Below are 51,828 nucleotides of genomic sequence, written 5' to 3'. Positions count from 1 at the left end.
GCCTGACATTTTGCGGGGAATTGCGCACTTGTGATAGTAGGATGCAATGGCTCTCTTGGAGGAGAGGTGAACGTAATAACTGAGCAGGATACCAAAAGCTTTTTTATCGATGCACATGACGGAATCTACGACCTGAGAAATCAACATTCCGTCATCATCATTGCACATTGGCCTTTCGGGATATCGCTGCGGCTCTACAGTTGCCATATACTGAGCAATTACACTGCTCATGCGTTTCTCAAGCCTTCCGCTATATACCCAAGCTCCCCATAACTCCATCCATGAGTCCAGCCAATCAACCTGCTCTTTAGACAGGCTTAGTTCTGATACTTTCATGCTGCTCTCCTGAGTATGTGGCTGAAGTTCTGAAGGATGCGGTAGTCGAACATGAATGAGGATTTAGAGCGGTACATTCTGAGAAGGAGCCATTTCTGGCGCAGGGAATTTGTCATGCGGCCTCCATTGCAAAATCAAATCCTATCTGACCACTGAACGCTTCACAGCTTTCAGAGCAAGAACCGGTGTCGTACTGGCGCATAGATGTCATTCTTGATGCGAGTTCGTCCCTGCCCGTATCAGAGAACAATGCGATCACCTGTTCCAGCGATTTATTGCTGCGGTACATAACCTTGTCGGGCTTTACGTCGTAGGATTGAAGGGTGTGGATGAAATTCTCCGCAAGTTCTGGCTCGTCCTTTGCGGCCAGAGCTACTTTTTGAATGCTCTTTTTGATGCAGAAAACGCAGTTGCCAAGATGCTCCTGAATTTCCAGATCGAAAGGTTGTTCCTGCCACCAATCAATTACGTCCTGCTTTTCAAAATCACTAATCTCTGCCAGATATCTGATTCCGGGCTTCGGTGTAGTACGCTTTGGCTCGTCAATTCTCATTCCCAGCCATGTTGTGTAATTCCCCCGGCCAAAACGCTCATCGCAGTATTTGATGAATGGCACTGTCTTCATCCTGTCTGTGCAGAACGCGCCGCCAACGTATGGGTGGCCATACTTTCTGAGCATGCGCTTCCATGGCTCAAGGTCGGGGCCGATTTGGGAGATAGTGAGGATTTCATAGGTGCTGGGTTTGTTCATTTCCGGGTTCGGAATAACGCGAAGGCAGGTTAGATTTATTTTCCAGTGCTTGACGATGTTGCGGATAAACTCGTATGTCTTGGGGTGCTCTGCACCGGTGTCCATGAAGATAAATTCCGTTTCCGGATCTTGCTCTTTCATGAGGTGAGCCAAGTATGCAGAAGTGCGCCCGCCAGACAAGCTGACGACATTTTTCATGCTGCCTCTCTTTGCTTATTCAGTTCACGCAATTTAGCCCTATAGAAAGCACGCAGATCGTCGAGTTCTTCTCTGGTGTATCGGTGAGGGGTGTTGTTGTTTTCGAGCGCCTCGACGCGCTGACGGCCTATTTTGCCTATCATTTTGATGCGGTATGGCCCGATGTTGCCGGAGTGGTGTGTATTGCAGGCTGCACACTGGCTGTGGCAGTTGTCCTCGTTGAAGCGTAGCTGTGATGCCGCCGCAGTAGTCCGGTAATGTCCGGCGTGATAACTGACCGCCGTAGTACTGCCGCAGCTGATGCAGATATTCCCGTCCCGCGCCCTGATGTAGTCGTTAAATGCACGCTGGGTCATGCTCATCCAGTGGCTTAACGGCTTCGTTGCTGCCTTTCGCTTATTCCATGCCACCCGTTGCTCTTTCTCCTCGCGCTGTTGCTTGCGCTGTGTGAGTTGCTTGGCGAGTTGGATTGCACATTTGGGAGAGCAGGCGGTTTGCAGGGTGTTGCGGGGTGTGAACTTCTCAGAGCAGCATTTACACTTTTTCGGCTTCGGTGGCTTGAGTATTGTCGCCATCCTCCCTCCTCACTGTTTCGATAACTTCATAGCCAATCATCATGTAAAGCGAGTCACAGTCTTCACAAATCCATGTCTCATCGGGTGACAGCGCTAGACCACAATCGGCACAGGCCCGGTCAACTCCATATTCTTTGCTCATACGTCTTGTCCCTGCGTGGTGGGTAGTTGCCCTCTGGCAGATATGCGGAGACGAGCCAGAGACGAGGGTCTACGGCTAAAGTCTTATGCGCTTTGATTTTGCGGGCGGAGTATCTTGCGATGAGTTCGTTTGCGGTGATGGTGTCGACGGGGTAATGAGTGAACCATGTGCTTTTCATTCATCCCTCCGCTTCCAGATGCCCAACTCTCCCCGGAATATCATCAGCGTTCCGTTAACGATGGCGTGGCGTTGCGCCTTCCTGTCATTGACGTATTTCCTGATGGTTCCCCGGCTGGCCTTGAGCATCCTGGCGACTTCGGTCTGATTCCCGCGCGTCTTTATCAGCATCTCCGGGATTGTCTGGATGTCTGCAATCATTGGCGCACCGCCTTAAGGCAACTGTCGAATTCTGATATCACCCGGCTGACGCCGAACCCAGATTGCTTATCTGTCTTTTTGTAGAGCACGGTTTTATTGTTGTCCGGGCTGTCCTTTTTGATAATCAGACCGTCCCGGGTCATTGTTGCCAGCGTTACGCGAACGTAAGGCTTCGGAAGCCCTGCTTCTTCGGCTATCTCATTCGATGTCATACATCTGCCAGTTGATAACAGGTCGATGATTGCTATCTGCATTTTGCTCATGATTACTCCTCAGAAGTAGCTCCGAAGCTGATTGATAATGTTTTGGTCACGCGTTCCGGCGAATACGTGTTTGATGGCGGCGTTTATCAGTGATGAATAGCAGCGTTCAAACTCCTCCTGATCCATATTCGAATACGCCAGGCTCTTTGCCTCTGCCCTCACCTCGCCGCGAATGTTCACAACCATCTCGTAGAATCCTGCCAGTATCGTCAGGTCTTTCCTGAATCGGGTGCGCTGGGTGTGTTCGTCGGCATTGCCCATCCCGGCCAGGTCGGCACACCAGTGCTCGAAGCAGAATCCGAAGAAGGCCATTACCTTGCGGTGAAATTGGGGGTTGCGAGAGAGCTTGATGTCGGCGCAGTAGGTTTCGCCATTTTTGAAGCGGTGGAGTCGTTCGATGTCACTGTCGTTCACTGGAGAGAATACGCCGCCCGGGTGTTTAACCAGGTCGAACTGCATGCTTACCTCCGGTTCAGTTGCACCCGCAATTTCTCTGCGTGGATTTGGCCTTTTGTAATCACTTCATCGATTACTTGCTGGCTGTGGCCGCCTTCCATGTTGAATAGCTTCAGCAACAACAGTGCGCTGTGGATTTCGTTTAGATGGTCGGGTTGCTTAATTGGGATAATTTCTGCTGTCATACGACGCTCCACTGCCGCTTGTAGTCGAAGATGATCAGGCCTTTCTTCCTCAGCGCCTGCAGGCGACCGTCGATGACACGGAATGACTCACGGTCGGACGCCATAGCGATTTGCTTTGCTTCGTCATAGACACTGCCTCCATCAATTTTTGAGAAGGTATTGGCTCCCCGTTTAATTTTTTCAATAATCAGCTGATCCATTTTTGTGTAGTCGGTCATCACTCTCCCCTCCCCGCCCAGCGCCAAATAAAAAGGGCTACTAAAATTAGCAGCCCTTGTTTTTTCCAGATGAACCTACAGAATCAATCTTTTCCATAAATGTACCTTTTCATCCTGTTGTGAGCTCTCTCATCTTCAATTTTATCGATATGTTCAATAATTGCCTTCAGCCTCTTCATTGTTGAGTCTTTGGGCCTGTATTGAAGGGTGTGAGGCACTGATTCTCCATTGATAACGTAGGCGTGACCGAAGCTGTATGGGTAATTACTCGCCCATATAGAGTAGTCCTGATCGTTGAAGCGGAATTTAGCGCAGTGGTTTGTCACCTCAATAAACTCACCCTCATCCATTATTAGGCTGAGAACGGCATCCCATTCCTGACTGTAACGCCTTTGGTATTGAGGTTTGTTAAACCCTAAAATTGCATCTAAAATCCTGTGAAACATGGCTAACACCTGAAAAGGAGAGTGTGATTTTGTCATAATAATATCATCAACCTCGCCTAAATAAATTAACGCAAACTTTTATGTAGTCCATCAGGATGCCTCCCCGGCAGAAACAAGCCACTCCTGGAAAGCTTCTCCAGCATTAGGTAGCCTAAATCCATGTGACCAAAGATCAGCCCAGTCGGCCCACCGGGAAACAACTGCATGCGCCTCTGGATTCATTTTGTAGTAACGGACGACTATCGAAGCCATTTCGTTGCTAAATTCGTTCAGATTTCCCATCACTTACCCCCTCTGGCCGGCTGCCCGGCCTCAAACTGTGATTTCAGCGGCAGATAAACAACCCGATGCACGAACGGGATGAATGCCGTGAAGAAATTATCGAATGTGTTTTTTCGGTAGCCTGTAGCCTCGTCAACCATTGCCTCCAGGCCATTACGAGGCTGGCGTGGAAAATCGACCTCGTACAGTCGGCAGAAGTTAGAAATAAATTCAGGTTCTTCCATGCACCCGTCCAGGCAAAATCTAAACGCTGGATCAGCCATGAGGGTGTGAATTACTTCCTGTGGTAGTCGATGTTCTGTCATGATTTCATCCTCTCCAGTCATTAGCTGGCGCTGCCTGTTTCTGATTATCGGCATAGCGCCGGCCGGCTTCTTCCTGATCGATATTGACGAAGTGTCCGTTCTTCCAGCCCATGTAAAATGTCTTAGGCTGACCAGAGCGGTACTTTCCGATAATGATTTCAGCGATGCCCTTCATGTCACTGTTCTCGTGATAAACCTCGTCCCGGTATGGGAACATAATCACGTCGGCATCCTGTTCAATTGCCCCGGATTCGCGCAAGTCACCCATGGTCGGGCGCTTCTCAGAGCGAGATTCGACGCCGCGGTTAAGTTGTGAAAGGAGGATTACAGGGACTTTGTTGCGCAGGCAGAACTGTTTTAGCTTTCGCGTTATTTCTGCAATTGCCAGGTCAGGTCTTTCGGCCTTTGGCTTGGGGATAAGCTGCAGGTAGTCGATTCCAAGAAAGCTGAGTCCGTCATCATCCAGGTTCATGCGCTCGGCATTGGCGATGATTTCATCTACGGTGAATGAGCCATCAAGAACGTAGTTGTTTTCATCTATCAGCGTTCCAGTGGCCGTGGTAAGTCGCGTGTAGTGCTCCTGAATCATATCCAGAGGGTTGCGAAGCGTTCCGATAGATAAACCGGCCCGGTCTGCAACGTGACGCTCTACGACCTGCATATCTGACATCTCCATTGAGATAATCAGACCCTTTCCCTTCTGCCGGCCAATGGAGTTTGCGATGTTTATCATCAGCTCCGTCTTTCCCATTCCCGGCCGGCCGGCAAGAATAATCAGGTCGGTTCGGTCGAAACCTCCGTATTCCGCATCCATCGGATCAATACCGGTCTTCAGGTAAAGACCAGACTCCGAACCCTTCATGCGCTTCTCCAGGACTTCCATGTAATCGTCCATAAGGTCACCGATTCGCCGCGGTAACCTGTCGTTAGTTTCGAACTGCAGTCGGGAAATTATGCCCGTCACATCTGATATCCGGTCATTGATATCGTGGACGCCTGCACTGCGTAGCGTATCGACAGCCTGCATCAGGTCAGATACTCCTTTGCGAACCATCCAGCACTGACGAACACGCTTTGCCCACGCCTTGATATTCGCTGAAGACTTGCACCGCATTGAGAGAGCCAGAACCATGTTGCGAGTCTCTTCGCCAACGCCAGACTGAATGCTGAAGGGGTCAACAGGCTCGGCTTTGTTAATCAACGCGCCGATGACTTCGTACATGCTTCGCAGGTGATGGTTCTCAAAGGCCTCAGCAGGGAGCTTGCCAATGATATCCCGGCAGTCAATGTGGTCACCCTTGAACATCATCGCCCCGACCAGCTGCTCCTCAAATTCATAGGAATTCATCTCATGGCTCCTGGCTGATGATCTCGTCGATTTTCTTCTGAGTCAGCGCGGTGTCGATTCCATAGCGCTTACCCTCCGGGTTATCACCCATAGCCCATCGGCTCGGCATGTAACCGTGCTCGATGTAGCCGTTGATGAACGTGTCGATGTCGCGCGGCTGGCGCTTTGTTTCTTTGCAGTGCTTCAAGTGAGATTTGTAGAGTCGAGCGATACCCTTCTCGGTAGTGGCTGCGATACTGGTAATTTTAGGCAGACCGAACTTCTCGGCTTTGCAGTTCCAGGTTTGCTTAAATCTCTCTCTGTCGAAATTCTGATTTTTGGCCGTGGTTCTTTTAATTTTTTCTTCCTGCTGAATGACTGCCCCCTCTGGGGGTATGGGGGTATTGTCTTTTGTCTTTTGTATATTGTCTTTTGTGGTTAGCAACTTCTGCTTATGTCCGTTAGCAACTTCTGCTAAGGTTTTCTTAGCAGGTTTAGCTAATGTTTTGCAGAATCCGTTATTCTTTGTTTCCCACTCAGAAATGTTGGTGTTCATACCAACTTTACGCCCTTCCTGAATCAGGACTTTCTTCCTGACAAGACTAGTTTTAGCAGTTGAGCAATGAGTCAGGTGCTTGCCGATCATCCCCTCCAGCTGCTCATTGCTAATCCAGTCCATTTTCTTACTGAAGCCATACGTTTTACGCCAGACGGCCATTACGACGCAGAGCTCAGTCTCTGGCAATCCAGAGCACATCGTCGCATCGAGAAGCTCGTTCGCAAGGCGCAAGAAGCCATCTTCAAGCTGCGCCACTTTACGCTCCACGACCTCCAGAGAAGGCCTGTAATCGGATAGTTTCCTAACGTTACTCATTTGCTCTTCTCCTTTTTCCGGCAGTCTTCCAGTATCCACTTCAGCTTTTCAGCTACTGACGGATGGAGAGACTTGAGGAACTGCAAACGAGAGATGTTTTTGTGAGTGCCAACCTGGCTACTTACGTGCTTTCTCATGTATAATTGCCTCATTGAAATTGCTGAGATTTCGATATCAGGCCGCAAAAGAGTTCGTGCTCTCTTGCGGCTTTTCTTTTGTCATTTCCAGTTGCAGCCGTGAGTATTCAAGCTGTATCCAGATCAAATGCCGGTAGTGCTCCAGCGGAATCTTCTTCTCTCCAGACATCACAAAATCCTCTACACCGCAGGCGGCTAGAGTCTCCATAATCTCTGGGTATTTTTCTGTGCGGCGCAGTACGGTCGAATCAGCCACATGAAGCAGCTTTGCGACCACTGACTGACGTGTGTTGGTTAAAGCTTGGTGCGCGGATGCCAGCAGATGACGCCCGATGAATGCAATACTTCCTGATTTGCGTTCGTTTGCGTGTTCCATCGTTAATACTTGTCCTTGTTGATTAGTAAGTTAGTTACGTGTGAACACCGTGGGGTGCCACATTGTTAGTGCCTGCGTTGTCGGCGGGCGGTCAGATTGATAAAGAGCGGTGCTGCTTATGCTGCTACTCGGTAAGACTTCTCTTGGTACTTCAGGGCGCCAGCTGTGACGATTTCCAATCGGTAGGCGTCTTTCTCAGGGATAATCTCCTTCCACTGAGATACGGCTGCGTCACTAATGCCTAATGCACGTGCCACTGCTCGCTGGGTTCCGAAGTGGTCAATAACATGTTTCTTTTTCATAGACTCGCTCCGAAATTAAAGAACTCTTAAATTATCCAACTAAAGGAAACTTAAGTCAACACGATTTAAGATATCTTAATTATGAAAAACACATCGGTTGGCGAGCGCATACGTGCGCGAAGAAAAGATCTGCGGCTTACGCAGAAAGACCTGGCTTCAAAAGTCGGGGTATCCCACGTTTCCATTTCCCAGTGGGAAAAAGACGAAACTGCGCCGAGAGGTGATAACCTTCTGGCCCTTGCTAAAGCTATGGGTGTGACGGCGAATTTTATTTCGACAGGTGAGGAGGAAGCTTCTAACGTTTCCGCTTCTGCAATGGGCAGCAAACGAATCCCCCTGCTGAGCTATGTGCAGGCGGGTCTATGGACAGAGAGTCAGGAAATCAGAGGGTACGACGGCGGGATGAGTTATTTGTTAATGGATGACGATTGCTCAGACAGCGCTTTTGCTCTTGTGATTGAAGGCGACTCTATGGCGCCTAAGTTCAATGCCGGTGATCGCATCATCGTCGATCCGGATGTTTACCCTGTGCCAGGTGATTTTGTGGTAGCTCGCGATGACGTGAAGAATGAAACTGTCTTCAAGAAGTACCGTCCCACGGGCGTTGATATGCACGGTAACGATGTGTACGAGTTGGTTCCGCTCAATGATGATTTTCCCACGCTGCGATCAGATGCAGGCAAGCTGAACATCATCGGAACGATGATAGAGCATCGGATTAGCAGGAAGAACCACAGGCGCTAGGCCAGAGTCCGGAAGAGACGTTCGGGTGAGGTCGCAGAGATGCATTCGTGATACGTTTGGTGCACTCCAGAACTTAGGGCTATTTCTGAAATCGATTGATGGCTATATCCTTACTTGCAGTAAGAGCTATACTGATTTACAGGAACAAAAAAATTCATCCTAAAGTTTCTTTTAAGTTTGCCGATTGTATGAATATATAGTGAAAAGATTCACAGGTACTTCTGGCATGGATGGTCAACCGCCCGTTTAGCAATTAGTGCCGTTTTTTTAAAAAAAGCGACAGCACAGATTGTAAATCGTGTTGATCGACGCCATTTAAGGAGTACAATAATTGTCCCCAGATGAAATGAATAATTTCTTGAAGTCTCTCAAGCGAGCACCTTCAGCTGAGGCTTCGGCTGATGAAAAACAAATTTACAGCGTGAAGATTGCAGTGGTCGCATTAATTGACTTTGTGACCTCAAGCCTTGAGGAAGTGGGTATTGATGCTCTGCATGAGATCAGCAATCCTTCCTTAGATGATCTCGACAAAGAGCTAGCAAGGCTTTACGCGATAGCAGATGGTGAACTGAAGCTGCAGCAGACAATTCTGTTTGCTCAGGTTCTTATTAACAACATACGAGAAAAGAATCCAGATTTGTGCTCTGAAGGTGCAAAAATCCTTAAGAGCTCAAAAGATGGTCTTTAAAGACATCACTCTAACGGAGGTTACACAATGTCCAAGTCAGAAAAAATCAATGAGATGCTAGCCATTGCAAGTAGAATCAATGGTATTGTTGCAGAAATGAGAGCACGCAAAGAGCAGTATCTGGCAGAATCCATGCCAAAAGCAGCTTAAATCTGCAAAGAGCCCAGCCATAAAAGCTGGGCTTTTTTATGCCCGCAGACGCAGTAAGTCCAGCGCGAACTCCACAGCCACATCCGGCTCACCGCCACTCGATAGCACCCTCAACATCTCTATCACAGATTCGTTCGTAACCGCCCCGCCCTCGTCGATAACCTGATTCACCGCCTCGCCAATCTTCATTACCACGGCATCGTGTGCCTTTTCCATGTCCATACATCCTCCTTTGGTTGAGTATCAATCCTATCAAGCATCAGCTTGCTGGGCATCCTGCCAACTTTAAATTTAAGTTTTCTTTATTTTATGCTTGACGATAAATTTAAGTTGTCTTAAATTAGATTCATCAGCAGGACGCTGAAGCAACACAACAAGGCAGTTCGCTCTTTAACAATCAGATGCACGCTGACAAAGCGTGACCAGACCAGAGATGGTTTTGGTGAGTGGTGAATGCGCAGCCTGATGCGTAAGTGTAAGACCTGATGGGTATCGTGCCTGACTGGACGCAAAAAATGTTGAGTAAGCGGCCCTAAAGTCCAGTGATAGCCCAGCAAACAGTAACCGAACCCTTCGCCCCGGTGAAACCCCGGTGTCAACTAGGTTGCTGATAGTCATGCCGGAAATCAGTACCGGCCACCACTCAACCAAAATCATCTACCCCTAACGGAGGTTCAAATGAACGCAAAGCAACGCCGCAGAGAGCGCCTGAGAGCCTCCGCGATTGAACGTGAAGCAGATATTCGACTGATGCGAAAGATCGCTGTAATCGCATCTGGTTGCAGCAGCCTGAAGGTTGCAAGAGCTATCAACGGGCCGAGTGTTCGTGATGTGAAAGAAGTCGAGTTCGTGACTCGCGAGAATTCGCAGTACCGCAAGGTGAAAAATCCTTACGGTCAGCATATTAACGCCCGCCAGAAGATGCGCGGGCACAGTATTCCACTGATTTGAGGTGAACATGTCGGACATCGAAAGGTTGGACAGAATGATAAAGCATCTGCGAGAAATGAAAGCAGACTTTAATCGCATGCAGAAGCTTAGTGATAAGGACTGGATTGGGATGGACCTCATAAAGCGACGCCATGAGCTGCATGCTCTGGCCGTTGAATTGGGGTTTGCAGAGCGGCGAGATAACTACAACGCTATTGAGCTTCGTGATAACTGGCATGTATTCAACTACAAGCCGCGTGAGCCTAACTTATAACAGGCAACTGTCCGGAAATTCCGGATGGTTCGATAACAGCGGCACTGCCGCAGGAGTGAGAGATGAAACAGATTGAAGCGGAACGTGATGAAAACGGATTCTGGACGCATCCCGAATATTTTGAGCCTGCCAACGGCAATGAATACGGCGCACCAGGCGAATTCGATGCGTGGCTTGAACAGCACAATCTGATGTATCACGCGCTGGCGCTTGAGTGTGATGAGCAAGCTGATGAAGTAGCAGAAAAATATGGCAATGGTCAGCTCGATGGCGACATCTCAGAGTGGAAGCCAACCCGGCCGGACGGCGATGGCTGGTTCATAGGATCCATTCACGATACGGAAGACGGGCCTTATTGCATATGGCTTCGTAACAAACAACAGGCCGCCTAACCCGCAGCCTTTTTTATGCCCGGAGCACACCATGATAGTCGAGAGAAAGGATGGTAAGTGGCGCATCACAGCACTGGCCTGCGGCTACTCATGGCGGGCTGACAAGTTAAAAGACAACGGTGAGCGTGCTGATAATAAGCTGACTGTGAACCTGAACAAAGTGCAGTGGGATAAGTGGAGGGTTGGATGAAAGAGTTTAAAGGCACGCCGGGACCGTGGCGGGTAGGAAGTGAAACGATTTCCGGAGATATCCGGGTTATTGACATGGGTGGTTCGATGGTTGCAATGGCAGAAGCGAAAACTGGCGATGGTTATCTGTGGTCTCCATCAACTGTAGCTGAGAATGCCAACCTTATCGCCGCCTCCCCTGAACTTCTTGAGGCGCTTCAGGACGCACTTCACGCATACGATAAGCACGGCGAGCACTCGGAGTGGGATTTTGCACGTGCTGCCATCGCCAAAGCACTGGGGGAATCACAATGAGCAAAGAAACAGGTGGGCCAGCGTTTCCGGTAGATGTGGATGGTAGAAGCTACCATCCCGGTCAGACGCTGCGTGACCATTTCGCAGGGCTGGCGCTGGGGTTGTGCTTTGCACAATATCTCAATCACGCGGAGGTCGAAGGGTTCCGTGATGGCTGGAGAGATGGCGTAGCGCTCGACGCTTATATGATGGCTGACGCCATGCTGCTTGCACGCGGCGAGTAACTGAGGAGAAGAGGATGGATATTAGTCAGGAATTAAGTATCGCCTTACAGGGATGTAGCGGAGGCATTAAGGAACATGAGCGCGTAATCAACTGGTGGATCGTGCGCAGCGGAAATCTTCTGAGCCAAGAGGAAAGGTCATTTGCTATGCAGGATGCTTTCGGCATGTCATTTGAAGCTGACGAGGCGCTGAATAAAGTCCATTTGAAAATGTTTGGAAAGATCATCCACGAGTGACACCGCAATGCCCTGTCGCAGTAGGGCATGACGATGCACTCCGCATCAACCGCGCTTTAGTCGTCAAGGCAAGGGCGTTAAAGGAAATTGCATAGCCGTTTGGCCTGAGCTAACCCTCGGGCCTTTTTTATGCCCGCAAGCCAACGATCATTCATATCGAGTGAGCATCGTCATGCGAATAACCCATTAAGGAACCGACCATGCAACCAGCTTATGCGATTGCCGGGTGGCCTGTTGCTGGCCGCTCCGAATCACTTTTAGAAATCATCACTAACCGCCTCCGCACTGGCTGGCGCTCATTAATCGACACACTCAGCCAGCCGGGGAATCCATGAAATCACGTTACTTCAGCAAGGCACAGGAGCTATCCCGTGAAGCTGTCATGTACAGCAATGCGGATAAGTGGGCGGCGGCAATGAATATTCTTCGGAGGGCAGCTAAATGAACATCAAATTCACGTGCGATTACTTCACTACCGGCAGCGGAGCGCGTCCCGGGGAATTACAGGTCACAGCTGAGGGTGTGGTTATTAAGGATGTGATCGCCAAAGAGGTTCTGATGGATATGGATATCCGCGACATCTTCGATTATCTGGCCTCTCAGGGCTACACAGTGCAGGAGCAACACCATGCAGCATGAAGCAGCAGACGAATTCTTTATCGCAATGATGGCTCCAATCGTTGAGCCAATCATGAACGACTTACTGGCACAGCAAGAAGCTATAGCCGACTACCGCACGGAGCAGCAGGAAATCACCTGGAATGAATTTTCAGGCAACTTCAACTAAGAGGCAACCATGAAATTTGAAAAAGCCATGAGAAAGAAAGCCAAGCTACGGCTGGCACTTACCGGGCCGAGCGGGTCAGGGAAAACATACAGCGCCCTGCTCATTGCCAAAGGAATTGGCGGGAAGATTGCAGTAGTTGATACCGAGAAAGGAAGCGCATCACTCTACTCTGATATTGCTGATTTCGACGTGTTGGAGCTGGAGCCACCATTCAGCCCCGAGCGATTTATTGAAGCCATCAACGCAGCTGAACAGGCTGGTTATGACTGCATCGTTATCGACAGCATTACTCATGAGTGGGGGGGTGTTGGTGGGTGCCTGGAGCTTGTCGACACCATCGCAAAAGCTAAGTTTCGTGGCAATTCGTGGTCAGCATGGAGTGAAATTAACCCGCGCCACCGCCTGTTCCTTGATGCCATCCTGCGCACAAACATGCATGTGATCGCCACCATGAGAAGCAAAACGGAAACGGCGCAGGTGGAAGAGAACGGCCGAAAAAAGGTGGCAAAACTCGGCATGAAGTCAGAACAGCGCGATGGCGTTGAATATGAGTTCACTACCGTTCTGGACCTTGTGCATGAATCTCATCACGCCAACGCCACTAAAGACCGTACAAAGCTGTTCTCCAATGCGGACCCGGTAATCCTGTCGGAGGAAACTGGCAAGAAACTACTCGACTGGCTGGAGTCAGGTGTGAATCCCCACGAAGAAGCACTGAAGCATTTCACGACCCTTGCGTCATCCGCCCATTCAGTTGAAGAGCTAAAGCCTGCATTTGAAGAAGCGTGGCGAACACTGCGCGGTACCGAACAGCAGGCGCAGGCCAAGGATGTTTACGACATCCGCAAGGCTGAATTAGAGCAAGCCGCCTAACCCCTACCCCGGCAGGAATCCAAATGAGAGAACTCACTCCTGAACAACAGGAGCATTGCGCACGCCTGCCGGAATATCGGCGGGCATCATACCGCCACAAAGCATCCCGGATGACTGACATGGAACGTCAGATGGAAAGCATAGCGTGGGACTCAGGGAGAGCGTGGATGGCCCTGAAAGCTGGAGAGAAACACCCTCGCATCAACACCCTATCTGCAGCTCAGCGCACAGCCAGCCTGATTACCCGGCGCTACGCAGAGCAGGCGGCATTTTTCCCCCAGCGCCCGGAAATCATCGTGTATGCCATGGATACGGCTTATCTCGACTATCACAAGCCGCATCATGGTTTCGGCGGCGCAGTCAGGCAGGATTAATCATGAAGAAAGTCGCAATGTACCGCCGTGGTCGCGGCGGCCCCAATCACGGTCTGAAGGAAAAGGCTGTCTGGCTTCTCAGTAAAGGCCCGATGACAGGACGCCAACTGCACATGGCAACGAAGCTATCACTGCGCAGTATTCACCGACAGCTCAATGCAGAGCGCCATCTCGTCAGTGCCACGGCAGAGATATCGGCTGGTGAATGGTATATCGATGAAGAAACCGGATATCGCGACCGCGTATATACGCTTGTTCGTAAGCCCCGGCGCATCACTGCTAAAGCATCAACGAATAAAACCATCTTAGTCAGCATCAAATCACTGCGTGACCGTGGTGAAGATAAGCGCCAGGAGTGCATAGAAGCGGCTGCGCGTCGGGCCAGGCTGATTAAAGCTGGACTGTGGATTACATCATCTGATTTAACTGACTGACTGCGGTCGGCGGGAGAGAGATATGACAGAGATTAAGCGTTATAAAATTGAAGATGGACTTCTTGATTTTGGCATAAAGGGCGGATTGTTCGTTCGCGATGAAGGCCACTACGCAATCGTCGCCGAGCTTCAGGAGCAGGTGCGGGCGCTGGCTGCTGAGAATTCTGCGCTAATAAATTCGTCAGTGTGCACCCTGCAAGAGGGTCGTCCTCCATATGGCTTTTATGCAAGCGAGTGGTTTATTGCCAAGTTAAAAAACGGTCAGTATGCAGCTCTGAAGGCATTGCCGGAGGAATATTCGCACGATTACCGCACCAATGATGGAACGTACTACACAAAGGATTGGGTAGTTGGATGGATGCAGACTCCTGATACTGAGTATCGCCCAAATGTGACAACCACTGCCACCGACGCCGCTATCCGCGAGATTCGGGCGCAGGCTGTTGAGGCACTAAGAGATTCGATTTCTGATATTGATAATGGAATTGAAACCACGATCGACTTGCATCACTACTGCACAGATTTCGCCGCCCGCACCCGGTCAGGAGATCAGCCATGAAAACACAGCATCGATTAAATCAGATTAAGTCGCTTGTGCAACGAGCACAAGCTATGCACAAGCCTGTGTTTATTGGCGCTGACGAACTGCAAATATTTTTTGAGTGCCTAGAGGCCGCAGAGCGTGAGCGCGACGAGCTGCGGGAGAGTCTGGCCGTTATGAATGGGCGGTTGTCGGCATCAAGGGACTTAAAACAGCTATGTAAGCACCTGGCATGGGATGCGGAGGAGGAGATCGCACGGCGCGATGCTGCTGCGGGTGAGCCTGTTCTTTATGCACTCAGGTTTAAAAAAATGCAGGGGGAGCCGGAGAAGGAAATAAACGATAACTGTCTGTTCAGCTCTTATGAAAAAGCCAGGGCTTATGGTCGCGGCGGGAATTATGTCAGGCAGGACAGCGGTAAAATTGAATGGGTTCCTAATGCTGCGCTAGACCCTGAAGTCATTCCGCTCTACACCGCCGCGCCGCCTGCAGTGTTGCCTGACATCGACAAATACACGCACGGTCTTTGGCCGCATGCTGTCGAACAGCTAATTCGATTCCGGGATGATGCTCTGGCACTAGGCGCACAGCCGCAGAAGCCTGTTGTGTTGCCGAGGGTAAGAACCCTACTTTACGAAGACGGCTGCCCTGATATCTTTGACGCTAACAAAATAAAAGCAGCACTCGACGCGGCAAACATCCCCTACGAGGTGAAGCCATGAAAGTGCGCATACCTGGTAGGAATGGAGGTTATTGGCTGGCTATGTCGTGGCAGAAAAAATCAAAGTGGAAATATTTCTCTTTTTGGTGCGACGGGGCGAGGCGGTCGATCTGGTTAGGTCATTTTGTAATCGAATGGTGGTGGGCATGAATATTAAAGAAATTATCGACCAAATCGGCGGGCGGGATCGGCTGGATGCGTTGATTGACGACGAGGATTGCCGCGTCACAGTAGTAGAACAGGAGTTGTTGGCTCAGATCGCGCTGGCGGTACTGGATGCGAAGCCTGTTGCATTTACTGACGACGAGGGGCTGAGAAATGTTAAAAACGGCACTTTTGGCGAGATGTTTAACGGCGATTACATCGATAAATTTGATGGGCAGTGGTTGGGTGTATACCTCACGCCTCCAGCGGCCAGCGTGCCGGATGTAACCTTTGACCCGGCTAAACCCGGATCGGAAGCGACAGTCATCACTCACTATTTCACGCCTGCGGGCTGGAAGCTGGTTCCTGTTATTCCGACATGGAGCATGCTTTCCGCTGATGGATGTAGCAAACATCACAATGGTCAGGAATGCTCGCACCACGAAAACCGCAAGAGAATATGGAGCGCAATGCTTGCAGCAGCGCCAGCGCCGGGAGGTGAGCAGTGAGCCGCGGAATGTATGCGCTATTAGTAGCGCTTCCAGCATTATTGATTTGCCGACAAGTTGGTATGACGGCAAAGAAAATAGAGATTGCTGCCTGTAAATTGCGCCTGAAGTGCGCGAGAAAGATGCGGCGAGTTGTTGCTAATGCGCCACCACCCGAACAGTAATCCAGCCCACAAAAACCACAGTCGCTAATGCGGCTTTTTTTACGCCTGGACAACGGAGAAATCCACATGAAAATCACAATTGACGAACGTTTTATCATCGAAGGTAACGCCCATGACTTCATCCTTTCTGAGCTGCGCACAGTAACCCGTGGTGATACCGCAGGCCAGCAGACAAAGGTGCGTCTTGGCTACTTCTCTAAAATCGACCAGTTAATCCGGGCGCTCATCACGCATGACGTTAAGCAGTCAGACGTACAGAGCATCCAAGCCATGCAGCAGCATATTGAACGCCTCGCGCTGCAGTGTGAGAAAGCATTTAGCGAGGTGGCAGCATGAATTTTGCGGATCCAATTGACGAAGCAGCAGCCCGAGAGCAGCAGCTGATTGAAGTGGCACTGGCTAATCGTAAGTCACGGGAGCCGCCATCGCCGGTATGTCGTAACGCAGATTGTGGCGAGCCATCTCAGCCCGGCACAAGCTACTGCTGTGCTGAGTGTCGCGAAGATGACGAGAAGTGGTAGCGGGCCATTCAGCAGCGGAGGGTTGCATGACTGAATCAGAAAAATCATTCGAAGCTTACATGAGCGAAGAAATCACATACGCCGGAGTGACGGGCACGCGCTGCGTTATCTGGAGTATTCCTCGCTGCGTTCTGGCGCGGCAGGTGTGGTCTGATTGTATGGAGAGGCAGAATGTCGCCAGCACAGGAAAATGCACTACGGTCAGTGGCGAAAAATTGCCGGGCTGAAATCATCAAAGCAACTGCCGGCCAACCGATATCTGAGAAAGACCGCATCACTACCCTTCTGTTAGATAAATTCACTAAACAAATAACCGCCCTGCCGCCTGGTAAGTTCCGGCCTAGAGACTGGCTGGCTTACTACGTGCGCGTGGTGGACAAGGAGATAAAGCAGTGAAATTAACATCTTTAAAGCCAGGAATGGTCGTCTACGACGTGCAACGACATCGCATGGGCAACACAACATTGATTACCCACTCTGTGTATAAAGTGGAGATTTTCGAAGTTCACGACAACCACATTGTCGCTTCATGGAATGGAAACCCGCGACAAAAGTTTTTCGAATCAGGAGTGGAAAAGTTTAGGAAAAATGAACCTGTCATGATTCGTTCAGCTATGGGGTGTGCCCGGCCGGCCACTCGTGCAGAAAAAGAAGAGCTCAAATCTAAGTAACCCCCCATCTATCTACTGAGGTAACAACATGGAAAACGTAATCCAGCTCGTTCCGAGTGACTGGGTCACTGAAGATTTGCTGATCGCTACTACCGGGTTACGGCCCGGGACCATAAAGCGCGCGCGTGAAAACGCCTGGCTTCAGGGGCGGGAGTATCTGCTCTTCTCACCTGTGGGTGAGCCAAAACCAAACAGTGAGTGCATGTACAACAGAAAGGCGATTGATTTGTGGATCGGCCAGCAGGCAAAAAAACAGCCTGGTGCTTTGCCGAGGAAAACAGCATAACCTGACTGCCCTTATTGGACTATGGAGGTTTAAATGAAGGTGAATTATCCGACAGGAGTTGAAAACCATGGAGGGTTTTTGCGTATCTGGTTCATGTATCAGGGGCAGAGGGTACGCGAAGGATTGGGGGTTTCAGACACAGCTAAAAACAGGAAGGCGGCGGGAGAGCTTCGGGCGAGTGTGGCGTATTCGATTAAAGTTGGCACATTTGATTACGCCAGGCAGTTTCCAGACTCATCAAACCTGACCAAATTCGGTGTTGCGCGGGAGGAGTTGACCGTGGGGGAATTGGCGGCGAAGTGGCTTGCAATAAAGGAAACTGAGATCTCGAAGAACTCCCACGACTCCTACACAACAAGGGTAAAAACGTCTATTTCTTTGCTTGGTGAGAATAAGATGGTTTCTGGGTTACGTTCGGAGAGCATGCAGGCACTCCGAACATGCCTTCTGAAAGGAAGCTTTACGCAGGGAAGGAATAACGCCGTCACTAAGACTGGGAGGTCTGTGGCGTACGTAAACACGTGCATGACTGATATGTTCTCAATGCTGAAATTCGCCCATGATAACGGATATATTGAGCGAAACCCTATGGCTGCTATTGGCAGGCTGAAGAGAGACAAGAAGAGGCCAGACCCGATAGAAAGAGATGAATTTCATCGCCTCATTGACTCAATGAAAACGCGGCAGCTTCGTAATTTCTGGTCACTGGCAGTCTACACAGGCCTGCGTCACGGTGAGCTATGCGCTCTGGCGTGGGAAGATATCGATCTGAAGAAATGGACTCTCAATGTAAGCAGAAATCTTACAAAGAAAGGTGACTTTACACCGCCCAAAACTGATGCAGGATTCCGAAGCGTGTATCTGATTGAGGCAGCTAGAAATGTCATTCGGGATCAGATGGAACTCACCAGGATGAAGAAGTCAATTTTAGTCCAGGTTTCCGGGCGCGAATACGGGAAAGCGGAAAGCGAAGAGTTAACTTTCATCTTCAATCCGAAAATAAACGCCATTAATAACGTCAGTAATGATTACTACGCAGTATCATCTATTTCTCAGACATGGCGGGCAGGCATGATCAAAGCAGGATTGAGATTGCGCAAAGCGTACCAGTCCCGACACACTTATGCGTGCTGGTCCCTGTCAGCTGGAGCAAATCCAAACTTCATAGCAAGCCAGATGGGTCATGCCGACGCACAGATGGTCTATCAGGTTTATGGGGCGTGGATGGCCGAAAATGATGATGCGCAATTAAGCCTGATGAACTCGAAATTGAACGAGTTTGCCCCACTGATGCCCCAAAGCCACACAGGATAGTAACTTAACCTATAAAATACAGTTAGTTGCCTAACCTAAACCTGCATATTCATGATGTCGCTGTACGCACTGACCAGCTTGTTACGCACCTGGATCCCCATCTGCATGGAGACGCTGGACTTCTGCATATCAACCATAACGTCATTCAGCGAGACGCCCTCTTTACCCATCTGGAAATTTTGTGCCTGCGCACGTGATTCCGTCTGTACTTCACTGATCTTGTTCAGGGCTGCTTTCAGCTCTGCCCCAAAATCTGCGCCGGACGTACTGTCTGCGCCCTTGCCACCCGCCGCCTGCATTGCCGTGGTCTGCAGCGCCTGCATCACACTTTCAATACCCTGAATAGCCATGAATTCCCCCGAACGAACGATGTAGTGATTACGATTGCTGACAAACTTAACACAATGTCAATAAGACAAAGCCCCTAAATAGCCGCATAAATCACAGCTTATCCAGCCATCGATTTTCTCGTTTCAGAAAATAATGGCAGTCCATTGAGGTGGAAATTTTTTAAGCCAGCGCATCAGGGAGTCAGTTTTGTTACGACACTACACGCAGCAGTCCGGTCAACTGTCAGGCAGGAACGAGTCATGAATGCAACTGTCACGCAGGATAATCCAGAGAAGAAAGGTCTGAATGACCTGTTCGCTCGCCTACGCGCAAACCCCCGCATCCCGATTATTGTCGCGGCGGCCGCGGTTGTTGCCATCATCATTGCGATGGTGCTGTGGGCTAAGCAGCCAGATTATCGCGTTCTTTTTAGCAACCTCAGCAATGAGGATGGCGGTACTATCGTCACGCAGCTGACCCAGATGAACGTACCTTATAAGTTCGACGATCAGGGTGGTGCGCTGTTAGTTCCTGCCGCACAGGTACACGAGCTGCGTCTGCGCCTCGCTTCACAGGGCTTACCGAAAGGTGGCGCGGTGGGCTTTGAGCTGCTGGATAAAGAGAAGTTTGGTATCAGCCAGTTTAGCGAACAGATTAACTACCAGCGTGCGCTGGAAGGTGAACTGTCACGCACTATCGAAACGCTCGGCCCGGTGAAGAGTGCCCGCGTCCACCTGGCCATGCCGAAACCCACGCTGTTCGTGCGCGAACAGAAATCACCTTCTGCCTCCGTAACCCTGGCCCTGCAGCCGGGTCGTGCGCTTGATGAAGGCCAGATCAACGCGGTTGTGCATATGGTGTCCAGCAGCGTCGCGGGGATGCCCCCGGGTAATGTGACCGTCGTTGACCAGGCCGGTCGCCTGCTGACTCAGAACGATCCAACCGGGCGTGACCTCAATGACACCCAGTTAAAATACGCCAACGATGTGGAAACACGTTATCAGCAGCGTATCGAAACCATCCTCGGCCCGATTGTTGGTAACGGTAACGTTCATGCCCAGGTCACCGCGCAGATCGACTTTAACAAGCGTGAGCAGACGGACGAGCAGTACAAACCCAACAGCAATCCTGACCAGCAGGCCATTCGCTCACGCCAGACCAGCGACAGCGAACAACTGGGTGGTCAATACCCTGGCGGCGTTCCGGGTGCCCTGTCAAACCAGCCGGCTCCGGCGAATGCAGGTCCGATTACCACGCCAAATAACAATGCGAACACTGCCAACGCAAATAATGCAAATGGCGCGGCGGGCGCGAATACAGCAAATAACGCTGCGGCGAATGCCGCGACGTCGACGGCACAGAAAGCCGTACCGTCCAATACCCGCAGCGACAACACCACGAACTATGAAGTTAACCGCACCATCCTGCATACCAAGATGAATGTTGGAGAAGTGCAGCGTCTGTCGGTGGCCGTAGTCGTGAACTACCGTACGGATGCCGCCGGCAAGCCGGTGGCACTGAATGAAGCACAGATTAAACAGATTGAAGACCTGACCCGTGAAGCGATGGGCTTCTCAGAACAGCGTGGAGACAGCCTGAACGTCGTCAACTCGCCGTTTACCGCCAACGAAGACCTGGCTGATGACCTGCCATTCTGGAAACAGCCGGCATTTATCGAACAGATGTTTGAAGCGGGCCGCTGGTTACTGGTGCTGATTGTCGCCTTCATCCTGTATCGCAAACTGGTTCGCCCTCAGCTGCGTCGCCGGGCTGAGCAGGAGAAAGCAGCGCTTGAAGCGGCATCGGTGGCTGCGGCACGTCGCGCTGAAGATGAAGAGTCCGGTATCTCCGTCAAGCTGTCGAAAGATGAACTTGATCAGGAACGTAAATCTCAGCACCGCATGAGTGCTGAGGTCATGAGCCAGCGTATTCGTGAGATGTCAGAAAATGACCCACGCGTTGTCGCTCTGGTTATTCGCCAGTGGATGAAGGACGAACTATGAGTCTCACCGGTACTGAAAAAAGCGCCATTCTGATGATGACGATTGGCGAAGATCGCGCGGCCGAGGTGTTCAAACACCTCGACTCCCGCGAGGTGCAGCATCTCAGCTCTGCCATCTCCAACATGCGTCAGGTGTCTCATAAGCAGCTGACCGACGTGCTGCGCGAATTTGAAATTGATGCGGAACAGTATGCGGCCCTGAGCCTGAATTCCAATGACTACCTGCGTTCCGTGCTGATCAAGGCGCTGGGCGAAGAGAAAGCCTCCACCCTGCTGGAAGATATTCTCGAAACGCGCGAAACCACCTCCGGGATGGACACGCTTAACTTTATGGAACCTCAGGCGGCTGCCGACCTGATCCGCGACGAACATCCACAGATCATCGCCACCATCCTGGTTCACCTCAAGCGTGGCCAGGCGGCCGATATTCTGGCCCAGTTCGACGAGCGTCTGCGTCACGACGTGATGCTGCGTATTGCCACCTTCGGCGGCGTACAGCCAGCCGCGCTGGCAGAACTGACCGAAGTGCTCAACGGCCTGCTGGATGGTCAGAATCTCAAGCGTGCGAAGATGGGCGGTGTACGTACCGCAGCCGAGATTATCAACCTGATGAAAACACAGCAGGAAGAAGCGGTTATCGAAGCGGTTCGCGAGTTCGACGGCGAGCTGGCACAAAAAATCATCGACGAAATGTTCCTGTTCGAAAACCTTGTCGAAGTGGACGATCGCAGCATTCAGCGCCTGTTGCAGGAAGTGGAATCCGAATCACTGCTGGTGGCACTGAAAGGCTCCGAACAGCCTCTGCGCGAGAAGTTCCTGCGCAATATGTCGCAGCGTGCGGCCGATATTCTGCGCGACGACCTCGCCAACCGTGGTCCGATGCGTATGTCTGCAGTCGAAAACGAACAGAAAGCGATTCTGTTGATTGTCCGTCGTCTGGCCGAAAGTGGCGAGATGGTGATTGGTGGCAGCGAGGAAACTTATGTCTGATAACGCTTCCCTGCCCTGGCAGCGCTGGCAGCCCAACGATCTGGCGAGCCTGGACCGGCCGCTGATCGAAGAGCTGGTGTTACCCGACGTCACGGAAGAGCCGGTTGATGAGCAGCAGTTTCAGTTAGAACAGCTTCAGGCCCAGGTGCGCAATGAAGCCCAGGGTCTGGGCTATGCGGAAGGCCAGCAGCGCGGTTTTGCTGAAGGCCAGAAGGCCGGCTACGACGCCGGATTCCAGCAGGGACTGGCTGATGCCCAGCAGCAGCAGGCGCCTTTACAGGCGCGGATGCAGCAGCTCGTTTCAGAATTTCATCACACGCTGGAAGCGCTGGACAGCGTTATCGCTTCCCGCCTGATGCAGCTGGCACTGGAGGCGGCCCGCCAGGTGATCGGCCAGGCCCCGCACGTCGATGGTACCGCCCTGCACCGTCAGATTCAGGGCATGCTGCAGCAGGAGCCCATGTTCAGCGGCAAACCAACGCTGCGCGTCCATCCCGACGATCTGCCGCGCGTGGAAACCACGCTGGGCGCCACGCTCAGTCTGCACGGCTGGCGTCTGCTGGGTGACAGCACCATCCATCCCGGCGGCTGCAAGGTCAGCGCCGAGGATGGCGATCTGGATGCCAGTATTGCAACCCGCTGGCACGAACTGTGCCGCCTGGCCGCACCGGGAGAATTGTAATGACCACTCGCCTGTCGCGCTGGCTTGGTGTACTCGACAATTTCGAAAAGCGTCTGGCTCAGGTGCCGGACGTCCGTCGTTATGGTCGCCTGATCCGCGCTACCGGCCTGGTACTGGAAGCCACGGGCTTACAGCTGCCGCTGGGTGCCACCTGCGTCATTGAACGTCACGACAGCCAGGGCGTCAGTGAAGTCGAAAGTGAAGTAGTCGGTTTTAACGGCCAGAAACTGCTGCTGATGCCGCTGGAAGAGGTCGAAGGGATCCTGCCCGGTGCCCGCGTCTATGCGCGAATTGCAGGCGATAAGCAGAACAGCGGTAAGCAGATGATGCTAGGGCCGGAGCTGCTCGGACGCGTGCTGGACGGCAGCGGACGTCCGCTGGACGGCCTGCCTGCACCGGAAACCGGCTATCGTGCGCCGCTGAATACGCCACCGTTTAACCCGTTACAGCGTACCCCTATTACGGACGTTCTCGATACCGGTGTGCGGGCAATCAATGCCCTGCTGACCGTCGGACGTGGCCAGCGCATGGGCCTGTTTGCAGGCTCTGGGGTCGGGAAAAGTGTGCTGCTGGGCATGATGGCCCGCTACACCAAAGCCGATGTGATTGTTGTGGGCCTGATCGGTGAGCGTGGCCGTGAAGTAAAAGACTTTATCGAGAATATTCTCGGTACAGAGGGACGCGCCCGTTCGGTGGTCATTGCCGCACCGGCCGATGTCTCTCCTTTATTACGTATGCAGGGAGCATCTTACGCCACACGTATTGCCGAAGATTTTCGCGATCGCGGTCAGCATGTCCTGCTGATTATGGACTCCCTGACCCGTTACGCCATGGCCCAGCGTGAAATTGCGCTGGCTATCGGTGAACCTCCGGCGACCAAAGGCTATCCACCGTCTGTGTTTGCCAAACTGCCGGCACTGGTGGAGCGCGCCGGGAACGGTATCGACGGCGGCGGCTCGATTACCGCTTTCTATACCGTGCTGACCGAAGGGGATGACCAGCAGGATCCGATCGCTGACTCCGCGCGCGCCATTCTGGACGGTCATATCGTTCTTTCCCGCCGTCTGGCGGAATCCGGTCACTATCCGGCCATTGATATTGAAGCCTCGATCAGCCGCGTAATGGCGCACCTGATCGATGATACCCACTACGCGCGGGTTCGCCAGTTTAAGCAGCTACTGTCCAGCTACCAGCGTAACCGCGATCTGGTCAGCGTGGGGGCCTATGCGGCGGGAACCGATCCAACGTTGGATAAAGCCATCAAGCTGTATCCCGAGCTGGAAGCGTTTCTGCAGCAAGGTATGTTTGAGCGCAGTACCTTCGACGACGCCAGCCTGCATCTGCAGGCCATTTTTGGATAAGTTTCATCTGACAACGCATCACGCCCTGCTGTGTGACGCCGCCTGACTGGAGGGCTTTATGACAAAGACCGTTTCCGCTATCGACACGCTGCGCGACCTTGCGCATAAAGACGTGGAAAAAGCCGCCATTCAGTTGGGTGACGTGCGTCGCGCGCAAAAACAGGCCGATGAGCAGCTGACCATGCTGCTTAATTATCAGGATGAATACCGTAAAAATCTCAATACCACCATGAGCGAAGGGATCGCCAGCACCCGCTGGTACAACTATCACCAGTTTATTCAGACGCTGGAAAACGCGATTGAGCAGCATCGCCAGCAGCTGCTGCACTGGAACACCCGGGTGGAGAACGCGCTGCGCCTGTGGCGCGACAAACAGCAGCGGCTGCATGCCTACGAGACTTTGCAGTCCCGTGCCCTTGCGACCGCTCTCTTACAAGAAAACCGTCTCGATCAGAAACGGAATGATGAATTTGCCCAACGGGCATCACTGAGGAAAGGCGAATGATTACCTTACCAACGGCCGCCACGACAGCGGCCAGCGCCGGCGCTAAAAGTACACCTTCCACTGGCGAGGCCCGTGAAGGCGACCTGACCAGCACCGGCGGCGATGCACTTTCTACCGGTGAGACCTCACAGCAGGGATTTATCACCCTGCTGGGTAACCACCTTTTATCGCTGGCCCAACAGGGCGGCACCGCCGGGGTGAAAGTCGACGCCGGTGAGGCTCTGACAGAGACCGGGGGAAAAACGGCGAAAAAGCCGGGGATCGGCGATCTGCTGGCAGCCCTGGATAAACCTGAAACCCTCACCGCCCTGCTTCAGCCTCAGCAGGAGCGCGTCAACACAAAAGACGACGTCGCCAGCGATGAGAAAGATGCCCCGGCCGTGAGCCTCAGCGACAGCGACCTGCAGACGCTTCAGGCACTTTACGCCATGCTACCGAATAATACGGTAGTACCGACGGCCAGCTCCGCCGCAAAAAGCAGTGACCTGCTCTCCAGCGGTCTGAATAAAAGTGAAAAACAGTCAACGCTGAGTGCGTTAAGCGCTGCCCTGGGGAAAGTAACCGCTGAAGAAGGGGATGATACTGACGCAAGGTCAAAAAACAGCGATAGCGGGCTTTTGGTTTCAGTTAACGCAAAATCTTCTGAGGGCACGGCGGCGGTTAAGGGGTCAGTCAATCCTGCTGCTGCCAGTATCGACCCGGCTTTTCAGCAGGTTATGAGCAATATCAGCAAAGATTTCGATAAAGAAAATTCAAGTTCTGTGCCTGCGGCGACGATAACCAATAATGTGATCAGTACCGCGTCTTCATTACTGACTCCGACGACAACGTCGGTGGTAAGTGCACCGGCCACCCCCATGCTGAATTCTCAGCTGGGGAGTCCGGAATGGCAGCAGGCACTGGGACAACAGATCCTGATGTTCAGCCGCAACGGGCAGCAAACCGCCGAGTTGCATCTGCATCCGCAGGACCTGGGCAGCATCCAGATCAGCCTGAAACTGGATAATGACCAGGCCCAGCTGAGTATGGTGTCAAACCACAGCCAGGTCAGGGCAGCACTGGAGGCAGCGATGCCTCAGCTGCGTGCCTCTCTGGCAGAAAGTGGCATCAACCTGGGTCAAAGTAATGTCAGTAGCGATGCCTTCCAGCAGGGTCAGTCCTTTAACGGCCAGCAGGAACAGCAGCGCAATAACAACGGAAGCCCGTTTAGTCTTGCTAATGAAAATGACAGTGATGTGACGCCAATTGCCGTTCCTGCCGCCCTGCAGGCGCGCGCAGCCGGTGCCAATGCTGTTGATATTTTCGCCTGACGGCAACAAACGCGTAAGCTGATGGCAAAACTCGCGTCTTTTCTGCCTATTGTTTGGCGCAAGACAAGGGATAATTTGCTCATAACGCCGTGGGACAGTGGATTACGTGGCACCGCCCCCGAAAATAATCACAGGAAGTTACAGCTAATATGACTGATAACGCTAAAGCCAAAAGCGGCAAACGTAAGCTCCTGATACCGGTGTTACTTATCGTGACTCTGGTCGCTTGCAGCGTGGCGGGCTATACAGTCTGGCGCATGATGAAAACTCCGGCAGATGCCGCTGCGGCAGCCAAGCCGGAGCCACCACCTGTGCCGGTGTTTTTTGCTCTGGATACTTTTACGGTTAACTTGATCAATCCTGACAACGATCCGGATCGCGTGCTTTACGTAGGATTTACCCTGCGTTTGCCGGACGAAGAGACCCGTCGTCGGATGAATGATTATCTGCCGGAAGTCCGTAGTCGTCTGCTGCTGTTGCTTTCGCGTCAAAGTGCCTCGGCGTTAGCGAATGAGCAAGGTAAGCAGGAATTAATGAAACAGATAAAACAGGTACTGGCACCTCCGCTGGTGCAGGGACAACCACAGCAGGTCGTGACGGATGTTCTTTTCACGGCCTTCATACTGCGGTGATGTAAATTTATGGGCGATAGCATTCTTTCTCAGGCAGAAATTGACGCACTACTCAATGGCGACAGCGATAGTGCGACAGAAGATAAGGTCAGTAGCGGCGGCGAAAGCGATATTCGCCCCTATGATCCCAATACGCAGCGCCGCGTGGTTCGTGAGCGTCTGCAGGCTCTGGAGATCATTAACGAACGTTTTGCGCGTTCTTATCGTATGGCGCTGTTCAACCTGCTGCGCCGCAGCCCGGATATTTCGGTCGGCGCGATTAAGATTCAGCCATACCATGAGTTCGCCCGCAATTTGCCGGTGCCAACTAACCTTAACCTTATCCACCTCAAGCCGCTGCGTGGCACGGCGCTGGTGGTATTCTCGCCGAGTCTGGTGTTTATCGCCGTAGATAACCTGTTTGGTGGTGACGGCCGTTTCCCGACGAAAGTTGAGGGACGCGAATTCACCCACACCGAGCAACGCGTCATCCGCCGTATGCTGAAGCTGGCACTCGACGGCTACAGCGATGCCTGGAAACCTATCTATCCGCTGGATGTGGAATACGTCCGTTCAGAGATGCAGGTGAAATTCACCAACATCACCACCTCACCTAACGATATCGTGGTCACCACGCCGTTCCAGGTTGAGATTGGTAACCTGACGGGCGAGTTTAATATCTGTATCCCTTTCAGCATGATCGAACCGCTGCGTGAAACGCTGGTTAACCCGCCGCTGGAAAACTCACGTAGCGAAGATGAAAACTGGCGTGACACGCTGGTCAAACAGGTTCAGCACTCAGAGCTGGAGCTGGTGGCTAATTTTGCCGAAGTGTCGATGAGAATTTCACGTCTGCTGGCCCTGAAGCCAGGCGACGTATTACCGATTGAAAAACCGGACCGCATCATCGCCCATGTGGATGGCGTGCCGGTGTTGACCAGCCAGTACGGAACGCTGAATAAGCAGTACGCTCTGCGCGTGGAACACCTGATCAACCCGATTTTGAATTCGCTGAATGAGGAACAGCCCGATGAGTGATACGAATAAGCCGTCCGACGACGACATCTCTGCGGACGACCTGTGGGCTGACGCAATGAACGAACAGGTAAAGTCGACCTCCACTGAAGGCGTTTTTAAATCGCTGGATTTGGGTGATGTCTCCGGTTCTGTGCAGGATATCGATATGATTATGGATATCCCGGTCAAACTGACCGTTGAACTGGGCCGCACGAAAATGACCATCAAAGAGCTGCTGCGTCTGTCGCAGGGTTCCGTGGTGGCGCTGGACGGATTAGCGGGTGAGCCGCTGGATATCCTGATCAACGGTTATCTTATTGCTCAGGGTGAAGTAGTGGTCGTTGCCGATAAGTATGGCGTGCGCATTACTGACATTATCACCCCGACTGAACGTATGCGTCGTCTGAGTCGCTAAATGAATACCACCCAGCATCAGCCGGTCACTACCGCACCGGCCATTTCTACCGGCTCCATGCTCACCCAGGTGAGCGGTGTGCTGGCGGCGATTATTATCCTTATTCTCGCCTGTGCCTGGCTGGCAAAACGGCTGGGCTTTGCCTCACGCCGCAGCGGTAGCCAGACGCTGAATATCAGTGCAAGCTGCTCGCTGGGACAGCGTGAACGCGTGGTGATTGTCGATGTTGACAATGCGCGTCTGGTGCTGGGCGTCACCGCCCAGCAGATCACTCATCTGCATACCCTGCCCGCCAGCCCCGAGCCAGCCGTCACTGACGCCACTGAGCCTAAGCCCGATTTCCGTCAGGTTCTGCAGTCATTAATGAAAAGCACCGGAAAGAAAAAATGAAACGCATCCTTCCACTGCTGCTGCTCGGTCTGCTGATGCTGGCTCCCGACGTTTATGCCCAGCTGCCGGGCCTGGTCAGTAAACCGATGCCAGGCGGTGGCCAGAGCTGGTCACTGCCGGTACAGACGCTGGTGTTCATTACCTCACTGACGTTCCTCCCGGCCATTTTGCTGATGATGACCAGTTTTACCCGCATCATTATCGTTTTTGGTCTACTACGTAATGCCCTGGGCACGCCGTCAGCACCGCCGAACCAGGTCCTGCTGGGTCTGTCGCTGTTCCTGACCTTCTTTATTATGAGCCCGGTGTTCGACAAAATTTATACCGATGCTTATCTGCCGTTCAGTGAAGATAAGATCAGCATGCAGGATGCCATCGAAAAAGGGGCCCAGCCGCTGCGCGAATTTATGCTGCGTCAGACCCGTGAAGCCGATCTGGCACTGTTTGCCCGCCTGGCCAACACGCCGCCGATTGCCGGTCCGGAAGCGGTGCCGATGCGTATTCTGCTGCCCGCCTATGTCACCAGTGAGCTGAAAACTGCTTTCCAGATTGGTTTTACCGTTTTTATTCCTTTCCTGATTATCGACCTGGTGGTAGCCAGCGTGCTGATGGCACTGGGAATGATGATGGTGCCGCCGGCGACCATATCCCTGCCCTTTAAGCTAATGCTGTTTGTGTTAGTGGACGGCTGGCAGTTACTGGTCGGTTCGCTGGCCCAGAGCTTTTATTCCTGACGCGGAGCCACAACAATGACACCTGAATCGGTAATGGTAATGGGGCACGAGGCCATGAAAATTGCCCTGGCGCTGGCCGCCCCGCTGCTGCTGGCAGCCCTGGTCAGCGGGTTGTTAATCAGCCTGCTGCAGGCCGCAACTCAGATCAACGAACAGACACTCTCCTTTATCCCTAAGATCCTCGCTGTGGTCACCACCATCGTGATTGCCGGTCCGTGGATGCTGAGTCTGGTACTCGACTATATGCGTACCCTGTTCAGTAACCTGCCTTATATGATCGGATAATGATTCTTTTTGACAGTAGTCAACTGCTGTTCTGGATCAGTCAGTTATTCTGGCCCCTCGCCCGCGTGCTGGCGCTGATCATGACCGCGCCGATACTCAGTGAAAAAGCGATCAGCCGCAAAGTCAAAATAGGCCTGGGGGTGATGATCACCTGGGTACTGGTGCCTTCACTGCCGCCGACGACGGTCACGCTGTTTTCCGTGGGCGGTTTCTGGCTGCTGATACAGCAAATACTGATTGGTATGGCAATCGGTTTTACCATGCAGTTTGCCTTTGCTGCGGTGCGTACGGCGGGGGAAGTGATTGGTTTGCAGATGGGACTTTCGTTTGCGACCTTCTTTGATCCCGGCAGCCGTCTGAACATGCCGGTGCTGGCCCGTTTTCTGGATATGCTGGCCATGCTGCTGTTTCTGTCGTTCAACGGCCACCTGTGGCTGATCTCAATGGTCGCCGACAGTTTTCATACCTTACCCATCGGTGGGGAACCCCTCAACGGCAATGCGTTTATGGTGCTGACCAAGGCCGCCAGTCTGATTTTCCTTAACGGTATGAGATTAGCGCTACCATTAATCACTTTGCTCCTCACCTTAAACCTGGCCCTGGGTTTGTTAAACCGCGTTTCACCTCAACTCTCTGTTTTTGCCATCGGCTTCCCGGTGACCTTATCAATCGGCATGGTGTTCATCATCCTGATGATGCCTCTGCTGGGGCCCTTCTGTGAACATTTGTTCAGTGAAGTGTTCGATTTACTGGCTACGCTGCTCAGTGAATTACCCGGTAAGTAATCTTACCTATTGCCCACTTTATGCAAAAGCATTGTTAAGCAATCAAAATACATTGGTGTATTTTTCGCCCCATTATTTGCAGAATTTCCTTAAGGAAATTCTGATAAATGCACCGCTGCGATGAAAATTATTCTTATTAAAACCCAGTTAGCGTATTTTAACTCCTCAAACCGATGATTTGTTGCGAAAGAGTTAACGGTCAAAAAACAGTCAACTAGCTGTTTTTTATAGGGATTTTATTTTTCGCGGTTTTTCTTGTTTTAAAATACATTTTGCGGCATTGTCAATGCTCTCCGCAGGCCTACACTTTCGGAGAATGAATGTTTTTAAGAATCGTCCTATCCGAGTTTTCTGATTTCTGCGCGATAGTGTGTCGAAGCAGGCAGAAAGCTGCATTAAATGCTGTTTTAAGTCAGATAAGTAAGCCGAAATCTTGCTTATGTAATGACCGTGGTACTCTGGCAGGTTATCGCCGCGTCCAAACTCAAATTACCTGCCAGCACGGACGAATCAGTACCCTCGCCATCAATGGCAAAGCTTTGCAAACGCTGGGTAAATATAACAAGATCGTGAATACAGAACTCTTGCTCTCGTACCGAACGCGCGTAATTCATCGTTGATTTAAACGGATAACAAATTGGTGAGGGTCGCTATTATGCCAACGATTATTATGGACTCATGTAACTATACACGACTGGGTTTATCTGACTATATGGCAGTGAAAGGGGTTAAAAAGAAAAATATAACCTCAGTAAATGACATAGAGCAGTTACAAATTAAGTGTCAGCAACTACAACCGGGTGTAGTTTTTATTAATGAAGACTGTTTCATCCATGAATCCGATGCAAGCCAGCGAATCAGAAATGTTATTATGCAGCACCCTGATACCCTGTTCTTTATATTCATGGCCATCTCCAATATCCATTTTGAGGAATACCTCTACGTTCGTAAGAATCTGATTATTACGTCAAAATCGATAAAGCCATCAACACTGGATTCACTACTTAGCAGCTATTTTCAAAAAAATCTTAATCTGTCCCCCCGCTATGCTTCGGGCTTTGAGGTACATCCACTGACGCTGAGTCAGACAGAGTCAAACATGCTTAAGATGTGGATGTCAGGCCATGACACCATTCAGATTTCAGATAAGATGCAGATTAAAGCAAAAACAGTGTCATCGCACAAAGGTAATATCAAACGTAAAATAAAAACACACAATAAACAGGTTATTTATCATGTTGTTCGTTTAACTGATAACGTTACCAGCGGTATTTATGTGAATGTAAGATGATTTCTTTGAGAGGCGGGTACCTGCCGGCCTCTCTCCCCTTCTGCAAAAAAGGCTGATTCTGTGAGCCTGCTCCCAATTACAGTCCTAATCCTTTTCAGTACTTTGCCGATGCTTTCTAGACGACCGGAGTGTTCCTTCGTCCCTATCTGAAAGAGAGCAAAGGATATGAAACCACAACAACCATCTCACGAACAACAGACCATCAGCTTCTGGCAGCATCTGCGTCTGGTCCCGCTGTTCGCCGCCATTCTCGGCGGAATTTTGCTACTTTTTGCCTTATGTATCGGCCTCGCCAGCTATTTTTTGATCCAGAGTAATCAGTCACTGAACGATGTAACCGAAGAGATCCAGATACGTACCGCGCTCTCCAACAGCTCTAACCACCTGCGTACGGCACGTCTGACCGTGATCCACGCGGGTGCCTCTGCACGTATCGGTGAAATGGATGAATTTAAAGCGAATCTGGCGACCACGGAAAAACGCATTAAAATGGCGCGCGACAGCTTTGCTGTTTATCTGAACCGTCCGGTCAAAACCCCGGCCGGCGAAGCGCTGGATATTGACCTGAAAAAACGCTTTGAAGCCTATATCAGCCAGGGGCTGGTGCCGATGGTTAAAAGCGCCAGCGATGGCAGCTTCGAAGGTGTGATCGCTCAGGAAACGGATTACACCCGCAAGCTGGACGACGCCTATAACGAACTGCTGTTTAAAGCCATTAAGCTGCGCACCGAGCGCGCGGAAGGCCTGAATGCCGCTGCCAGGTCTCAGACCCGCTTCGGGTTTATCATGATGGCGGGTGCATTCGCTCTTGCCCTGCTGTTAACGCTGGCCACCTTTATCTTCCTGCGCCGGGTAGTGATCACGCCGTTACGCCAGGCCGTAGAACGCATCGAGCATATTTCTCGTGGCGATCTCACCGCCCCGCTGCAGAGTTGGGGCCGCAGTGAGATCGGTAGCCTGGGAAATAATTTACAGCTGATGCAGCAGGCATTAGTGAAAACCGTGGGCACGGTGCGCGAAGGTGCGGTGGCAATTTATCAGGGATCGAGTGAGATCTCCGCCGGGAATACCGATCTGTCCTCCCGCACCGAACAGCAGGCCTCTGCGCTGGAACAGACCGCTGCCAGTATGGAAGAACTTACTGCCACGGTGAAACAGAACGCCGAAAATGCTCACCATGCCAGCCAGCTGGCCTCCGATGCCTCTGGCAAGGCCCGTCAGGGGGGCGATATCGTCACTGGCGTGGTGAACACCATGAATAACATCTCCACCAGCTCGAAGAAAATCGCTGAAATCACCACCGTGATTAACAGTATCGCCTTCCAGACCAACATCTTAGCGCTGAATGCGGCCGTTGAGGCCGCCCGTGCCGGTGAACAGGGGCGCGGTTTTGCCGTCGTCGCCAGTGAAGTGCGCAATCTGGCACAGCGCAGTGCCGGGGCCGCTAAGGAGATCGAAGGGCTGATTTCTGAATCGGTGGACTTGATCGGTAAGGGATCGGCACAGGTGGGTCAGGCGGGTAACACGATGAGTGAAATTGTGGATGCCGTGCGACGCGTCACCGATATTATGGCGGAAATTGCCGCAGCGTCGGACGAGCAGAGTAAGGGAATTCAGCAAGTGAGCATGGCGGTGACCGAAATGGATAACGTTACCCAGCAGAATGCTTCCCTGGTTGAAGAAGCCTCTTCTGCCGCCGCGTCACTGGAAGAGCAGGCTGCCCGTCTGACTCAGGCGGTCTCCGCCTTTAAACTGAGCGCTGGCTCTGTCGCACCGGTCAGGCCCCGGGACGTCAGCAGTAAACCGGCGGCTGTGGCTGCGCCCCGTCCGGCACTGGCGACCAGCAACGATCACTGGGAAACATTCTGATAAAAGACGGAGCCTGACTGGAAAGGACGCGAACAGCGTCAGCACTGCTCATCGCAGGGAGCGACCGGAAAAGGGTCGCTCCCTGCATGTTCATGACGCGTGAGGTTCAACAAAGATCCCATCCTGGTGACCCATCTCATTGAAGAACCAAATCCCCAGCGGATACTCTTCCAGCGCCACCAGATACATGGTGCCCTCACTGAAGTCTTCCACGGCCAGCACTGTCCCTTCCCGACGTGGCCCGCCATCGGTTTTCACCGTTACCCTGTCATTGATCTGCATGGATCCTCCTGCGTAATTTTTGCAGTAGTGTAACCGAAAACCTTATCAAGCACAGGGTCTGCGTTGAGGATCAGCGACGCGCAATCACCCATACCGCATGGACGATACCGGGAATGTATCCGCAGAGCGTCAACAGAATATTCAGCCAGAAGGCACCGCCAAATCCGACCTGCATAAACACGCCCAGTGGGGGTAACAGAATCGCAATTACAATTCGTAAAAAGTCCATAAACTCTCCATTATCTGTTTTATCTTACGGGGTTAGCCGAACCCAGAGTATAGCCAGTGAAAAGCATCTCGCTGTCACCAGCGGGTAAAAGTGAGTAAATCCCGTGCCCTGCGGGTATTTGCACTTTCTTTACGTTTTCGGGTGAGACTTCTGACAGCAGACCACTCTACAATCGCCTCACTGCACCAACCCCTAAGGGCAGGCCAAAGTAACAAGGATTTTTGCCCGCGCAGCGCGGGCTTTTTTTTGCCCGTGACTTCCAACGATCGCCGGCCTCCCGGCCGTTACCGGCAAAAAAAATCCCAACCAGTCTGGCCGGGATAATGTGCTGCTCACAGGAATTGACACTCGCCAGTGACGGGATGACGCCACTGCCTGCAGATTAGCCTGCCTTCCCTCCAGGATAATTCTCATTGAATGACTTAAGTTGTACATATTCCGAACTACTGTACAGGTGAGTTTTCTCTAACCCCCTGGCCTTACTCTTTTTTCCCCCCGAGAGGTCGTTTCATTTTCACCGTCGGATACAGTTTTTTTTAAGATAACTCCTGGAATAAGCGTGGAAGGTCCCCGGGCGTATTCCCTGTCCTGCCGTCTGTGGTGGCTCGACTATACTCAGTGAGCATACAGACGGGGCTGTTTCAGCCTGCGGCGCAGTGATATCACTCTGAGGGATTGCTTATGCTCACATTGCAGGACCCACTGATGATCGTTACCGATCTCGACGGCTCACTGCTGGACCATCACACCTACCGCTGGGAAGCGGCAGAACCCTGGCTGACGCGCCTGCAGGAACATCAGATCCCGCTGGTGATCTGTTCCAGTAAAACGGCGGCAGAGATTATTCCCCTGCAGCAGTCGATGGGGCTGAACGGTGCGCCCTTTATCGCCGAGAATGGTGCCCGCGTGGTGCTGAACAGCACCGATCCGCTGCCCCCCTACCCGGAGAATGTGCGTTATGACTATCCCGGACTGTGCGGGCTGTTGCAGGAGCTGAAGCAGCAATACGGATTCAAATTCACCGGATTTGGCGAGGTCACGGAAAAGGAGGTGGCTGACTGGACCGGACTGACGCCGCATGAGGCCACGCTGGCACGTCAGCGCCAGGCGTCTGAAAGTCTTATCTGGCGCGACAGCGAAGCGCAGTTTGCGCTGTTCTGCAGGCGGCTGGAAGAAAAGAGTCTGACAGTGGTGCAGGGAGGCCGGTTCTGGCACGTGATGCCTGAAGGAAGCAGTAAGGGCGCAGCGCTGCGCTGGCTGCTCCGACATACCCGCCAGGCTGGCACGGAGCGCATCACCATCGGGCTGGGCGATGGCCCGAATGATGCCCCCATGCTCGACTGCGTGGACTATGCCGTGGTGATCAAAGGCTACAGTAAAAATCCCGTCATCCTGCAGCGGCAGGATAAACACCATATCTACCATACTGCCCACTTTGGCCCTGCGGGCTGGAGCGAAGGCCTGACGCATTTTATCACCCGCTGAGCCGGGATGATCTTTAAAGGGGTAAGCGATGAGCGATTTTTATCAGAATGGCGTCATAACCAATTTCCATAATCTGACCGGTCGTTCCGTCGCAGAGCTGGAAAAAGACCTGGTGCGCTTTTCACGCAAGCGCAAAATGGGCCTGATCCTGCCGTCGCTCTATTCAGAGCTGGAAGGACCTGCCCTCAGCCATATTGTCGACGAACTGGCTAAAGTGCCCTACCTGGCCGAAATTGTCATTGGCCTTGACCGGGCAGACCGGGATCAGTTTCTTCATGCCCGCGAGTTTTTTTCACGTCTGCCGCAGCGGCATCGTATTCTTTGGAATGACGGCCCGCGCCTGAAAGCGCTGGATGCCGAACTGGATAAAGAGGGGCTTTCCCCTTCACAGCCAGGTAAAGGCCGTAACGTCTGGTTCTGTACCGGGTACACCCTGGCGTCGGATAAATCGAGCTGCGTGGCGCTGCACGACTGCGATATTGTCACTTATGAACGGGGGATGCTGGCCCGCCTGCTCTACCCGCTGGCCAATCCCGGCTTTCAGTACGAATTCTGTAAAGGCTTCTACGCCCGCGTCGCCGACAATAAGCTCAACGGTCGCGTCGGCCGTCTGCTGGTCGGGCCGCTGCTGCGCTCCCTGCAAAAAGTCTACGGTCACTCGGAGTACTTGGATTATTTAACCAGTTTCCGCTATCCCCTTTCCGGGGAGTTCGCCATGCGCACCCACGTGCTGAACGGCATTAAACTTCCGGGAGACTGGGGGCTGGAAATTGGTGTGCTGTCGGAGATATATCGCAACTACACCACCCGTCAGAGCTGTCAGGTAGAAATTGCTGATAATTACGACCATAAGCACCAGCCTCTGGCAGAAGAGGACGGCACCGGTGGGCTGAAGCGCATGAGCAACGATATTGTGCAGTCGTTATTGCGTAAGATGGCCACCATGGGGGTGAGCATCACCAGTGACTCTTTCCGCGTATTAAAAGCAACCTACTACCGTAATGCGCTGGATATGATGGAAATTTACAACCATGAAGCGACAATGAACGGGCTGAAGTTCGACCAGCATGCTGAGGAAGCCGCCGTCGAGATGTTTACCCAGGCGATCCTTGATGCCGGACAGGCCTTTATTGAGCGTCCGAATGAAAAACCGTTTATCCCCAGCTGGAGCCGCGTACAGTCGGCATTCCCTGATATTATGCAGCGTATTTACCAGGCCGTGGAAGATGACAACAGCGGCGACGTTTAAGCCCCGCTACTGACGCAGTTGCGGCCGGCGGCTTTTGCCAGGTAGAGCCGGCCGTCCGCCACGGACTGCAGGTTTTCAATCTTATAATCCTGCTGTTCCTCACTGCTGCTCACGCCAAGAGAGGCCGTAACCTTAAGCGTATGCGTGGCGTCGATCAGCACCTCCTTCGTCGCCAGCTTACAGCGAATACGCTCAGCAATTTCTACCGCCTCCGCCAGTCCGGTGTCCGGTAATATGATGCAAAATTCTTCTCCCCCCACGCGCCCCAGCACGTCTGCCTTGCGCACTGCCTGCGCGATAATGGCGGCTGAATGAGTCAGTACCACATCGCCGGCATGATGCCCGAGGGTATCATTGACGGCTTTAAAGTGGTCAAGATCCAGCTGGATAAGGGAAAGCGGCTGCCGCTGGCGTTCGCTAAACGCCGCCAGCTTTTCGGCCTGATCAAAGAAGGCGCTGCGGTTCAGCAGACGGGTCAGACCATCGAAGTTTGCCCGCCAGCTCAGAGTCTCCTGCAGCGTCAGCAGCCTGCCTGTCATGCGGATGATAGCCTGATGGGACGCGATCAGCACCAGGCTGAACAGCCCCCACATCAGTATCAGCACCAGCGTTACGCGCCCTATCTCGCTGGACATTCCCTCACGCAGCGGCTGTACGCTGATCAGCAGCCCATCGAAATTTTGCAGGCGTACCCAGGTGATAAAATTCAGCCCCAGCGATAACTGTCCGCTTTGTGCCCGGGTGACCTGACTGAATATTTTTGCCACCTGGTCCGCATCAAGATTATGCTCATTCAGGTGTTTCCCGTCTGATATTGCCACCGGATGCTGATGATTATCGAACAGCATCACGCTGGCATCCTGCCATTCCGGCAGCGCGTGTTGCAGGTACTCGTGGATCACGTTCGTCGAAAAATCCATTGCCAGCACGCCGTACCAGTAACCACCGGAATCAATCGGCAGCGTTACCGTGACCACATCACCTTCATTTTCAATGGATCGGTAAGTTTCAGACCAGCGTAGTTTGCGCCCGGGGTTTTGCTGCGGACCGGCATTAATGAAATAGGGGCGGTCGATCACGGTATTATAGCTGGCCACCGTGTCTTCATTATCATCCTGTACCGAACTGAGATAAAACCCGGCGCGGGAGATATACCAGAGGCGATAGTGAAAATCCTGCCGGGGATCGGCGAACTGTAGAATGTAGCTCATTTCTACTGCGGCTTTCAGTTCATCTTCCAGCCGCTGTGGGTCGTGCCGGCTTAATAAAGGGAGACGGTCTACCGCCCTGTCTGAAATACCGTACAGAGGAATGCTCCGCTGGGTATTAATAGAAACTTTCCACAGCGAGTCGCTGCGATGGTCATTAAAAATTCTCAAGGCATCATGCGATTTATCCGTTTCGAGTGGATAACCCAGCGCATATTGCAGCATTTTCTGGAAAAAAGCATCTGATCAATGCTTTGCTGCCACTGCCGCTCAAGGCTGCCTGCGGCCTGAACCAGCCAGGCACGCTGCGTCGTCTCATAGGACGATTTGAGGATCATCGCTTCACGCACGGTGAGAATACTGGAGAAGACAAAGACAATGGCAAAACAGAAATGAACAATCATTTTGGGTCGGAAAAAACGCGAATCTTTGTCAGGTATCACTTATGTCTTCTCCGCTGCTGCGTTTTATTCATTGATAGTTTAGACCGCAGCCTGCTGTACGGCCAGCACCCTGCGATACGGCACAGCGTGATGGTCATATAATTGATCCACTACAACTCGCTCCACTTTCAACCGGGTGAAAATAGCGCTATTACTATTAACAAGGTTTGCCTGACATTCTGCTGGTTCAGGAGGTAGTCATGTTCCGATTTCCTAAAGGCAGTATTGTGCGCCATAAAACTGGCCAGATTAAAGGTGTGGTTCTGAATGTTTTCGAACAGGGCGCACAATACGCAGGATATTACATTAAATGGGATGACGGCAACCACAGCTATCACGCTGAAAAAGAACTGGTCTGGGCAAATATTGACCGTCCGAGCCGGTATCCGGGTCAGCCATCAGCAAAATAGTGCGTTGCGTCCAACAAGCGGTAAAATCAGGGTATACTCTCTTTAGCTGAATCGGGACCACCCGGCACGCCAGGGCTTCCGATCTCCCTTATTAAAGAGACCGTCTAACTCATTATGCCTGAACTCTACCGTTATGACCTGCCGACCAGAGCAGGTGACCAGCGCCAGCTCGGCCAGCTTACCGGCGCGGCCTGCGCCGTTGAATGCGCCGAAATTGTTGAACGTCATCATGGACTGGTCATACTGATTGCGCAGGATATGCAGAATGCCCTGCGCCTGCAGGATGAAATCAAACAGTTCACCTCGCATCCCGTAATGGCGCTGGCCGACTGGGAAACGCTGCCTTTCGACAGCTTCTCTCCACATCAGGAAATCATCTCCTCCCGACTGTCCACCCTTTATCAGTTGCCGACGCTGGAGCGCGGGCTGCTGATCATGCCCGTCAATACGCTGATGCAGCGTGTCTGCCCGCATACCTTCCTCAACGGCCACGCGCTGGTGATGAAAAAAGGGCAGAAGCTGTCGCGCGATAAACTCCGTGCCCAGCTTGAACAGGCAGGCTACCGCAGCGTGGATCAGGTGATGGCCCACGGTGAATTTGCTACACGCGGGGCACTGCTGGACCTCTATCCAATGGGCAGTGAGCGTCCTTACCGTATCGACTTCTTCGATGATGAGATCGACAGCCTTCGTCTGTTCGACGTCGACAGCCAGCGCACCCAGGAAGAAGTGGCCGCCATCAATCTGCTGCCTGCCCATGAATTCCCGACGGATAAAAATGCCATCGAACTGTTCCGCACCCAGTGGCGTGAGCACTTCGACGTACGCCGTGAACCGGAACACATTTATCAGCAGGTCAGTAAAGGCACGCTGCCCGCCGGGATTGAGTACTGGCAGCCCCTGTTTTTCGAACAACCCCTTCCTGCCCTGTTCAGCTACCTGCCCGCCGGTACGCTGATGGTGATTTCAGGCGATCTGGAAAGCAGCGCCGAACGTTTCTGGCAGGATGTGAATGCGCGTTACGAAAACCGCCGCGTTGACCCGATGCGTCCGCTACTACCGCCGCCTACCCTGTGGCTGCGCAAAGAAGAGCTGTTCAGCGAACTGAAGCAGTGGCCACGCATTCAGCTGCGAACCGATCTGCTGCCTGAAAAAGCCGCCAATACCAACCTGCATTACGAAACGCTGCCGGACCTGGCGGTACAGGCGCAGGCCAAAGCGCCGCTGGATGCGCTTCGTCGCTTCCTGGAGTCTTTCGACGGCCCGGTCGTCTTCTCCGTGGAAAGTGAAGGGCGTCGCGAAACCCTGCAGGAATTACTCGCCAGGATCAAACTGAAGCCCGCAGCCATTGACTCCCTGCCGCAGGCTGACCGTCCCGGCCACTACCTGCTGATCGGCGCCAGCGAGCACGGGTTTATCGACGGCCTGCGCCATCGTGCCCTGATCTGTGAAAGTGATTTGCTGGGCGAACGCGTCAGCCGCCGCCGCCAGGACAGCCGCCGCACCATCAACCCTGACGTGCTGATCCGTAACCTCGCGGAGCTGCGTCCCGGCCAGCCGGTGGTCCATCTCGAGCACGGTGTGGGCCGCTATATCGGCCTGAGTACGCTGGAAACCGGCGGTATCCAGGCGGAATACCTGATGCTGGCCTATGCCGGAGATGCCAAACTCTATGTCCCGGTGTCCTCCCTGCATCTGATCAGCCGCTATGCCGGTGGCGCAGAAGAGAACGCCCCCCAGCATAAGCTGGGCAGCGATGCCTGGTCCCGTGCCCGGCAAAAAGCGGCTGAAAAAGTGCGCGATGTCGCCGCAGAACTGCTGGATATTTACGCCCAGCGTGCGGCGAAAACCGGCTTCGCCTTTAAACACGATAAGCAGCAGTATCAGCTGTTTTGTGAAAGCTTCCCGTTTGAAACGACACCCGACCAGGCCCAGGCAATCAATGCGGTACTCAGTGATATGTGCCAGCCGCTGGCCATGGATCGCCTCGTCTGTGGCGATGTCGGATTCGGTAAAACCGAAGTGGCCATGCGTGCCGCCTTCCTGGCGGTAGAAAACCACAAGCAGGTGGCCGTGCTGGTCCCGACCACCCTGCTTGCCCAGCAGCATTACGATAACTTCCGCGACCGCTTCGCCAACTGGCCGGTGCGTATTGAGATGCTGTCGCGCTTCCGTACCGCCAAAGAGCAGGCGCAGGTGATGGCGGAAGCCCAGGAAGGCAAAGTTGATATTCTTATCGGTACCCATAAGCTGTTACAGAATGAGATCAAATGGCGCGATCTGGGGCTGCTGATTGTGGATGAAGAGCACCGCTTTGGCGTGCGTCATAAAGAGCGCATCAAAGCCATGCGCGCTGATGTGGATATCCTGACCCTGACGGCCACCCCAATCCCGCGAACCCTGAATATGGCGATGAGCGGAATGCGCGATCTGTCGATTATTGCCACCCCGCCCGCCCGCCGACTGGCGGTTAAAACCTTCGTGCGTGAATACGACGATATGGTGGTGCGTGAGGCGATCCTGCGTGAAGTACTGCGCGGCGGCCAGGTGTACTATCTGTATAACGACGTGGAGAATATTGAAAAGGCCGCCAAACGCCTCTCAGACCTGGTCCCGGAGGCACGTGTCGCCGTCGGTCACGGTCAGATGCGTGAGCGTGAGCTGGAGCGGGTGATGAATGACTTTCATCACCAGCGTTTCAACGTGCTGGTCTGTACCACCATTATTGAAACCGGCATCGATATTCCCACCGCCAATACCATTGTGATTGAACGCGCCGACCACTTCGGCCTAGCGCAGCTGCACCAGCTGCGTGGCCGCGTTGGCCGTTCGCACCACCAGGCGTATGCGTGGCTTCTGACGCCACATCCTAAAGCCATGACCACAGACGCCCATAAGCGTCTGGAAGCGCTGGCGTCGCTGGAGGATCTGGGGGCCGGGTTTGCCCTGGCTACTCATGACCTGGAAATCCGCGGTGCCGGCGAGCTGCTGGGTGAGGGCCAGAGCGGCCAGATGGAAACCATCGGTTTCTCTCTCTATATGGAGCTGCTGGAAAACGCAGTAGATGCTCTGAAAGAGGGGCGTGAGCCGTCGCTGGAAGATCTGACCAACAGCCAGACCGAGATTGAGCTGCGCATGCCGGCGCTGCTGCCCGAAGACTTTATCCCGGACGTGAACACCCGCCTGTCGTTCTATAAGCGCATTGCCAGCGCCGGGCAGGCCGCTGAGCTGGACGACCTGAAAGTTGAACTGATAGACCGCTTCGGCCTGCTGCCGGATGCCGCGCGTAATCTGCTGGATATTGCCTCCCTGCGTCTGGTGGCGAAAACCCTGGGGATCCGCAAGGTCGAGGCCAGCGAGAAAGGCGGATTTATCGAGTTTGCCGAGAAGAATAAGGTCGATCCGGTGTGGCTGATTGGGCTGTTACAGAAGGAGCCGCAGCACTGGCGTCTGGATGGCCCCACCCGGCTGAAGTTTATGCGGGACCTGGGTGAGCGTAAGGTGCGGATGAGCTGGGTGCAGACGCTGCTCGGGCAGATGATGGAGCATACCACGGCGTAGCCCCTGCTCCCGATGAGGGCGACCTCCCTCATCGGGATATGTCTTGTCTGCGGGCCATAAAAAAAGGGACCAGCCGGTCCCTTTTTCACATTCATTATGCCGCGTTATCAGGCTTTATCATTCAGCACCAGCTGGCCGTTATTATCCAGCGGAATACGTGTGCCGGGGTCATTCTCCATTCGGATTTTTCCCTGCTGGTCGCCAATCTTGTAGGTGACGTCATAGCCCAGCATTTTTTCCTGTTTGTCATAGACAGTTTTACAACGCTGCTCGGTCGTGGTGTAGGTGTCACGATCCTGCATGGCGCCCTGCACCTGGTTACCGCCGTAGCCACCGGCCAGCGCACCCGCTACCGTTGCGACGTCGCGGCCGCGACCGCCGCCAAACTGGTGTCCCAGCACCCCACCGGCTACCGCGCCCAGCACGGAACCCGCAATACGGTTTTCGTCCTGTACGGCACGACGATGAGTCAGCGTCACGTTTCGGCACTCCTGACGCGGGTTCTTCAGGGTTTCTTTAATCGGGGTGGCTGAAAGCACCTGCGCATACTGCGGGCTGCGATCGAACACATTCATACTGGCGACCGTTGCCACGCCTAATGCCGCAGCAACACCAATTCCAATACCCGCTAACATTGATTTATTCACAGGAAAACCTCCTGACATTGTTACCGCGCATTCTTGCCTGTTGCGACATCCTGTCGCAGATATGGCATTCCCGGCGTGCGCGACGCACCGTGGTAATTAAGCGTAATTCTGCGGTGAGCCGGAGATTGTGACAATAAGAATACTGGACGAAAATTAGATCCAGCATGATAAGAGAAAGCTTTTAAGAGTCTTCTTAACGAGGGAGTTTTACTGTCGGGTCAGAAGCGCAGCTTATCACCGCCCGATAAAGACCGGGGAGGATAAGCCGCGTGTACCTGCACGGATCCGGGGGCAGCCCCCTGTCAGTGTAGTTTCAGACGAGGTCGGATGACGCGGTTGATACTGCCCACCAGCATCATCAGCCCGGTCTTGAAGTAGCCGTGCAGCGCCACCTGATGCATACGATACAGCGAAATATAGACGACGCGCGCGATGCGCCCTTCTACCATCATTGAGCCCCGCATCAGGTTGCCCATCAGGCTACCAACGGTACTGAAACGAGACAGCGACACCAGAGACCCGTGATCTTTATAAACGTAAGGTTTCTGCGGTTGCCCTTTCATCTCAGCCAGAATATTGGCCAGCACGCGGGAGGCCATCTGATGCGCAGACTGGGCTCGCGGCGGCACGAAACCACCCGACGGCAGCGCACAGGAGGCGCAGTCACCGATGGCGTAAATATTCGGGTCTCGGGTGGTCTGCAGCGTCGGTTCCACCACCAGCTGGTTAATACGGTTGGTTTCCAGACCGCCCAGATCTTTCATAAAGTCAGGGGCTTTTATCCCCGCCGCCCAGACCATCAGATCAGCATCAATAAACTCACCCGATTTGGTGTTCAGGCCATTTTTATCCGCGCTGGTGACCATTGTCTGGGTCAGGACGCGTACGCCAAGCTTGGTCAGCTCACTGTGGGCCGCGCTGGAGATACGCGGCGGCAGGACCGGGAGAATGCGCTCTCCGGCTTCCACCAGCGTGACGTTCAGCGCCTGGCTGTCGAGCCCTTTATAACCATAGCTGTGCAGCTGCTTCACCGCGTTATGCAGCTCGGCGGACAGCTCCACGCCGGTAGCTCCCCCGCCGACAATGGCAATATTGACCTTAGCCTGCGGTTCCTCGCTGGCAGAAAACTTCAGGAACAGGTTCAGCATCTCGTTATGGAAGCGGCGTGCCTGGTGCGGGTTATCCAGGAAGATGCAGTTCTCTTTCACCCCGGGGGTACCGAAGTCGTTAGAAGTGCTCCCCAGCGCCATGACCAGCGTGTCATAGGCCAGTTCACGCTGTGGCACCAGCAATTCACCCTGCGCATCGCGAATTTCGGCCAGTTGCAGACGGTTATTTTCGCGGTCGAGATCGGTCAGCGTCCCCAGCTGGAAGCTGAAGCCATGCTTGTGTGCATGGGCCAGGTAACTCAGGCCATCGATGCCTTCATCGAGTGAGCCGGTGGCCACTTCATGTAACAACGGTTTCCACAGGTGGCTGTGATTACGATCCACCAGAGTGATGTGGGCTTTTTTCTTACGGCCAAGTTTATGTCCCAGCTGGGTAGCCAGTTCAAGCCCCCCGGCCCCCCCGCCAATGATAACAATTTTTTTCATAGGTGTTGTCAAACGACCCTCTCTAAAAGTGAACCAATCGTTAATTAAAAGTTAAATAAATAACCTTAATTAACATAGGGTTGGCGATATTAATTCGCGAGCTGGGGTCAGAATAGCACGAGGGAATTCATCTGTTATAAGAAAATTGATCTTGGTCAATTTTATTGGCAAAACTAAGAATATTACGAATAAAGACCCTGCCACCCGCCCGCCTTTTAGCGGGCGTGATGCAGCTTAATTACAGAGGAAGAGGCTGTTTAACCTAACGATTTAAAAGCTTTAATACGGGGAAGGTGGTGAGAGATGTTGCTGAACTTATGCCCTTCCACTTCATCCCAGACCAGTTCATAAAAGGGCTGTAACCCGGCGGCACTGCGCTGATTATCCAGGACGTCATCATGGCGGGAGAGAAAAGTCAGGCAGCGGTCACGATTTTTCTCACGAAAGTTACCCACGCATTTGGTGGCGATATCGGCATACTCTTCCGGGCGATCGATCCTGCCCTGCATCACTTCCTGCGGCCACAGGTTGGGATTAAACATCACCTGCCGGACATCACAGAGAAAGCCGATTCGTTCAGCCCAGTAGCCCCCGAGACCCACGCCGCAGATCAGCGGCCGCTCGTCATCGCTCTGCTGCAACATCTTGTAAGCTTCTTTCAGCAGGTGCTGCATATCGTGCTTCGGATGCCGGGTGCTGTAACTCAGCAACCGGACATCCGGATCGATAAACTGCAGCTGCAGGACTTTCTCATGGTTGCCCGGGCTGTTTGAATCAAAACCGTGCAGATAAATAATCATGCTCATCCTCACCGTTGTTGCGCCGCGGGCCGCCTTCGATCAGAGGCCCGACGCCGCTTTGTGGTCCAGCCAGCGTTCCTGCAGCTGGCTCAGTGTGGCACTGGTCTCTTTCCAGCGCGACGAGTCCCGCAGTTGCTGACGGGTAAACGAACCCTGATGGTAAAGCTGCGTCACTCTTTCAGCATTGATCGGCGACAGGTTATCCAGCACGCTCACCGCCCCCTGACGATTATTACAGACCAGGATCATGTCACAGCCGGCATCCAGCGCAGCCTGACCGCGCTCAGCATAGCTGCCCATGATCGCTGCCCCCTCCATCGACAAATCGTCAGAGAAAATGACGCCGTCAAACCCCAGCTCCTGACGCAGCACCGTTTTCAGCCAGTGTGATGAACCGCTGGCCGGACGCGGATCCACCTCAGTATAGATAACATGGGCAGGCATAATGGCATCCAGTGCCTGTTCGGCAATCAGCTGCTGAAAGATCGGCATATCATGCCGGCGGATCTCCGCTTCGCTGCGCGTATCGCGGGGCGTTTCCTTATGAGAATCGGCACTGACTGCACCATGCCCGGGGAAGTGCTTCCCGGTGGTTTTCATCCCCGCCTCGTGCATACCGCGAATAAAGCTGCGTGCCATTTGCACAGCAATAGCCGGATCTTCATGGAAGGAACGTTCACCAATGGCCGCGCTGCCGTGGCCAATGTCCAGCACCGGGGCGAAGCTGATATCGATATCCATCGCAATCATCTCAGACGCCATCAGCCAGCCTGCCTGCTGCGCCAGAGATTCAGCCTCTGCGCCCTGATGCAGCGCCGCAAACGCCTGCATGGCGGGCAGACGGGTAAAGCCGTCGCGGAAGCGCTGTACGCGCCCCCCTTCCTGATCCACGGCCACCACCAGACGGTGGCGTGACGCCGCACGGATTTGCCGTACCAGCTCCCGCAGCTGCGCCGGATCGTGGTAGTTACGGCTGAACAGGATCAGCCCGCCCACCAGCGGATGTTGTAAAATTTCACGCTCTTCCGCATCCAGCTCGTAGCCCTGCACGTCTAACATTACCGGTCCCACACTTCACCTCTTACCTGATGATATGCGCTGCCAGCCTGCGGCTGCCAGCGTCTGAAAATGTTGTTCACCACTCTGCTGCCAGCGCAGTTCGTACCAGCTGGTCGCCAGCAGTGCCAGCCACGGCTGCCAGCGGTTAACCTGACGCCGTAGCGTATCCTCATCCCAGTGCTGGCGGCTGGCGTAACGGGCGATCAGGCGCTGCTGTTGTAACGCATTCAATCCGTTACCCATCGCGATCGCCGCCAGCTCCAGCGCGGTATCCCCGTCCCCGGCATACTCCCAGTCAATCAGCCGCAGCCGATCGCCTTCGGCAATCAGGTTACCGCTGTGAATATCCATATGCAGTACGCCGGTGCGCAACGCCTTCGGTTCGCCCTCGCGCTGACAGCGTTTCAGCGCCCGCAGCCAGTGGATCTGCCGCCGGGCGGGGACGCTGCGCTGCCAGTAGTCCTCAAGCAGCGGCAGCAGCCGCAGCGGATAGCCCGTCAATGGCTGACAATGAAGACGCGCCACCTCATCCACCACGCGATCCTGCCAGCGGTCCCACTCACCGGCGGACAGCACCTTTCCGGGCTGCCAGGCCAGCAGCAGCCAGTGCCTGTTGCATCCGTAAACGCGGGGCACCAGCCCACCGGGGGCCAGCCGTCGCAGCAGACGATACTCACGCTGGCGGTTAACGCCAGGCATCGTGAGCGCCCCTGCCGCCTGTCGTGCCAGCAGCTGCACCTCTCCCAGCGAGACCCGGACGCTGTAGCCGCTCAAGCCGGCCAGAGGAGAAAAAGAAGCGGCGGCTTGCGCCGCCGGAAAATGTTGCGTGATCAGCCGTTCAAGGGCCCGATCAGTGCAGGACTGCACCGCTGCCCGACCAGATAATTTCACCGGTCTGCACCAGCATCAGCTGCATTTGCAGCGTCGGTGATTTCACATCCCCTTTCGCATTGCTGTAAAGCACATACTGAGCGCCGACGTAGCGGGCCAGACCGATAGCTTTACTGCGCGAAACCAGGCTGTCTTCCGCCGACAGGCCCAGGGTTTGCTTTGCTACCGCCATCTGCTGCGGCGTCACCAGGGTAAACTGACTGTTTCCCTGCAGTGCGCCCTGCAGCGCGGCCGTGGCCTTCGCACTTTGCAGGCTGCCGTTGGTGCTGTTTTTTACGTTGTCCACCAGCAGCACGCTACCCGGCGTAATACCTTCAGCTTTCAGCATCTGCGCCACCAGCGGTGACACGCTGGCAGGCCAGTTCAGCGTCTGCATTTTTGGCGGCTGCGGCACCGTCTGCCCTGGTTCAGGCTGAGGCTGCTCCGGCACGGTGATCGGCGGCTGAACCGGCTCAACTGGCGCGGGCTGCTGCGGCTCCGGCTGCCGGGTCAGACAGCCGGTAAGAAACAGCGCCAGCATCAGCACGCCTGAAAGTTTAATCATATTGCTGTTCACGCGATAACTCCTTACAGATACAGATAGAGACGAACTTTGCTTGCCGTCAGATTACCGGTTTGTGATGAAATTTCGGCTTTACCGTGGGCAGGTACCGTCAGGGTTCGCGGTCGTTCAAACGGTATAATCTCCAGACCCTTTTCATCATACCAGTAGAAACGGTAGGAGACCTGGACCGGTTTTTCCTGCTGATTAAATAACACCGCTGACGCGCGCTGCTGCCCTTCTGTTTCCCGAATGGTCGGTTCATCGGTGGTGATCCCGGCGGACAGGACCGAAGACTCCATGATCAGTGACTGCGACGTATTGATCGTCGTCCGATCGCTGCTGCAGCCCGCTAAGGCTGTCAGCAACGTTAAAGCCGTTAAGCTTGCCCGCATAGCGTCATTTCTCTGTCATTGGCATTACGATGCCAGCATAGGGCCTAAAGGTCGGCCACCGACGAGATGCAGGTGGATGTGATAAACCTCCTGACCGCCATGTTTATTACAGTTCATGATCAGGCGGTAGCCGTCTTCGGCGATCCCTTCCTCTTTGGCGATTTTCGCCGCCACGGTGATCATCCGCCCCAGCGCCGCCTCGTGACCGGCCACCGCATCGTTTGCTGTCGCAATTAGCAGGTTGGGCACGATGAGGATGTGCGTGGGTGCCTGAGGGGCGATATCGCGAAACGCAGTGACCAGCTCATCCTGATAGACGATATTGGCCGGGATTTCACGGCGAATGATTTTACTGAAAATCGTTTCTTCAGCCATGCTATCTGTCCTTATGATCTTGCTATTCAAGTTAACGCAGTATGAGCGAGAAAATCGTTTTCTTTCAACCTGCAACTGACTTTTCTTTCTCCGACCGCGCGCGTTTACGCCATTTTTTCTGCCGGTCTGCCTTCCGGCGGCGCATTTATGTGCGCCACACCTAAAAATGAACCCTAAAACCTATAAAAACGAAACGCTGTTTTATAAATTTAGATATCGGGCATCCTGATAGCGGGAATTTTGCCACCGGATGCTCCGCTGCGGCAAAAATGACAAGGTTCAGCCACGACTAACGCTCTATTTTTTCAGCATCCGCCTGAGTTGTCCGGAACATGTGGTTCATTCCACCCCACAGCACAAGGAGTTTCCTGATGCGTACCCGTAAGATCGGACTGGCAAATTATCTTGCCTACGGCTCCGGTGATTTTCTTGGCGCCGGTACCACCGCGCTGACTGCCGCCTGGCTGCTCTATTTCTACACCACCTTCTGCGGCCTGACGCCGATTGAAGCAACCTTTATCTTTGCCCTTGCCCGGGTGCTGGATGCCATTATCAGCCCGCTGATGGGGTTTCTTACCGACAACTTTGGCAGCACGCGGCTGGGTAAGCGCTTTGGCCGCCGTAAGTTCTTTATCCTACTGGGTATCCCCGCTGTGTTTAGCTACAGCCTGATGTGGGTCGGCGATATGAGCTACCTGTGGTATCTGCTGACCTATCTGGCGTTCGACATCGTCTATACCATGGTGCTGGTGCCGTACGAAACGCTGGTCCCGGAAATGACCGACGATTTTAAGCAGAAAACCCGCTTCTCCGGTGCCCGCATTGCCCTTGCCCAGCTTTCGGCCATTCTTGCCGCCTTTCTGCCGGGCATTCTGCTGGGCATTTTTGGTAAGGACAATGCGGTATCGTTCTTCTATTCCAGCCTGGTATTTTCGACTCTGTGTGCCATTGTCCTGACCCTGGTGTGGTTCTTTACCTGGGAACGTCCGGCCGATGCCCTGTCGGAAGAGTCGAAGCGCGCTGAGGCCGAGCGAAAACAGCTGACGTTAGGCCAGAGCCTGAAACGCCTCTACGTTGAACTGGCCTCCACCCTGCGCATCCGTATTTTCCGCCAGCATCTCGGCATGTACCTCGGCGGCTATATTGCTCAGGACGTGTTTAACGCAGTCTTTACCTGGTATGTGGTCTTTGTGCTGATGCAGAGTGCCCAGCTGGCCTCGAATCTGATGGGGACCATGGCCGTGCTGCAGTTTATTGCGGTGATTGGCATGATCCCACTGTGCATCCGCATCGGGCCCGCCCCGGCCTATCGCCTGGTGGTGGTACTGTTTGCCGCCAGCGCCCTCTCTTACTGCCTGCTGTGGTATGCAGGGATGAGCAACAATCTGGCGCTGCTGGTGCTGATCTCAGCGGTCGCTGGCCTGGGACGTGGCGGTATTAACTATGTCCCCTGGAATATTTATACCTACATTGCGGATGTTGATGAAGCGATCACTGGCCAGCGCCGCGAAGGGATCTTTGCCGGGATCATGACGCTGACGCGCAAAGCCTCTCAGGCTGGTGCGGTGATGCTCGTGGGGATCGTTCTGCAACTCTCCGGCTTTGTTTCTGGCCGCGCAGAGCAGTTGCCGCAGGTCGGCCATACCATTGTGTGGATCCTCAGCCTCGGGACCCTGGCGATGCTGACGTTTGGCTTTATCATCTCCCTGCGCTTTAAGCTCAACCTCACCACTCATCAGATCCTGCGGGAAGAGACCATCAGGATGCGCGAGGCCGATGGCACGGTGCCGCAGCAGCTGACACCGCGGGCACGTTCCGTCGTGGAAACGCTGACGGGCATGCCTTACGAAAATCTCTGGGGTAACAACAATATTGGTTACCTCAATCGTCATAAACCTCAGGCGGCTGCGCTCACCGAGACACGCGCCGTTTTCCCCGCTATCCGACCTCAGGAGCACCAAGATGACAGTTTATCCGGTTAAGCACAGTGCGCTGCTACGCCAGCCCGACTTTCTGCTGCCACGCGCCGCGCTACAGCAGTTAATTACCCGCCTCAGCGACAATCTGGTCGGCATTACCGATGAAAGCGGTGAGTTTCTGCTGCGCCTGGATGATGGCCGGGTGATTGATACCAAAGGCTGGGCGGGCTGGGAGTGGACGCACGGCATCGGGCTGTACGGGATGTACCACTATTATCAGCAGACCGGCGACAGGCTAACGTTACAGCGCATTGATGACTGGTTCCGCACGCGACTGCAGGAGGGAACGCCAACGAAAAATGTGAATACGGTCTGTCCGTTTCTGACGCTGGCCTGTCGCTATGAAGAAACCGGCGACCCGACGCTGCGCCCGGTGCTGGAGCGCTGGGCAGAGTGGGTGATGTATGAGATGCCGCGTACCGAGCACAATGGCATTCAGCATCTGGTTTATAACAGTGAAAACCACCAGCAGATGTGGGACGACACGCTGATGATGAGCGTGATGCCGCTGGCCAAAATCGGTCAGTTGCTCAACCGGCCGGAATTTGTCGAAGAAGCCACTTACCAGTTCCTGCTGCATACCCAGTATCTGATGGATCGTCAGACCGGACTGTGGTTCCACGGCTGGACGTTTGATGGTCATCATAACTTCGCCAATGCGCGCTGGGCGCGCGGTAACAGCTGGCTGACCATTGCCATTCCGGATTTTATTGAGCTGATGAACTGGCCGGAGCAGCACGCCACCCGCCGTTATCTGTTACAGGTGCTGGAAAGCCAGGTGAAAGCGCTGGCGGCGTGTCAGCATGAAAGCGGGCTGTGGCACACGCTGCTGGACGACCGCGACGCCTACCTTGAAGCCTCGGCCACGGCTGGCTTCGCCTACGGCATCCTGAAAGCCGTTCGCAAGCGCTACCTCTCCCGGGACTATTATCCGGTAGCAGAAAAAGCGCTGAAGGGCGTGATGGCACATATCAATGAGGACGGGGAATTAACCCAGGTTTCTTTCGGCACCGCCATGGGCAGCGACCTGGAATACTACCGCCAGATACCGCTGACCTCGATGCCCTATGGCCAGGCGATGGCGCTGCTGT

At 53.5% G+C, this 51,828-nt stretch carries 76 protein-coding genes (2 of these 76 only partly in view); 47 read left to right on the top strand and 29 right to left on the bottom strand.

Translation table 11 applies throughout. The features are described 5' to 3' along the window. The 16 genes from ACZ3HG_RS00690 to ACZ3HG_RS00615 form a co-directional block, all read right to left on the bottom strand. Positions 1 to 336, bottom strand: the 5' portion of a protein-coding gene (locus tag ACZ3HG_RS00690; RefSeq protein WP_465331383.1) for an antiterminator Q family protein. It extends 180 nt beyond the left edge of the window; 336 of the gene's 516 nt are visible here — the first part of the coding sequence; its start codon is at positions 334 to 336; its stop codon lies beyond the left edge, outside the window. Then, positions 333 to 413, bottom strand: a complete 81-nt coding sequence (locus tag ACZ3HG_RS00685; protein ID WP_465332533.1) for a hypothetical protein — start codon at positions 411 to 413, stop codon at positions 333 to 335. Before ACZ3HG_RS00685 ends, ACZ3HG_RS00690 begins: the two co-directional genes overlap by 4 nt. Positions 414 to 448: 35 nt before the next feature. Continuing rightward, positions 449 to 1,285, bottom strand: coding sequence for a phosphoadenosine phosphosulfate reductase domain-containing protein (locus tag ACZ3HG_RS00680; RefSeq protein ID WP_465331381.1), 837 nt, complete (start codon positions 1,283 to 1,285; stop codon positions 449 to 451). After that, a complete protein-coding gene (locus ACZ3HG_RS00675; RefSeq protein WP_465331379.1) occupies positions 1,282 to 1,860 on the bottom strand; it encodes a recombination protein NinG in 579 nt (192 codons plus the stop codon). The genes ACZ3HG_RS00680 and ACZ3HG_RS00675 overlap by 4 nt, the downstream gene beginning before the upstream one ends. Beyond that, entirely contained in the window at positions 1,820 to 2,002 is a 183-nt protein-coding gene (locus ACZ3HG_RS00670; protein WP_465331377.1) for a hypothetical protein, read from the bottom strand. The genes ACZ3HG_RS00675 and ACZ3HG_RS00670 overlap by 41 nt, the downstream gene beginning before the upstream one ends. A gap of 174 nt (positions 2,003 to 2,176) precedes the next feature. Then, a complete protein-coding gene (locus tag ACZ3HG_RS00665; protein ID WP_118663625.1) occupies positions 2,177 to 2,380 on the bottom strand; it encodes a protein ninH in 204 nt (67 codons plus the stop codon). Beyond that, positions 2,377 to 2,643, bottom strand: coding sequence for a MarR family transcriptional regulator (locus ACZ3HG_RS00660; RefSeq protein ID WP_465331375.1), 267 nt, complete (start codon positions 2,641 to 2,643; stop codon positions 2,377 to 2,379). Before ACZ3HG_RS00660 ends, ACZ3HG_RS00665 begins: the two co-directional genes overlap by 4 nt. A 9-nt stretch (positions 2,644 to 2,652) precedes the next feature. Next, positions 2,653 to 3,102: a DUF1367 family protein gene (locus ACZ3HG_RS00655; RefSeq protein WP_465331373.1), complete on the bottom strand. Its 450-nt coding sequence runs from the start codon at positions 3,100 to 3,102 to the stop codon at positions 2,653 to 2,655. 2 nt (positions 3,103 to 3,104) lie between these two features. Continuing rightward, entirely contained in the window at positions 3,105 to 3,284 is a 180-nt protein-coding gene (locus ACZ3HG_RS00650) for a hypothetical protein (RefSeq protein WP_465331371.1), read from the bottom strand. Continuing rightward, positions 3,281 to 3,502, bottom strand: a complete 222-nt coding sequence (locus tag ACZ3HG_RS00645; protein ID WP_465331369.1) for a hypothetical protein — start codon at positions 3,500 to 3,502, stop codon at positions 3,281 to 3,283. The genes ACZ3HG_RS00650 and ACZ3HG_RS00645 overlap by 4 nt, the downstream gene beginning before the upstream one ends. Before the next feature lie 83 nt (positions 3,503 to 3,585). Then, positions 3,586 to 3,984 (bottom strand): hypothetical protein, encoded by a 399-nt coding sequence (locus ACZ3HG_RS00640; protein WP_465331367.1) that lies wholly within the window; start codon positions 3,982 to 3,984, stop codon positions 3,586 to 3,588. 245 nt (positions 3,985 to 4,229) lie between these two features. Next, positions 4,230 to 4,454: a hypothetical protein gene (locus ACZ3HG_RS00635; RefSeq protein WP_465331365.1), complete on the bottom strand. Its 225-nt coding sequence runs from the start codon at positions 4,452 to 4,454 to the stop codon at positions 4,230 to 4,232. An 85-nt stretch (positions 4,455 to 4,539) separates the two neighbouring features. Then, positions 4,540 to 5,883: a replicative DNA helicase gene (locus ACZ3HG_RS00630; RefSeq protein ID WP_465331363.1), complete on the bottom strand. Its 1,344-nt coding sequence runs from the start codon at positions 5,881 to 5,883 to the stop codon at positions 4,540 to 4,542. A gap of 1 nt (position 5,884) precedes the next feature. Beyond that, positions 5,885 to 6,736, bottom strand: coding sequence for a replication protein (locus ACZ3HG_RS00625; protein WP_465331361.1), 852 nt, complete (start codon positions 6,734 to 6,736; stop codon positions 5,885 to 5,887). A gap of 174 nt (positions 6,737 to 6,910) precedes the next feature. After that, on the bottom strand, positions 6,911 to 7,249 hold the full coding sequence (locus ACZ3HG_RS00620) for a hypothetical protein (protein WP_465331359.1): 339 nt from the start codon (positions 7,247 to 7,249) through the stop codon (positions 6,911 to 6,913). Positions 7,250 to 7,365: 116 nt separating this feature from the next. Beyond that, positions 7,366 to 7,551: a Cro/CI family transcriptional regulator gene (locus ACZ3HG_RS00615; protein WP_338636989.1), complete on the bottom strand. Its 186-nt coding sequence runs from the start codon at positions 7,549 to 7,551 to the stop codon at positions 7,366 to 7,368. Positions 7,552 to 7,632: 81 nt separating this feature from the next. On the opposite strand from ACZ3HG_RS00615, the gene ACZ3HG_RS00610 reads away from it, so the two are divergent. The 3 genes from ACZ3HG_RS00610 to ACZ3HG_RS00600 all read left to right on the top strand — a co-directional run bounded on the left by ACZ3HG_RS00610 (position 7,633) and on the right by ACZ3HG_RS00600 (position 9,133). Next, positions 7,633 to 8,295 carry a LexA family protein gene (locus ACZ3HG_RS00610; RefSeq protein WP_465331357.1) on the top strand — a complete coding sequence of 221 codons (663 nt, stop codon included), beginning with the start codon at positions 7,633 to 7,635 and terminating at the stop codon, positions 8,293 to 8,295. 331 nt (positions 8,296 to 8,626) lie between these two features. After that, positions 8,627 to 8,983, top strand: coding sequence for a hypothetical protein (locus ACZ3HG_RS00605; RefSeq protein WP_465331355.1), 357 nt, complete (start codon positions 8,627 to 8,629; stop codon positions 8,981 to 8,983). 27 nt (positions 8,984 to 9,010) lie between these two features. Continuing rightward, on the top strand, positions 9,011 to 9,133 hold the full coding sequence (locus tag ACZ3HG_RS00600) for a hypothetical protein (RefSeq protein WP_465331353.1): 123 nt from the start codon (positions 9,011 to 9,013) through the stop codon (positions 9,131 to 9,133). 36 nt (positions 9,134 to 9,169) lie between these two features. Here ACZ3HG_RS00600 and ACZ3HG_RS00595 read toward each other — a convergent pair whose 3' ends face one another. Next, positions 9,170 to 9,349, bottom strand: a complete 180-nt coding sequence (locus tag ACZ3HG_RS00595) for a hypothetical protein (protein ID WP_465331351.1) — start codon at positions 9,347 to 9,349, stop codon at positions 9,170 to 9,172. Positions 9,350 to 9,811: 462 nt separating this feature from the next. Here ACZ3HG_RS00595 and ACZ3HG_RS00590 point away from each other — a divergent pair, with 462 nt between their 5' ends. The 22 genes from ACZ3HG_RS00590 (at position 9,812) to ACZ3HG_RS00485 (ending at position 19,011) form a co-directional block, all read left to right on the top strand. After that, the gene (locus ACZ3HG_RS00590) at positions 9,812 to 10,084 is read left to right on the top strand and encodes a transcriptional antitermination N peptide (protein WP_465331349.1); all 273 of its coding nucleotides are present in this window, start codon (positions 9,812 to 9,814) and stop codon (positions 10,082 to 10,084) included. Between the two features lie 34 nt (positions 10,085 to 10,118). Continuing rightward, on the top strand, positions 10,119 to 10,337 hold the full coding sequence (locus tag ACZ3HG_RS00585) for a regulator (protein WP_465331347.1): 219 nt from the start codon (positions 10,119 to 10,121) through the stop codon (positions 10,335 to 10,337). Between the two features lie 62 nt (positions 10,338 to 10,399). Next, positions 10,400 to 10,729, top strand: a complete 330-nt coding sequence (locus tag ACZ3HG_RS00580) for a hypothetical protein (RefSeq protein WP_465331345.1) — start codon at positions 10,400 to 10,402, stop codon at positions 10,727 to 10,729. A gap of 31 nt (positions 10,730 to 10,760) precedes the next feature. Continuing rightward, complete coding sequence (locus ACZ3HG_RS00575; protein ID WP_465331343.1) at positions 10,761 to 10,919, top strand: hypothetical protein; 159 nt, start codon at positions 10,761 to 10,763, stop codon at positions 10,917 to 10,919. Next, positions 10,916 to 11,212 carry a hypothetical protein gene (locus ACZ3HG_RS00570; RefSeq protein ID WP_465331341.1) on the top strand — a complete coding sequence of 99 codons (297 nt, stop codon included), beginning with the start codon at positions 10,916 to 10,918 and terminating at the stop codon, positions 11,210 to 11,212. Before ACZ3HG_RS00575 ends, ACZ3HG_RS00570 begins: the two co-directional genes overlap by 4 nt. Next, on the top strand, positions 11,209 to 11,436 hold the full coding sequence (locus ACZ3HG_RS00565; protein WP_465331339.1) for a hypothetical protein: 228 nt from the start codon (positions 11,209 to 11,211) through the stop codon (positions 11,434 to 11,436). The genes ACZ3HG_RS00570 and ACZ3HG_RS00565 overlap by 4 nt, the downstream gene beginning before the upstream one ends. Before the next feature lie 14 nt (positions 11,437 to 11,450). Further along, positions 11,451 to 11,672 carry a hypothetical protein gene (locus tag ACZ3HG_RS00560; RefSeq protein WP_465331337.1) on the top strand — a complete coding sequence of 74 codons (222 nt, stop codon included), beginning with the start codon at positions 11,451 to 11,453 and terminating at the stop codon, positions 11,670 to 11,672. A gap of 200 nt (positions 11,673 to 11,872) precedes the next feature. Then, positions 11,873 to 12,007 (top strand): protease FtsH-inhibitory lysogeny factor CIII, encoded by a 135-nt coding sequence (locus ACZ3HG_RS00555; protein ID WP_465331335.1) that lies wholly within the window; start codon positions 11,873 to 11,875, stop codon positions 12,005 to 12,007. Positions 12,008 to 12,113: 106 nt separating this feature from the next. After that, on the top strand, positions 12,114 to 12,311 hold the full coding sequence (locus tag ACZ3HG_RS00550; protein ID WP_465331333.1) for a hypothetical protein: 198 nt from the start codon (positions 12,114 to 12,116) through the stop codon (positions 12,309 to 12,311). After that, positions 12,301 to 12,459, top strand: a complete 159-nt coding sequence (locus tag ACZ3HG_RS00545; RefSeq protein WP_465331331.1) for a hypothetical protein — start codon at positions 12,301 to 12,303, stop codon at positions 12,457 to 12,459. Before ACZ3HG_RS00550 ends, ACZ3HG_RS00545 begins: the two co-directional genes overlap by 11 nt. 9 nt (positions 12,460 to 12,468) lie before the next feature. Continuing rightward, positions 12,469 to 13,332, top strand: a complete 864-nt coding sequence (locus ACZ3HG_RS00540; protein ID WP_465331329.1) for an ATP-binding protein — start codon at positions 12,469 to 12,471, stop codon at positions 13,330 to 13,332. Positions 13,333 to 13,355: 23 nt separating this feature from the next. Next, positions 13,356 to 13,706 carry a hypothetical protein gene (locus ACZ3HG_RS00535; RefSeq protein ID WP_465331327.1) on the top strand — a complete coding sequence of 117 codons (351 nt, stop codon included), beginning with the start codon at positions 13,356 to 13,358 and terminating at the stop codon, positions 13,704 to 13,706. A gap of 2 nt (positions 13,707 to 13,708) precedes the next feature. Then, positions 13,709 to 14,140 carry a hypothetical protein gene (locus ACZ3HG_RS00530; protein ID WP_465331325.1) on the top strand — a complete coding sequence of 144 codons (432 nt, stop codon included), beginning with the start codon at positions 13,709 to 13,711 and terminating at the stop codon, positions 14,138 to 14,140. Positions 14,141 to 14,162: 22 nt separating this feature from the next. Further along, the gene (locus ACZ3HG_RS00525; protein WP_465331323.1) at positions 14,163 to 14,699 is read left to right on the top strand and encodes a hypothetical protein; all 537 of its coding nucleotides are present in this window, start codon (positions 14,163 to 14,165) and stop codon (positions 14,697 to 14,699) included. Next, entirely contained in the window at positions 14,696 to 15,403 is a 708-nt protein-coding gene (locus ACZ3HG_RS00520) for a hypothetical protein (protein WP_465331321.1), read from the top strand. The genes ACZ3HG_RS00525 and ACZ3HG_RS00520 overlap by 4 nt, the downstream gene beginning before the upstream one ends. Before the next feature lie 31 nt (positions 15,404 to 15,434). After that, positions 15,435 to 16,055 carry a hypothetical protein gene (locus ACZ3HG_RS00515; RefSeq protein WP_465331319.1) on the top strand — a complete coding sequence of 207 codons (621 nt, stop codon included), beginning with the start codon at positions 15,435 to 15,437 and terminating at the stop codon, positions 16,053 to 16,055. 230 nt (positions 16,056 to 16,285) lie between these two features. Next, positions 16,286 to 16,555, top strand: a complete 270-nt coding sequence (locus ACZ3HG_RS00510; protein ID WP_465331317.1) for a DUF5405 family protein — start codon at positions 16,286 to 16,288, stop codon at positions 16,553 to 16,555. After that, on the top strand, positions 16,552 to 16,740 hold the full coding sequence (locus ACZ3HG_RS00505) for a hypothetical protein (protein WP_465331315.1): 189 nt from the start codon (positions 16,552 to 16,554) through the stop codon (positions 16,738 to 16,740). Before ACZ3HG_RS00510 ends, ACZ3HG_RS00505 begins: the two co-directional genes overlap by 4 nt. A 171-nt stretch (positions 16,741 to 16,911) precedes the next feature. After that, positions 16,912 to 17,136, top strand: a complete 225-nt coding sequence (locus tag ACZ3HG_RS00500) for a hypothetical protein (RefSeq protein WP_465331313.1) — start codon at positions 16,912 to 16,914, stop codon at positions 17,134 to 17,136. Then, positions 17,133 to 17,411, top strand: a complete 279-nt coding sequence (locus ACZ3HG_RS00495; protein WP_465331311.1) for a hypothetical protein — start codon at positions 17,133 to 17,135, stop codon at positions 17,409 to 17,411. Before ACZ3HG_RS00500 ends, ACZ3HG_RS00495 begins: the two co-directional genes overlap by 4 nt. A gap of 28 nt (positions 17,412 to 17,439) precedes the next feature. Beyond that, entirely contained in the window at positions 17,440 to 17,697 is a 258-nt protein-coding gene (gene xisR / locus ACZ3HG_RS00490) for an excisionase family protein (protein ID WP_048918575.1), read from the top strand. 33 nt (positions 17,698 to 17,730) lie between these two features. Continuing rightward, positions 17,731 to 19,011 (top strand): tyrosine-type recombinase/integrase, encoded by a 1,281-nt coding sequence (locus ACZ3HG_RS00485; RefSeq protein ID WP_465331309.1) that lies wholly within the window; start codon positions 17,731 to 17,733, stop codon positions 19,009 to 19,011. A gap of 35 nt (positions 19,012 to 19,046) precedes the next feature. On the opposite strand, the gene fliE is transcribed toward ACZ3HG_RS00485, so the two are convergent. Beyond that, the gene (gene fliE / locus ACZ3HG_RS00480) at positions 19,047 to 19,361 is read right to left on the bottom strand and encodes a flagellar hook-basal body complex protein FliE (RefSeq protein WP_191933148.1); all 315 of its coding nucleotides are present in this window, start codon (positions 19,359 to 19,361) and stop codon (positions 19,047 to 19,049) included. Between the two features lie 240 nt (positions 19,362 to 19,601). Here fliE and fliF point away from each other — a divergent pair, with 240 nt between their 5' ends. The 15 genes from fliF (at position 19,602) to ACZ3HG_RS00405 (ending at position 33,588) form a co-directional block, all read left to right on the top strand. Further along, on the top strand, positions 19,602 to 21,344 hold the full coding sequence (fliF, locus tag ACZ3HG_RS00475) for a flagellar basal-body MS-ring/collar protein FliF (RefSeq protein ID WP_191933149.1): 1,743 nt from the start codon (positions 19,602 to 19,604) through the stop codon (positions 21,342 to 21,344). Next, the gene (fliG, locus tag ACZ3HG_RS00470) at positions 21,341 to 22,333 is read left to right on the top strand and encodes a flagellar motor switch protein FliG (RefSeq protein WP_062743693.1); all 993 of its coding nucleotides are present in this window, start codon (positions 21,341 to 21,343) and stop codon (positions 22,331 to 22,333) included. Before fliF ends, fliG begins: the two co-directional genes overlap by 4 nt. Continuing rightward, a complete protein-coding gene (gene fliH, locus ACZ3HG_RS00465; RefSeq protein ID WP_191933150.1) occupies positions 22,326 to 23,015 on the top strand; it encodes a flagellar assembly protein FliH in 690 nt (229 codons plus the stop codon). The genes fliG and fliH overlap by 8 nt, the downstream gene beginning before the upstream one ends. Next, positions 23,015 to 24,376, top strand: a complete 1,362-nt coding sequence (gene fliI, locus ACZ3HG_RS00460) for a flagellar protein export ATPase FliI (RefSeq protein WP_062743695.1) — start codon at positions 23,015 to 23,017, stop codon at positions 24,374 to 24,376. The genes fliH and fliI overlap by 1 nt, the downstream gene beginning before the upstream one ends. 58 nt (positions 24,377 to 24,434) lie before the next feature. After that, entirely contained in the window at positions 24,435 to 24,881 is a 447-nt protein-coding gene (gene fliJ / locus ACZ3HG_RS00455; RefSeq protein WP_137268853.1) for a flagellar export protein FliJ, read from the top strand. Then, on the top strand, positions 24,878 to 26,191 hold the full coding sequence (locus tag ACZ3HG_RS00450; protein WP_465331306.1) for a flagellar hook-length control protein FliK: 1,314 nt from the start codon (positions 24,878 to 24,880) through the stop codon (positions 26,189 to 26,191). The genes fliJ and ACZ3HG_RS00450 overlap by 4 nt, the downstream gene beginning before the upstream one ends. Before the next feature lie 149 nt (positions 26,192 to 26,340). Beyond that, positions 26,341 to 26,823 (top strand): flagellar basal body-associated protein FliL, encoded by a 483-nt coding sequence (gene fliL, locus ACZ3HG_RS00445; protein WP_062743698.1) that lies wholly within the window; start codon positions 26,341 to 26,343, stop codon positions 26,821 to 26,823. Between the two features lie 9 nt (positions 26,824 to 26,832). Beyond that, on the top strand, positions 26,833 to 27,840 hold the full coding sequence (gene fliM, locus ACZ3HG_RS00440) for a flagellar motor switch protein FliM (protein WP_062743699.1): 1,008 nt from the start codon (positions 26,833 to 26,835) through the stop codon (positions 27,838 to 27,840). Beyond that, a complete protein-coding gene (gene fliN, locus ACZ3HG_RS00435; RefSeq protein ID WP_062743700.1) occupies positions 27,833 to 28,234 on the top strand; it encodes a flagellar motor switch protein FliN in 402 nt (133 codons plus the stop codon). The genes fliM and fliN overlap by 8 nt, the downstream gene beginning before the upstream one ends. After that, positions 28,235 to 28,624: a flagellar biosynthetic protein FliO gene (gene fliO / locus ACZ3HG_RS00430; RefSeq protein WP_191937267.1), complete on the top strand. Its 390-nt coding sequence runs from the start codon at positions 28,235 to 28,237 to the stop codon at positions 28,622 to 28,624. Beyond that, positions 28,621 to 29,358, top strand: coding sequence for a flagellar type III secretion system pore protein FliP (gene fliP, locus ACZ3HG_RS00425; protein WP_191933153.1), 738 nt, complete (start codon positions 28,621 to 28,623; stop codon positions 29,356 to 29,358). The genes fliO and fliP overlap by 4 nt, the downstream gene beginning before the upstream one ends. 15 nt (positions 29,359 to 29,373) lie before the next feature. Then, the gene (gene fliQ, locus ACZ3HG_RS00420) at positions 29,374 to 29,643 is read left to right on the top strand and encodes a flagellar biosynthesis protein FliQ (protein WP_191933154.1); all 270 of its coding nucleotides are present in this window, start codon (positions 29,374 to 29,376) and stop codon (positions 29,641 to 29,643) included. Then, positions 29,643 to 30,428 carry a flagellar biosynthetic protein FliR gene (fliR, locus tag ACZ3HG_RS00415; RefSeq protein ID WP_191933155.1) on the top strand — a complete coding sequence of 262 codons (786 nt, stop codon included), beginning with the start codon at positions 29,643 to 29,645 and terminating at the stop codon, positions 30,426 to 30,428. The genes fliQ and fliR overlap by 1 nt, the downstream gene beginning before the upstream one ends. Positions 30,429 to 31,083: 655 nt before the next feature. Then, positions 31,084 to 31,719: a transcriptional regulator RcsA gene (rcsA, locus tag ACZ3HG_RS00410; RefSeq protein ID WP_191933156.1), complete on the top strand. Its 636-nt coding sequence runs from the start codon at positions 31,084 to 31,086 to the stop codon at positions 31,717 to 31,719. A gap of 165 nt (positions 31,720 to 31,884) precedes the next feature. After that, positions 31,885 to 33,588, top strand: a complete 1,704-nt coding sequence (locus ACZ3HG_RS00405; RefSeq protein ID WP_191933157.1) for a methyl-accepting chemotaxis protein — start codon at positions 31,885 to 31,887, stop codon at positions 33,586 to 33,588. Positions 33,589 to 33,678: 90 nt separating this feature from the next. On the opposite strand, the gene dsrB is transcribed toward ACZ3HG_RS00405, so the two are convergent. Then, on the bottom strand, positions 33,679 to 33,870 hold the full coding sequence (dsrB, locus tag ACZ3HG_RS00400) for a protein DsrB (RefSeq protein ID WP_465331302.1): 192 nt from the start codon (positions 33,868 to 33,870) through the stop codon (positions 33,679 to 33,681). Positions 33,871 to 33,940: 70 nt separating this feature from the next. Continuing rightward, positions 33,941 to 34,099 (bottom strand): YqaE/Pmp3 family membrane protein, encoded by a 159-nt coding sequence (locus ACZ3HG_RS00395; protein ID WP_017800079.1) that lies wholly within the window; start codon positions 34,097 to 34,099, stop codon positions 33,941 to 33,943. A 681-nt stretch (positions 34,100 to 34,780) separates the two neighbouring features. Here ACZ3HG_RS00395 and ACZ3HG_RS00390 point away from each other — a divergent pair. Together ACZ3HG_RS00390 and ACZ3HG_RS00385 are read left to right on the top strand one after the other, a co-directional pair. After that, on the top strand, positions 34,781 to 35,584 hold the full coding sequence (locus ACZ3HG_RS00390) for a mannosyl-3-phosphoglycerate phosphatase-related protein (protein WP_191933159.1): 804 nt from the start codon (positions 34,781 to 34,783) through the stop codon (positions 35,582 to 35,584). A gap of 28 nt (positions 35,585 to 35,612) precedes the next feature. After that, positions 35,613 to 36,833, top strand: a complete 1,221-nt coding sequence (locus ACZ3HG_RS00385) for a glycosyltransferase family protein (RefSeq protein ID WP_191937270.1) — start codon at positions 35,613 to 35,615, stop codon at positions 36,831 to 36,833. Here ACZ3HG_RS00385 and dgcQ read toward each other — a convergent pair. Further along, complete coding sequence (dgcQ, locus tag ACZ3HG_RS00380) at positions 36,830 to 38,266, bottom strand: cellulose biosynthesis regulator diguanylate cyclase DgcQ (protein WP_465331300.1); 1,437 nt, start codon at positions 38,264 to 38,266, stop codon at positions 36,830 to 36,832. The two genes, ACZ3HG_RS00385 and dgcQ, sit on opposite strands and share 4 nt — an antisense overlap. On the opposite strand from dgcQ, the gene ACZ3HG_RS00375 reads away from it, so the two are divergent. From ACZ3HG_RS00375 to mfd, 3 genes are all read left to right on the top strand, one after another. Beyond that, complete coding sequence (locus tag ACZ3HG_RS00375; RefSeq protein WP_465332597.1) at positions 38,239 to 38,586, top strand: hypothetical protein; 348 nt, start codon at positions 38,239 to 38,241, stop codon at positions 38,584 to 38,586. The genes dgcQ and ACZ3HG_RS00375 overlap by 28 nt on opposite strands. 98 nt (positions 38,587 to 38,684) lie before the next feature. Next, positions 38,685 to 38,894 carry a hypothetical protein gene (locus ACZ3HG_RS00370; RefSeq protein WP_191933162.1) on the top strand — a complete coding sequence of 70 codons (210 nt, stop codon included), beginning with the start codon at positions 38,685 to 38,687 and terminating at the stop codon, positions 38,892 to 38,894. A gap of 114 nt (positions 38,895 to 39,008) precedes the next feature. Then, the gene (mfd, locus tag ACZ3HG_RS00365) at positions 39,009 to 42,455 is read left to right on the top strand and encodes a transcription-repair coupling factor (RefSeq protein WP_191937272.1); all 3,447 of its coding nucleotides are present in this window, start codon (positions 39,009 to 39,011) and stop codon (positions 42,453 to 42,455) included. A 107-nt stretch (positions 42,456 to 42,562) separates the two neighbouring features. Here the strand turns inward: mfd and ACZ3HG_RS00360 are convergent, their stop codons facing one another. From ACZ3HG_RS00360 to hinT, 8 genes are all read right to left on the bottom strand, one after another. Continuing rightward, the gene (locus tag ACZ3HG_RS00360) at positions 42,563 to 43,102 is read right to left on the bottom strand and encodes a glycine zipper 2TM domain-containing protein (protein WP_062743712.1); all 540 of its coding nucleotides are present in this window, start codon (positions 43,100 to 43,102) and stop codon (positions 42,563 to 42,565) included. 302 nt (positions 43,103 to 43,404) lie between these two features. Continuing rightward, entirely contained in the window at positions 43,405 to 44,709 is a 1,305-nt protein-coding gene (locus tag ACZ3HG_RS00355; protein ID WP_191933164.1) for an NAD(P)/FAD-dependent oxidoreductase, read from the bottom strand. 245 nt (positions 44,710 to 44,954) lie between these two features. Further along, complete coding sequence (gene ycfP / locus ACZ3HG_RS00350; protein ID WP_191933640.1) at positions 44,955 to 45,497, bottom strand: alpha/beta hydrolase YcfP; 543 nt, start codon at positions 45,495 to 45,497, stop codon at positions 44,955 to 44,957. A gap of 39 nt (positions 45,498 to 45,536) precedes the next feature. Then, a complete protein-coding gene (gene nagZ / locus ACZ3HG_RS00345) occupies positions 45,537 to 46,568 on the bottom strand; it encodes a beta-N-acetylhexosaminidase (RefSeq protein ID WP_191933165.1) in 1,032 nt (343 codons plus the stop codon). Positions 46,569 to 46,571: 3 nt separating this feature from the next. Beyond that, complete coding sequence (thiK, locus tag ACZ3HG_RS00340; protein ID WP_191933641.1) at positions 46,572 to 47,423, bottom strand: thiamine kinase; 852 nt, start codon at positions 47,421 to 47,423, stop codon at positions 46,572 to 46,574. Further along, complete coding sequence (gene lpoB / locus ACZ3HG_RS00335; RefSeq protein ID WP_191933642.1) at positions 47,407 to 47,991, bottom strand: penicillin-binding protein activator LpoB; 585 nt, start codon at positions 47,989 to 47,991, stop codon at positions 47,407 to 47,409. Before lpoB ends, thiK begins: the two co-directional genes overlap by 17 nt. Positions 47,992 to 48,014: 23 nt before the next feature. Further along, positions 48,015 to 48,383: a YcfL family putative periplasmic lipoprotein gene (locus tag ACZ3HG_RS00330; RefSeq protein WP_191933166.1), complete on the bottom strand. Its 369-nt coding sequence runs from the start codon at positions 48,381 to 48,383 to the stop codon at positions 48,015 to 48,017. A 24-nt stretch (positions 48,384 to 48,407) separates the two neighbouring features. Next, on the bottom strand, positions 48,408 to 48,758 hold the full coding sequence (gene hinT, locus ACZ3HG_RS00325) for a purine nucleoside phosphoramidase (protein WP_191933167.1): 351 nt from the start codon (positions 48,756 to 48,758) through the stop codon (positions 48,408 to 48,410). 371 nt (positions 48,759 to 49,129) lie between these two features. Between hinT and ACZ3HG_RS00320 the strand changes: the two genes are divergently transcribed. Next, a complete protein-coding gene (locus ACZ3HG_RS00320) occupies positions 49,130 to 50,740 on the top strand; it encodes an MFS transporter (protein WP_465331296.1) in 1,611 nt (536 codons plus the stop codon). Next, on the top strand, positions 50,721 to 51,828 hold the 5' portion of the coding sequence (gene bglB / locus ACZ3HG_RS00315; protein ID WP_191933169.1) for a beta-galactosidase BglB. The gene runs 32 nt beyond the window's last position; 1,108 of the gene's 1,140 nt are visible here — the first part of the coding sequence; it begins with the start codon at positions 50,721 to 50,723; its stop codon lies beyond the right edge, outside the window. Before ACZ3HG_RS00320 ends, bglB begins: the two co-directional genes overlap by 20 nt.

This window comes from Erwinia sp. PME.40.26/001 (assembly GCF_055556675.1).
Note: the sequence above shows the minus strand (reverse complement) of the source record. Positions and strands in the feature narration are given on the sequence as shown.

Excerpts from the sequence above, each read along its gene's own strand:
- ACZ3HG_RS00390 (WP_191933159.1), top strand. The coding sequence starts at position 34,781 with ATGCTCACATTGCAGGACCCACTGATGATCGTTACCGATCTCGACGGC.
- ACZ3HG_RS00525 (WP_465331323.1), top strand. The coding sequence starts at position 14,163 with ATGACAGAGATTAAGCGTTATAAAATTGAAGATGGACTTCTTGATTTT.
- ACZ3HG_RS00650 (WP_465331371.1), bottom strand. The coding sequence starts at position 3,284 with ATGACAGCAGAAATTATCCCAATTAAGCAACCCGACCATCTAAACGAA.
- ACZ3HG_RS00580 (WP_465331345.1), top strand. The coding sequence starts at position 10,400 with ATGAAACAGATTGAAGCGGAACGTGATGAAAACGGATTCTGGACGCAT.
- ACZ3HG_RS00560 (WP_465331337.1), top strand. The coding sequence starts at position 11,451 with ATGGATATTAGTCAGGAATTAAGTATCGCCTTACAGGGATGTAGCGGA.
- ACZ3HG_RS00550 (WP_465331333.1), top strand. The coding sequence starts at position 12,114 with ATGAACATCAAATTCACGTGCGATTACTTCACTACCGGCAGCGGAGCG.
- ACZ3HG_RS00405 (WP_191933157.1), top strand. The coding sequence starts at position 31,885 with ATGAAACCACAACAACCATCTCACGAACAACAGACCATCAGCTTCTGG.
- ACZ3HG_RS00585 (WP_465331347.1), top strand. The coding sequence starts at position 10,119 with ATGATAAAGCATCTGCGAGAAATGAAAGCAGACTTTAATCGCATGCAG.
- ACZ3HG_RS00545 (WP_465331331.1), top strand. The coding sequence starts at position 12,301 with ATGCAGCATGAAGCAGCAGACGAATTCTTTATCGCAATGATGGCTCCA.
- ACZ3HG_RS00520 (WP_465331321.1), top strand. The coding sequence starts at position 14,696 with ATGAAAACACAGCATCGATTAAATCAGATTAAGTCGCTTGTGCAACGA.
- ACZ3HG_RS00450 (WP_465331306.1), top strand. The coding sequence starts at position 24,878 with ATGATTACCTTACCAACGGCCGCCACGACAGCGGCCAGCGCCGGCGCT.
- fliI (WP_062743695.1), top strand. The coding sequence starts at position 23,015 with ATGACCACTCGCCTGTCGCGCTGGCTTGGTGTACTCGACAATTTCGAA.
- ACZ3HG_RS00590 (WP_465331349.1), top strand. The coding sequence starts at position 9,812 with ATGAACGCAAAGCAACGCCGCAGAGAGCGCCTGAGAGCCTCCGCGATT.
- fliO (WP_191937267.1), top strand. The coding sequence starts at position 28,235 with ATGAATACCACCCAGCATCAGCCGGTCACTACCGCACCGGCCATTTCT.
- xisR (WP_048918575.1), top strand. The coding sequence starts at position 17,440 with ATGGAAAACGTAATCCAGCTCGTTCCGAGTGACTGGGTCACTGAAGAT.
- ACZ3HG_RS00610 (WP_465331357.1), top strand. The coding sequence starts at position 7,633 with ATGAAAAACACATCGGTTGGCGAGCGCATACGTGCGCGAAGAAAAGAT.
- fliL (WP_062743698.1), top strand. The coding sequence starts at position 26,341 with ATGACTGATAACGCTAAAGCCAAAAGCGGCAAACGTAAGCTCCTGATA.
- ACZ3HG_RS00370 (WP_191933162.1), top strand. The coding sequence starts at position 38,685 with ATGTTCCGATTTCCTAAAGGCAGTATTGTGCGCCATAAAACTGGCCAG.
- ACZ3HG_RS00500 (WP_465331313.1), top strand. The coding sequence starts at position 16,912 with ATGTCGCCAGCACAGGAAAATGCACTACGGTCAGTGGCGAAAAATTGC.
- ACZ3HG_RS00565 (WP_465331339.1), top strand. The coding sequence starts at position 11,209 with ATGAGCAAAGAAACAGGTGGGCCAGCGTTTCCGGTAGATGTGGATGGT.
- dsrB (WP_465331302.1), bottom strand. The coding sequence starts at position 33,870 with ATGCAGATCAATGACAGGGTAACGGTGAAAACCGATGGCGGGCCACGT.
- ycfP (WP_191933640.1), bottom strand. The coding sequence starts at position 45,497 with ATGATTATTTATCTGCACGGTTTTGATTCAAACAGCCCGGGCAACCAT.
- fliP (WP_191933153.1), top strand. The coding sequence starts at position 28,621 with ATGAAACGCATCCTTCCACTGCTGCTGCTCGGTCTGCTGATGCTGGCT.
- ACZ3HG_RS00540 (WP_465331329.1), top strand. The coding sequence starts at position 12,469 with ATGAAATTTGAAAAAGCCATGAGAAAGAAAGCCAAGCTACGGCTGGCA.
- ACZ3HG_RS00625 (WP_465331361.1), bottom strand. The coding sequence starts at position 6,736 with ATGAGTAACGTTAGGAAACTATCCGATTACAGGCCTTCTCTGGAGGTC.
- ACZ3HG_RS00660 (WP_465331375.1), bottom strand. The coding sequence starts at position 2,643 with ATGAGCAAAATGCAGATAGCAATCATCGACCTGTTATCAACTGGCAGA.
- ACZ3HG_RS00395 (WP_017800079.1), bottom strand. The coding sequence starts at position 34,099 with ATGGACTTTTTACGAATTGTAATTGCGATTCTGTTACCCCCACTGGGC.
- lpoB (WP_191933642.1), bottom strand. The coding sequence starts at position 47,991 with ATGATTAAACTTTCAGGCGTGCTGATGCTGGCGCTGTTTCTTACCGGC.
- dgcQ (WP_465331300.1), bottom strand. The coding sequence starts at position 38,266 with ATGCTGCAATATGCGCTGGGTTATCCACTCGAAACGGATAAATCGCAT.
- hinT (WP_191933167.1), bottom strand. The coding sequence starts at position 48,758 with ATGGCTGAAGAAACGATTTTCAGTAAAATCATTCGCCGTGAAATCCCG.
- ACZ3HG_RS00555 (WP_465331335.1), top strand. The coding sequence starts at position 11,873 with ATGCAACCAGCTTATGCGATTGCCGGGTGGCCTGTTGCTGGCCGCTCC.
- fliJ (WP_137268853.1), top strand. The coding sequence starts at position 24,435 with ATGACAAAGACCGTTTCCGCTATCGACACGCTGCGCGACCTTGCGCAT.
- ACZ3HG_RS00640 (WP_465331367.1), bottom strand. The coding sequence starts at position 3,984 with ATGACAAAATCACACTCTCCTTTTCAGGTGTTAGCCATGTTTCACAGG.
- ACZ3HG_RS00645 (WP_465331369.1), bottom strand. The coding sequence starts at position 3,502 with ATGACCGACTACACAAAAATGGATCAGCTGATTATTGAAAAAATTAAA.
- ACZ3HG_RS00620 (WP_465331359.1), bottom strand. The coding sequence starts at position 7,249 with ATGGAACACGCAAACGAACGCAAATCAGGAAGTATTGCATTCATCGGG.
- fliE (WP_191933148.1), bottom strand. The coding sequence starts at position 19,361 with ATGGCTATTCAGGGTATTGAAAGTGTGATGCAGGCGCTGCAGACCACG.
- fliG (WP_062743693.1), top strand. The coding sequence starts at position 21,341 with ATGAGTCTCACCGGTACTGAAAAAAGCGCCATTCTGATGATGACGATT.
- ACZ3HG_RS00330 (WP_191933166.1), bottom strand. The coding sequence starts at position 48,383 with ATGCGGGCAAGCTTAACGGCTTTAACGTTGCTGACAGCCTTAGCGGGC.
- fliN (WP_062743700.1), top strand. The coding sequence starts at position 27,833 with ATGAGTGATACGAATAAGCCGTCCGACGACGACATCTCTGCGGACGAC.
- ACZ3HG_RS00570 (WP_465331341.1), top strand. The coding sequence starts at position 10,916 with ATGAAAGAGTTTAAAGGCACGCCGGGACCGTGGCGGGTAGGAAGTGAA.
- ACZ3HG_RS00505 (WP_465331315.1), top strand. The coding sequence starts at position 16,552 with ATGAATTTTGCGGATCCAATTGACGAAGCAGCAGCCCGAGAGCAGCAG.
- mfd (WP_191937272.1), top strand. The coding sequence starts at position 39,009 with ATGCCTGAACTCTACCGTTATGACCTGCCGACCAGAGCAGGTGACCAG.
- ACZ3HG_RS00655 (WP_465331373.1), bottom strand. The coding sequence starts at position 3,102 with ATGCAGTTCGACCTGGTTAAACACCCGGGCGGCGTATTCTCTCCAGTG.
- ACZ3HG_RS00600 (WP_465331353.1), top strand. The coding sequence starts at position 9,011 with ATGTCCAAGTCAGAAAAAATCAATGAGATGCTAGCCATTGCAAGTAGA.
- ACZ3HG_RS00670 (WP_465331377.1), bottom strand. The coding sequence starts at position 2,002 with ATGAGCAAAGAATATGGAGTTGACCGGGCCTGTGCCGATTGTGGTCTA.
- fliF (WP_191933149.1), top strand. The coding sequence starts at position 19,602 with ATGAATGCAACTGTCACGCAGGATAATCCAGAGAAGAAAGGTCTGAAT.
- ACZ3HG_RS00635 (WP_465331365.1), bottom strand. The coding sequence starts at position 4,454 with ATGGAAGAACCTGAATTTATTTCTAACTTCTGCCGACTGTACGAGGTC.
- ACZ3HG_RS00575 (WP_465331343.1), top strand. The coding sequence starts at position 10,761 with ATGATAGTCGAGAGAAAGGATGGTAAGTGGCGCATCACAGCACTGGCC.
- fliQ (WP_191933154.1), top strand. The coding sequence starts at position 29,374 with ATGACACCTGAATCGGTAATGGTAATGGGGCACGAGGCCATGAAAATT.
- ACZ3HG_RS00685 (WP_465332533.1), bottom strand. The coding sequence starts at position 413 with ATGTACCGCTCTAAATCCTCATTCATGTTCGACTACCGCATCCTTCAG.
- fliH (WP_191933150.1), top strand. The coding sequence starts at position 22,326 with ATGTCTGATAACGCTTCCCTGCCCTGGCAGCGCTGGCAGCCCAACGAT.
- ACZ3HG_RS00680 (WP_465331381.1), bottom strand. The coding sequence starts at position 1,285 with ATGAAAAATGTCGTCAGCTTGTCTGGCGGGCGCACTTCTGCATACTTG.
- ACZ3HG_RS00675 (WP_465331379.1), bottom strand. The coding sequence starts at position 1,860 with ATGGCGACAATACTCAAGCCACCGAAGCCGAAAAAGTGTAAATGCTGC.
- rcsA (WP_191933156.1), top strand. The coding sequence starts at position 31,084 with ATGCCAACGATTATTATGGACTCATGTAACTATACACGACTGGGTTTA.
- ACZ3HG_RS00485 (WP_465331309.1), top strand. The coding sequence starts at position 17,731 with ATGAAGGTGAATTATCCGACAGGAGTTGAAAACCATGGAGGGTTTTTG.
- ACZ3HG_RS00665 (WP_118663625.1), bottom strand. The coding sequence starts at position 2,380 with ATGATTGCAGACATCCAGACAATCCCGGAGATGCTGATAAAGACGCGC.
- ACZ3HG_RS00530 (WP_465331325.1), top strand. The coding sequence starts at position 13,709 with ATGAAGAAAGTCGCAATGTACCGCCGTGGTCGCGGCGGCCCCAATCAC.
- ACZ3HG_RS00535 (WP_465331327.1), top strand. The coding sequence starts at position 13,356 with ATGAGAGAACTCACTCCTGAACAACAGGAGCATTGCGCACGCCTGCCG.
- ACZ3HG_RS00510 (WP_465331317.1), top strand. The coding sequence starts at position 16,286 with ATGAAAATCACAATTGACGAACGTTTTATCATCGAAGGTAACGCCCAT.
- ACZ3HG_RS00615 (WP_338636989.1), bottom strand. The coding sequence starts at position 7,551 with ATGAAAAAGAAACATGTTATTGACCACTTCGGAACCCAGCGAGCAGTG.
- ACZ3HG_RS00320 (WP_465331296.1), top strand. The coding sequence starts at position 49,130 with ATGCGTACCCGTAAGATCGGACTGGCAAATTATCTTGCCTACGGCTCC.
- fliR (WP_191933155.1), top strand. The coding sequence starts at position 29,643 with ATGATTCTTTTTGACAGTAGTCAACTGCTGTTCTGGATCAGTCAGTTA.
- fliM (WP_062743699.1), top strand. The coding sequence starts at position 26,833 with ATGGGCGATAGCATTCTTTCTCAGGCAGAAATTGACGCACTACTCAAT.
- ACZ3HG_RS00595 (WP_465331351.1), bottom strand. The coding sequence starts at position 9,349 with ATGGAAAAGGCACACGATGCCGTGGTAATGAAGATTGGCGAGGCGGTG.
- ACZ3HG_RS00385 (WP_191937270.1), top strand. The coding sequence starts at position 35,613 with ATGAGCGATTTTTATCAGAATGGCGTCATAACCAATTTCCATAATCTG.
- ACZ3HG_RS00630 (WP_465331363.1), bottom strand. The coding sequence starts at position 5,883 with ATGAATTCCTATGAATTTGAGGAGCAGCTGGTCGGGGCGATGATGTTC.